Origin of the sequence: Amycolatopsis arida, assembly GCF_900115565.1 — a bacterium.
GTDB classification, from domain to species: Bacteria; Actinomycetota; Actinomycetes; order Mycobacteriales; family Pseudonocardiaceae; genus Yuhushiella; species Yuhushiella arida.
On the sequence record NZ_FOWW01000003.1, the window covers coordinates 617,817 to 674,166 of the forward strand.

Sequence of the window (56,350 nt, forward strand, 5' to 3'; positions counted from 1 at the left end):
GGGTGCCGTTGGCCGAGCTGGAGGAGCGGCTCGCGTACGCCGACGAGCGCAAGCTCGTGCGCAGGGCCCGCGAGCTGTTCGCGGCGGAGATCGAGGAAGTGGCCGAGTGAGGCCGGTGTACCGGACGGCACCGACGCGCCGAAGGGCGGGGCGGGTGCGGTGATCTCCCCCCGATCGATGTCCAGCCTGGCCGCGCTGGCACTGGCGCTGCTGTTCGTGGCGGCACAGGCGCTGTTCGCCGCCGGCGCCTCCGCGCAGCAGCTTCCCGGCACGCCGAACCGGTTGCGGATGGACATCGACAGGATGACCCCGCGGATGATCACCGCGGACACCGAGCGGATCACCGTCATCGGCACCGTCGCCAACGTCGGCGACCGGAGGATCACCGACCTCAAGGCGCGGCTGCAGCTGGGCGAGCGGCAGACCAGCGACCGCCGGCTGGCCGAGACGATGGCCGAGGTGCCCCCCGCCGACGCGGCGATGACCCGGTTCGTCGAGGTGGCCCCCGCGCTGGAGCCGGGGCAGAGCGCCCCGCTGACGCTCACCGTGCCGGTCAACAACGGCGCACAGGACGGGCTGCGGGTCGCCGCGGCGGGGGTGTACCCGCTGTTGATCAACGTCAACGGCACGCCGGACTATGGCGGGCCGGCCCGACTGGCGGCGCTGACCATGCTCGTCCCGGTGCTCGGGATCCCCGGTGTCCCCGGCGGCGGCGCGGAGCCGCGGCCGGAGCAACCCACCCCGGTGGCGATGCTCTGGCCGATCGCCGACACCCGACCCCGGGTGGTGTCCGCCCCCTACAACGCGCCGGTCGTACTCTCCGACGACCAGCTGGCCGCCGACCTCGCGCCCGGCGGCCGGCTCGACGCGCTGGTCGCGGCCGCCGAGGGCGCCAGGGACGACAGCAGGATCTTCGGTTCGCTGTGCTTCGCGGTCGACCCGGACCTGCTGGAGACCGTCGAGGCCATGACCCGCGGCTACCTGGTGCGCACCCCCACCGGCGACGTCGAGGGCCGCGGGGCCGCCACCGCGGCGCGGTGGTTGGAGTCGCTGCGGCAACTGGTGAAGGGCCGGTGCGTCGTCCAGATTCCGTTCGCCGACGCCGACCTCACCGCGCTGTCCCGGATCCCGGCGACGGATCCCGGGTTCGCCGGCCTCACCGCCACCGCGGTCGGCGGCGCGCCCACTGTGCAGCGGGTGCTGAACATGCAGCCGCAGGAGGGCGTGCTCTGGCCGACCGGCACGCTGGACGAGGCGACGCTGGCGAAGGTCAGCGAGGCCGGCGTCGTCACGGTGATCACCGACGCGGCCCGGCTGCAGGCGAACACCAAGGCCACCGGCACGGTCGAGCTCGCCGCCTCCGCGGTGCGCGCGGTGCCGTACGACACCCTGGTCGCCCGCTCGCTCGCCGGGCGGGCCGCGGGCGCGCCCCGCGACCCGGTGGCGTTGACCCCGGCCGACGAGCCGGATGTGGCCGTGCAGAACGCGGTGGCGGTGCTGGCCTTCCGGGGCGGGCTCGACCAGCGGCGGGGCGGCGACCCGGTGCTGATCGCGCCGCCACACCGGTGGAGCGCCCCCACCGCCGAGCTGGCCACGCTACTGGACGCGCTCGACCAGCTCACCTCGTCCGGTCGGCTGGCGCCCACGTCGCTGCAGCAGCTGATGGCCGGCGACGCCTCCGGGACCGCGACGATGGGCTACGCCAGCCCGGAGACCAACGCCGAGCTGCCGGGCGACGCCGTCAGCGCGTTGACCGAGCTGAACACCACGATCGCCGACGTCGGCAGCGCGATGTCGGTGGACCCGACGGCGCAGGTGCAGCCGGCCGAAGTGCTCCGACCGCTGCGCAACGGGTTGATCCGGGCGACAGCGACATCCCTGCCGGCGTGGCCGGCCCATGCGCGCGGTGAGGCGGTCGGCACCGCCCGCGCGCAGGTGGACGAACTGCGCCGGCGGGTCACGGTGGTCAGCCCCGGCCAGCCGTACTCGCTGGCCTCGGGCGCGTCGCCGATCCCGGTGTCGATCAGCAGCTCGCTACCGGTGGTGATGACGGTGCGCATCACCCTGACGAACAGCACCGGGCTGCGCCCCGAGGAGATCGGCGACGTCACCGTGCCGGCCGACAGCGCGATCAACCAGCGCATCCACACCGAGGCCCTGCGGGCAGGGCGGTTCAACGTCTACGTGTCGCTGACCACGCCGTCCGGCACCGAGCTGGGCACTCCGGCGCGCTTCGACCTCCGCTCCACCGAGTACGGCGTGGTGACGCTGGTGGTGACCATCGCCGCCGGCGGCGCGCTGTTGCTGCTGTCCGCGCGGCGGATCTACCGCAGGGTCCGGGCCGCCAGGAGCGGCGCGCCGGAGCGCGGGTGACCGGCCAACCGGTCGGTGTGACCGACCGCGCGATCGCGCCGTGCGCACCCCCCGCCCCCGCCAAGCCGATTACGCTGGGTCGACAGCAAGCACCGCGGCCACGAGGACCGAGAGGACACGCCGCGACGACCGCCGACGATGGGGCACGCCTTGGACAGAGGACCCGCTTCGCGACCGGAGCGTGAAGCGCAGCCTTCGCGACCCGAGCGCGCCGGGCGTCCCGCCGAGGCCCCGCCCCCCGCACGGCCGGTGCCCCCACCGGCCGGTTCCCCACCTACCGGGGCCCAACCGCCGCGGTCCGGACCGCCGCCCGCGGGGCAGCCCCCTCCACCGGTGCCTCCCGCGCCGTCCCGCCCCCCACGTCGCGCGCCGCGCCCGGACCAACCGCCGCCACCGCGGCCGGACCGCCGGCCGCCGCCCGAGGTCGACGGACGCAGGGTCCCCCGCGACCCCGCCCGCACCCGCCGGCAGCCACCACCGGCACAGCCGCCCCGGCCCCCACAGGCGCCCCCACCCGCACCCCCACCGCCCGCCCGGCAGCCGGCGGGGCGGCAACCGCCCCGCCGCGAACCCCGGCGGGGTCAGCCGCGCCGGCCGGCGCCGGTGCGGCCGTGGGAGCAGGAGCGGCGGGAGCCCGACGCCACCACCTTCATCCCGCGGGACCGGGGCGTGCCGCCCGGGGTGCGCTGGCCGGCGGCCGACCCGGACATGCTCCGGCCGTACGACGAGTTCGCCACCCGGATGCTGCCGCGCATCCTGGACGCTCCCCGGCCGTCCGAGCCGATCGGCGACCGGCTGCCGGCGGTGGGCCTCGAGCCGGAACGCAAGCCCAAGGCCGAGCCGGGCGGCGCGAAGGCGCCATCGCTGGTCAAGGCCAGCGGCCGGATGGCCATCGCGACGCTGACCAGCCGGATCACCGGCTTCGCCTGGAAGGTGATGCTGGCCTGGGTGGCCGGCATCAGTGTGGTCTACGACTCCTTCACCGTCGCCAACACGCTGCCGCTCATCATCAACGAGCTGCTGCTCGGCGGGGTGCTCACCAGCGTCGTGGTGCCGCTGCTGGTGCGCTCGCAGGACGACGAGGACGGCGGCGAGGCGTACACCCAGCGGCTGCTCACCATGGCGGTGACCGTGCTGCTGGTCGGCACCGTGGTGTCGACGATGTGCGCGCCGCTGCTCACCGGGCTGCTGATGTCCGACAGCGGCAACGCCAACCAGGAGATGGCCACGGCGTTCGCCTACCTGCTGCTGCCGGGCCTGCTCTTCTACGGGCTGTTCGCGGTGCTCTCGGCGATCCTCAACGCCAAGCAGATCTTCGGGCCGGCGCAGTGGGCGCCGGTGGTCAACAACCTGGTCATCTTCGTCACCATCGGCCTCTACGCCCTGGTGCCCGGCGACCCGACGCTGAACCCGAACTACATGAGCCAACCCAAGATCCTGGTGCTCGGCCTCGGCGTGCTGACCGCGATGGTGGCGCAGGCGCTGTTCCTGTTCCCGGCGCTGCGCCGCTCGGGGTTCCGGTTCCGCTGGCGGTGGGGCATCGACGAGCGGCTCAAGGAGTTCGGCGGGCTGGCCGCCTGGATCCTCGGCTACGTCGTGGTCAGCCAGGTCGGCATGGTGATCAACACCCGGGTGCTCAGCGGCGGCGACGAGGGTGGCATCACCACATACTCCAACGCCTGGCTGCTGTTCCAGCTGCCCTACGGGGTGATCGGCGTCTCGCTGCTCACCGCGGTCATGCCACGAATGAGCAGGGCCGCGGCCGACGGCGACACGCGCCGGCTGGTCGGCGACCTGTCCTACGCGTCCCGGCTGACCACGCTGACCCTGCTGCCGATCTCGGCGGTGATGGCGGTGGCCGGCACCTCGATCGGCATCGCGCTGTTCAGCTTCGGTGAGGTGGAGTTCGCCAAGGCCGAGCGGCTCGGCCAGACGCTGGCCATCTCGGCGTTCGGACTCTTGCCGTACGCGCTGGTGATGCTGCAGATGCGGGTGTTCTACGCGATGAAGGACTCCCGCACCCCCACGCTGATCATGGTCGTGATGACGGCGGTGAAGATCCCGCTGCTCTACCTGGCCGCCGCCACCCTGGACCCGGTCAACGTCGTGCTCGGCGTGATGATGGTCAACTCACTGGTCTTCGTGGTGGGCGCGGTGCTCGGCCAGGTGTGGCTGTGGGTACAGCTCGGCAACCTGCGCAGCCGGCGGGTGATCGGCGTCATCCTGTTCACCGTCGTCGCCAGCGGGCTCGGCGTCCTCGCCGCGTGGCTGGTGGGGCTGCTGGTGCCGGACGCGGTCGGCCCGGTCCCGCAGGCGTGGATCCGGCTGGTCCTGCAGGGCACGGTCGGCATCGCCGTGTCGTTCGGGGTACTCATCGCGCTCAGGGTGGACGAGCTCGCCCCGCTCACGAAACGGGTCACCGGGCTGCTTCGGCGCGCGTGACCGGAGCACGCGGACCACACTTGGGTGACGAGTTCGGCGTACCCTCGGGTGTCGGACACGCGGGAGAGTGCGGTGAACACCAGACGCAGCGAGCACGGCGAGCAGGGAGGGGGGCGGTCCGGGTGAGCATTCGCGCTCGCGGCGGTTCGCTGGCGCCCGGAGGGGTCGTCGGGGACGGCCGTTATCGGCTGCTCGCGCAGTTCGGCATCGACGAGCGTGCCGGCGCGCACCTGTGGCGGGCCCGGGACGGCCAACTGCGCCGGGACGTGGCGCTCACCATGCTGGTCGGTGACCCGGCCGACGCGGAGGCGGCCCGGCAGGCCCGGCGCACCCTCGACCGGGCCACGCACGCCGCGCAGCTCCAGTCCGGCACCTCCCACCACGGCGGCGTCGCCAGGGTGCTCGACGTGCTCAGCCTCGGCAACGGCATCTCCTCCAGCGAGGGGCTGCTCGGCATCGTGGTCGCCGAGTGGACCAAGGGCAGTGACCTCGTCGACCTCGTCGCCGAGCGCCCGGTGCCGCCGGGCACGGCGGTGCGGATGGTGCAGGCGCTGGCCGAGGCGGTGGAGAGCGCGCACCAGGCCGGGCTGGTCCTCGGCATCGACCACCCGCAGCGACTGCGCCTCACCCCGGACGGCCGGCTGCGGCTGGCCTTCCCCGGCCCGCTGCCCGACGCCACCCTGCGGGACGACGTCAAGGCCCTCGGCGGCGTGCTGTACCTGCTGCTCACCGGCAGATGGGCGCTGCCGGGTGGGCCGCCGGCGATCCCCGCCGCGCCCCGCTCGCCGAACGGCCGCGTGGTGCCCGCCCGCTCGCTGCAGCCGAACGTCCCCGCCGAGCTTTCGTCGCTGGCCAGCCGCACCATCGAGGACGGAGGCCAGGACGCCATCCGGACCGCGTCGGCCATCCTCCGGATGCTCGAGCAGATCGCCGAGGCGGAGGAGCGCACCCAGCTCATCGAGGCGGTGGAGGACCGGGTCGACCCGGACGGCGGGGTGTGGACCACCAAGAAGCCTGTACGCGACGCCGCCCGGCGCCGCAAGCTCGCCCTCGGCGTCACCGTGCTGGTGGTCGCCGCGGTGGGCATCCTCGCGTGGCTCGGCATGATGGCCATCAGCTTCTTCCAGGACAACCCGTCGGCGAGCGGACCGGCGGTGAACCTGGCCCGGCCCAGCAGCGAGAGCCAGGCGCCTCCGCAGGAGGATCCCCAGGAGCCGCCGGCCCCCACGCTCGGCGAGCCGGTCCGACCGGCCGAGGTGAAGGTCTACAACCCCGAGGGCAGGGGCGACAACGTCGCCAGGGCGAAGAACGCCATCGACGGCGACCCCGGCACGGTGTGGCGCACGGATCAGTACCAGCAGCAGCTTCCCGCGCTGAAGCCCGGGGTGGGCCTGGCCGCGCGGTTCGACGAGCCGATCAACCTGTCGAAGGTGCGGATCGACGCCGACAGCCCGGGCACGGCCGTCGAGGTTCGGGTGGCCGACAGCGCCAACCCGCCGCTGTCCGACACCCGCGTGGTCGCCTCCGGCGAGTTGACCGGACCGAACACCGAGCTGTCGCTGGTCCAGCCGACGCAGTCGCAGTACGTCATCATCTGGATCACCAAGCTCTCCGAGGACGGCGCGAAGCACGTCTCCGAGATCGGCGAGCTGACCTTCATCCCCGCGACCTGACGGATCGCGGGGCAGCACGCCGAGAAGACCGGAAGCAGCTGAACCGCCTTGCCGCCGTCATCAGTGGCGACGGCTACGTCCGGTCGGATCGACATCTACCGGCGCAGTAACTCCCGTGCGGGAGTTAGTAGTCTCTTCCGGGTGACCGCAGCCGCATCCTCGGACGCCGATCTCATCGCGGCACACGCCGCCGGCGACCCCCACGCGTTCAGCGAACTGGTCCGCAGACACCGCGACCGGATGTGGGCGGTCGCGTTGCGGACGCTGCGTGATCCGGAGGAGGCCGCCGACGCGCTGCAGGACGCGTTCATCTCCGCGTTCCGCGCCGCGGCCAACTTTCGGGCCGAGTCCCAGGTCACCACGTGGCTGCACCGGATCGTGGTGAACGCCTGCCTCGACCGGATGCGTCGGCGGCAGGCCCGGCCGACCGTGCCGCTGCCGGACGCCGGCCCCGCCGAGCCCGCGGTGCCCCGCGACTCGATGGCCGAGCGGGAGACGAAGCTGCTGGTCCGCGAGGCGCTGGACCAGCTCCCCGAGGACCAGCGTGCCCCGATCGTGTTGGTGGACGTGGAGGGATACTCGGTCGCCGAGACGGCGAGCATGCTCGGCATCGCCGAGGGAACGGTGAAGAGCCGCTGCGCGCGGGGGCGGGTGAAACTCGCGAAGCTTCTCGGCCATCTGCGGAACCCGGATGCGCCCGGTGGCGTCCCAACTTCCGAAAGCAAACGCGGCGGCGCGCCGCGCGGCGCGGCCGGGCAGGGAGCGGCGGGGCGCACGCGGCCGGGACCGCACCCGCTACGGGACGGGGAGGGACGATGACGGACGAGCGTCGGGGGGGCAGCGGGGACGTGGGCCCGCCCTGGTCTGTCGACGTGCTCGCCGACCTGCACGCGGGGGCGCTGGACGACGCCGAGGCGGCCCGGTTGTGGCCGCGGGTCGAGGCCGACCCCGAGGCGCGGGCGGTGCTCGAGGCCCTGGAGGCGACCCGTGCGGACCTCGCCGAGCTGGGCGCGGCGCCGGCACCGCCGATGCCGGCGCGGGTGGCCGGGCGAATCGACGCGGCGCTGGCGGAGGAGTCCCGCCGACGCGCCGGGGAGAGCCGTGGCGGGGAACCCGGCATCGCGCCGGTGGTGTCGCTCGACGCGACACGCCGGCGGCGCCGGCGGCTGATGGGACTCGGCGGCGGCCTGCTCACCGCGGCCGCCGCGGCGGTGGCCGCGGTGGCGATCCTCGTCCCCGGCGCCGGCAACGGCGGGCCGGACAACGGGAACCTCCCGGGCGCGGCGCCGGGACCGGACACCGACGAGCCGCCCGTGTCGCTGCGCCGGGACAATCTCAACACCGCCATCGGTGAGATCAACGAAGTGCGCGACTTCGGCCCGCTCGGCACCGAGGAGCGGTTGGACGCGTGCCTGGCCGCCAACGGCATCGACCCGGACGTCAAGCCCGCGGGCATCCGGCCGGCCACCATCGACGGCGATCCTGCCGTCGTGGTGTTGCTCACCACCGGGCAGTTCGCCCAGTTCCGGCTGGTGGCGCTGGCCCCGGACTGCGGACCGGACAACCCCGGTCTGCTGCTGGACGAGACCGTCGGGCGGCAGGGCGGCTGAGGGCCCCGCCCGGCACCCGCGGGTCGCGGCGGGCCGGGAACACCCGCACCTACGATCGTGTTGAGCCTGGTACGCAGGGCGGAACGAGCGGAGGTCATCGGGTGGTTGCGGAAGACGTTCGGAACCTGATCATCGTGGGGTCGGGTCCCGCCGGGTACACGGCGGCCGTGTACGCGGCGCGTGCCCAGCTGGAACCGCTGGTGTTCGAGGGCTCGCAGTTCGGTGGCGCGCTGATGACCACCACCGAGGTGGAGAACTACCCGGGCTTCCGCGACGGCATCCAGGGGCCGGACCTGATGGAGCAGATGCGCGCCCAGGCCGAGCGGTTCGGCGCCGAGCTGCGCGCGGAGGACGTCGAGGAGCTGGAGCTCACCGGTGACGTCAAGTACGCCACGGTGAACGGCAAGCGCTACGCGGCGCGCGCGGTGGTCCTCGCCATGGGCGCGGCGGCCCGGTACCTGCACGTGCCAGGGGAGCAGCGGCTGCTCGGCCGCGGCGTGTCGTCGTGCGCCACCTGCGACGGGTTCTTCTTCCGCGACCAGGACATCGCCGTGGTCGGCGGGGGTGACTCGGCGATGGAGGAGGCCACGTTCCTCACCAAGTTCGCCCGCAGCGTGACGATCGTGCACCGCAGGGAGGAGTTCCGCGCCTCCAAGATCATGCTCGAGCGGGCCCGGGCGAACGAGAAGATCCGCTGGCGGCTGAACTCCCAGATCACCGAGGTGCTCGGGGAGGACAAGGTGAGCGGGCTGACCGTGCGGGACACCGTCACCGGCGAGGAGTCCCGGCTCGACGTCACCGGCTTCTTCGTCGCGATCGGGCACGACCCGCGCAGCGAGCTGGTGCGCGGGCAGGTGGACCTCGACGACGCCGGCTACGTGCTCACCAAGGCGCCCAGCTCGCACACCAACCTTCCCGGCGTGTTCGCCTCGGGTGACCTGGTGGACCACACCTACCGGCAGGCGATCACCGCGGCGGGCTCCGGCTGCGCCGCGGCGATCGACGCCGAGCGCTGGCTCGCCGAGCACGTGGGCGTCGAGCAGGCGCACGAGGCACCCGAGCTGGTCGGCGGCGGGTACGCCGCGGCACCGGCGAACTGAGTTCGTAAGAGTTGTCCTACCGACAGGAGAGAACATGACCGACACGGTCAAGGTGACCGACGCCAGCTTCGCCGACGACGTGCTGACCAGCGACAAGCCGGTGCTCGTCGACTTCTGGGCCACGTGGTGCGGCCCGTGCCGGATGGTGGCACCGGTGCTCGAGGAGATCGCCTCCGAGCACAAGGACAAGCTGACCGTCGCCAAGCTGGACATCGACGAGAACCCGAACGCGGCGCGGGACTACCAGGTGATGTCGGTACCGACCTTGATCCTGTTCAAGGGCGGCAAGCCGGTGAAGCAGATCGTGGGCGCGAAGCCGAAGGCGGCGCTGCTGTCGGACCTGGCGGACGTACTGGGCTAGTCCGTTCGCGCGGACCGTTCGGTCCGTCGAGGCAACCGCGACCCGGGGGCGTGCGTCTACTACGTGGCTCCCGGGTCGTGTCGTGTGACCGGCACGACGGAAGTGATCACTTCCGGTACACGGCCAGAAGGCCGTGACGTGGAGTGACGTACCAACCGGCCCTGCGCGCTCACCGAGAGTTCACAGGGCACAATAGAGATCCTGGGACATTCGCCCAGCGGACCTCCCAGCGGACAACTGCCCAGCAGCGAGCACCGTTCCCGGTGCCCGAGGAAGAGCGAGGAGTGCATGCGGGTACTCCGCCGCGGCGACGCCGGACCGGACGTCGCCGAGATCAAGTCGGTCCTCGCCGCACTGGATCTGCTCCCGGCCGAGAACGGTAACGGTCACGGCCGCCACGCGCACTTCGACCTCGGGATGGAGCAGGCGGTGCGCGCGTTCCAGCAGCGGCGCGGCCTGATCACCGACGGGGTGGTGGGGCCCGCGACCTACCGGGCGCTGCGGGGGGCGAGCTACCACCTGGGCAGCCGCCCGCTGGCGTACCTGGTGTCGTCGCCGGTGCACGGGGACGACGTGTTCGCGCTGCAGGACCGGCTGACCGAGCTGGGGTACGACGTGGGCCGGCCGGACGGCGTGTTCGGGCCACAAACCGAGCGCGGGTTGCGGAACTTCCAGCGGGACTACGGGCTGGTCGTGGACGGGATCTGCGGGCCGGGAGTGGTGCGCGCGCTGCGGCAGCTCTCGCCGCGGGCGCGCGGTGGTCGGCCGGTGTTCCTGCGGGAGCAGGAGCAGGTGCGCCGGGCGGGGCCACGGCTGCGGGGCAAGCGGATCGTGATCGACCCCGGGCACGGGGGGCCGGACCCGGGGATCGCGGTGCAGGGCGTGCGGGAGGCCGACATCGCCTGGGACCTCGCCCGGCGGTTGGAAGGCCGGATGAAGGCGACCGGGATGGAGGCGTTGATCTCCCGGGGGCCGCGGCAGTGCCCGGCGGAGGCCGACCGGGCGGCGTTCGCCAATGAAGCGGGTGCCGACCTCTTCCTGTCGTTGCACTGCGACCGGAACGCCTCGCCGCTCGCGCAGGGGGTGGCGAGCTTCCACTTCGGCAACGGTTACGGCACGACGTCCACCGTCGGTGAGCTGCTCGCCGGGTTCATCCAGCGGGAGCTGGCCGTGCGGACCGGGCTGTTGGACTGCCGGACGCACCCGAAGACGTGGGAGATTCTGCGGTTGACCCGGTGCCCGGCCGTACGGGTGGAGATCGGGTACCTGACCAACCCCGGTGACCGGCAACGGCTGTCCGACCCGGCGTTCCGGGACGTCGTGGCCGAGGGGATCCTCGTCGCCGTCAAGCGGCTCTACCTGCTGGGCGAGAACGACCAGCCGACGGGCACCTTCACCTTCGCCGACGTGCTGGCCCACGAGCTCGCCAAGGCCGAGTAGCCTGGTCGCTCTTCTCCCGGCCGCTGTCTTCCCCTTCCGGCGATCGACCCGCCACCACGGCGCCTCTCGAGTGCGGCCCCTGGGCATCGGCCCATGTAGCACAAATGACCCGCGGCTGCTGCGCGCCTGGCAGTGGCTGTGGCTGCGTGCCTGGCTGCGGCTGCGGCTGCGGCTGCGGAAGACCAACACATCCGGGGCTTGACAAACCCGAAACCACCCCCGAGCATCCCCCACCCGCTCCGGGGGCCGGCCCCGCTGCCAGTCTATCGATGGTAGGGGTCGCGGAAGGGTGGCTCGACAATCTGTGGATCACCAACGGGTGATGTGGACAGCTCGGGGTTCCTGGCCGCGACCTCACCGGGAGTTGACACCCCCCGTGATCGCCGAGTCGGCCGGTCCGGTCGAGCACCGCGGCGCAGGGCTCGAAGGGAGTCCCGACCGAAGACCGACGGCGCGACCCAACGCGACAGGTCCTAGTCGGCTGGTTGACCGGTGAGGCGCTGGGTCTGGGCGCGGAGCACCTCGACGGTGCGGGTCACGTAGTCCGCGATCACCCGCCGCTCGTGCTCGGTGTAGCCGTCGACCAGTTCGGCCATCGCCGCGGCCAGCGGGCCGAACGCCTCCGCTCTGGTGTCCGCCTCCGCCTCGGTCACGCTGATCAGCACCCGGCGACGGTCGGCGAGATCCGGCTCCCTGCGGACCAGGCCGGCCCGTTCCAGCCGGTCGACCATCCCGGTCACCGCGCCCGGCGTCAGCCCAACCTCCTCGGCCAGTTGGCCGGCCGACAGCGGTCCGTTCCGGGCGATGACCGCCAGCGCACGCTGGTCGCCGGCGCTCACCCCGAGCCGGGCGCCCATCGCCTCGTGAAACATCACCACCGCGGTGCTCAGCTCGCGGCCCAGTTCCGCGCCCGACACCTCGCTGTTTCGCACGCGGTCACTTTACCAGGCGGGAAATTTTATTATAGTGAACTAAACTAGCCTGAGGAGTGTTGGCGATGGCCGAGACGACACCGCGCGACGAACTACGCCTGGCACTCGACGTGCCCCGCTGGGCCTGGCGGTGCTACCGCCGGCATCTCCCGCTCATCGCCGGGCTCTCGCTGGTGCCCTCGGTGCAGCGGCTCCTCACCGTCCGCTGGGGCGAGCACCTGCCACATGCCCTGGCACTGGGCTCGGAGATCGTGGTCACCGGCACCCGGCTCGTCCTGCTCCTGCTGCTCTGGCGACTGGCCATGGCCGGCCGGCGGCCCACCTGGGCGAACGCCACCGAGTTCTGGCGGGCGCACTGGCCGAGCCAGCTGATCCAGGCCGGCCTGCTCTCGCTGGCGTTCCTGACCTTCGACGTCGTGGCCGAGCGGCTGGTCGGCGCCCTGCTGCCGGAGCCGGCCCGGCCCACCTACCTGGCCGTGCTGCTCTTCGTGAAGAACCCGACGGTCATCGCCTTCACGTTCGTGTGGTGGATCGGCATCCTCCGCCAGGTGCTCACCCGGGAGGAGCCGGCTACAGCCGCGCCCCGCTCGGCTCCGCGGTCGTGACGCTCACCGTCACCTGGCCGAGCAGTTTCTCCAGCGCCGCCTCGACGTCCTCCTTCCAGGAGATCGCCGAGCGCAACTCCAACCGCAGTCGCGGCCAGCGGGGATGCGGCCGGACGGTCTTGAACCCGACGCTTCGCAGGAACGCCGCCGGCAGCACGCACCGGTGCTCGTCGGACTCGGTCTCCGGCTCGGTGTCGCCGAACGCCTCGATCGCCCGCACCCCGCGCCGGGTCAGGTCCTTGGCCACCGCCTGCACCAGCACCCGGCCGATCCCCCCGCCGCGGAACTCCGGCAGCACGTGGAACGAGGTCAGCAGCACCGCGTCCGCGCTCGGCGGGGACGTGGGGAACGCCGCCGCCCTCGGCACCGCGCTCGGCGGGGCGTACAGCACGAACCCGATCGGCAGGCTCTGGCTGTAGATGATCCGTCCGCACGATCCCCACTCGAGCAGGACGGCCGACACCCAGGCCTCCTTCTCGACCTCGGTCTCGCCGAACTCCTCCGCCTGCACCCGCAGGTGCGGGGCGAGCTCCCAGTACACGCATCGCCGGCAGTGCCGCGGCAGCTGCTCCAGGTTGTCCAGCGTGACGCCCACAACGCGTCGCGACACCCGTCCTCCCCGGCTTGGTTCGATTTGCGCGAGCGTGAACTCGCCCGGCGACCACCCGCGGACAGGCGGGACCGCGACACAGGCGAACGACCCAAGTCGAGGATAGGCCGGTGTGAGAAGCGTCGAAAGAGCGGGAGCCCCTTCGAGGCCCCCGTTACACTCGATGGATCTACCGGCCGGTAGAGCGCCACCCGACAGCCTGCGAAGTGCCCATGACTGCCCCTGGACCGCTCGAACCACGGCCTGGCGCCCCCGCGCACCAGGCCGGCCACTCCAACCTCGACCCGCACCTCGACCGCTACGCCTCCCGCACGGCCGGCATGACGGCGTCCGAGATTCGGGCGTTGTTCGCGGTGGCCAGCCGGCCGGAGGTCGTCTCGCTCGCCGGGGGCATGCCCAACCTGGCCGCGCTGCCGCTGGACTCGCTGTCCACGCAGGTCGCCGAGCTCGTCGCGGAGGACGGCCTGGTCGCGCTGCAGTACGGCTCCGCGCACGGCGTGCCGGTGCTGCGCGAGCAGATCTGCGAGGTGATGGCGCTCGAGGGCATCTCGGCCCACCCGGACGACATCGTGGTGACCGTCGGCTCCCAGATGGGCCTGGACATGGTCACCCGGCTGTTCTGCGACCCCGGTGACGTGGTGATCGCCGAGGGGCCGTCGTACGTGGGCGCGCTCGGCTCGTTCGCCGCATACCAGGCCCAGGTCGTGCACGTCGCCATGGACGACGACGGGCTGGTGCCGGCCACGCTCGACGAGGCGATCATTCGGGTGAAGAGCGAGGGTCGCCGGGTCAAGTTCCTCTACACGATCCCGAACTTCCACAACCCTGCCGGCGTCACCCTCGCCGTGCGGCGGCGGGCGGAGATTCTGGAGATCTGCGCGCGGCACGGGGTGCTCGTGGTCGAGGACAACCCGTACGGTCTGCTCGGCTTCGACGGCCAGACCTACCCGGCGCTGCGCTCGACCGACCCGGACAACGTCGTCTACCTCGGGTCGTTCTCCAAGACGTTCGCCTCCGGGCTCCGCGTCGGCTGGGTCCTCGCGCCGCACGCGGTGCGGGAGAAGCTGGTGCTGGCGGCCGAGTCGGCCACGCTGTGCCCGCCGACGTTCAACCAGCTCGTGGTGTCGCGCTACCTCGCCACGCACGACTGGAAAGGCCAGATCAAGAAGTTCCGGGAGAACTACCGGGAACGCCGCGACGCCATCCTCGGCGCGCTCGAGCAGCACCTGCCGCCCGGCTGCAGCTGGACCCGCCCGGACGGCGGCTTCTACGTCTGGGTCACCGTGCCGGAGGGCATCGACACCAAGGCCATGCTCCCGCGCGCCGTCACCGCCAGGGTCGCCTACGCCTCGGGCACCGGCTTCTACGCCGACGGGCTGGGCAGCCGGCAGATGCGGCTGTCGTACTGCTACCCCACGCCGGAGCGGATCCGCGAGGGGGTGCGCCGGCTCGCCGGTGTGCTGGAGTCCGAAATGGACCTGGTCAGGACCTTCGGTAGCGTGCACCCGCGCGCGGTGTCCGGGCCGCAGTTCCCTTCGCCGGACACCGCCTGACCCACGCCGTCCTCAGTGGACGGTCGACCGTTCGTCGAAGGAGTTGTCGGGGTGACCGAACGTACCGTTGCCGTGCTCGCCGGCGGGCTGTCCCACGAGCGCGACGTGTCCCTGCGCTCAGGTCGCCGGTTGTCCGCGGCACTGCGCGGCGTCGGGCTCACCGTCGAGGAGTGGGACACCGACGCCGAGCTGCTCGGCCGCCTGCGCGACCACCGGCCCGACGCGGCGGTGGTGGCGCTGCACGGCGGCGAGGGCGAGAACGGCTCGGTGCAGACCGTGCTGGAGATGTTGGGCGTGCCCTACGTCGGCACCACGTCGCAAGGCTGCCGGCGGGCGTGGGACAAGCCGACTGCCAAGGCGCTCGTGGCGCAGGCGGACTTCCCCACCCCGGAGTGGGTGGTGCTGCCGCACAGCACGTTCCGTGAGCTCGGCGCGCAGGCGGTGCTGGACGCCATGGTCGACCGGCTCGGCCTCCCGCTGATCCTGAAGCCGGACCAGGGTGGCTCCGCGCTCGGCACGCAGGTGGTGCGGGACGCGGCCGAGCTGCCGGCCGCGATGGTGGGCTGCTTCGCCTACGGCGACACCGTGCTCGCCGAGCGGTTCGTCGAGGGGGTCGAGGTGGCCGTGACGGTCGTCGAGAGGGAGGGCGGCCCCGAGGCACTGCCCGCGGTGGAGATCGTGCCGGAGAGCGGCGTGTACGACTACACCGCCCGGTACACCGCCGGGCTGACCGACTTCTTCACCCCGGCCCGGCTGGACCCGTCCGCGGCGAAGTCGGTCGCGGAGCTCGCCGTCGGCGCCCACCGGGTGCTGGGGCTGCGGGACATCTCCCGGACCGACGCGGTGGTCGCCGCGGACGGGACGGTGTACTTCCTCGAGGTCAACCTGTCGCCCGGACTGACGGAGACGTCGACGGTCCCGATGGCGGTCGAGGCCTCCGGCACGTCGCTCGGCGCGGTGTTCGCCGACCTTGTCGTCCGCGCCCTGCGTCGGGGCAACTAGCCGATCGAGCCGGCGGCGCACGCCGAGCCACCACTACGTCGCGGACTCGGTCCCCGCCCACAGCTGGTCGAGCAGTTCCCGGAACTCCGGGGTGACCGCCGGCCCGAAGTCGTCGACCTCGTACAGCGGCCGGAGCTCCAGCTCGACCTCACCCCCGCCGTCGAGCGTCGGCCACCGCCGAAGCCACTCGATCGCCTCGTCCTCGGACTCGACCTCGATGACCGAGAACCCGGCGATCAGTTCCTTCGTCTCCGTGAACGGACCGTCGAGCACCGTCGGCCTCCCGCGGGAGAACTTGATCCGGATCCCGGCCGAGCTCGGCTTCAACCCCGCGCCGGCCCGCAGCACGCCGGCACGCGCCATCTCCGACTGGTACTCGGTCATGGCGGCGAGAAGCTCGGGCTCGGGCGGTTCGCCGGCCTCGGTCCGCTCGTCGGCCTTCCTCAGGACGATGAAGCGCATACGGCAGCTCTCCTTTCCGGTTGGCGGAGCGGCTCGCGGCCCCGCTACCGTCCCGTCGAACGAGAAGCCGCCATATCGACACGTCGTCCCGAGATCCCCAGCCGACTACCAGTGGTCACCAGGACGGAGCGCGGAGCAATCATCACCGTGACGAAACGGCCCGGTGTGATCACTCCTCGATATTTACTGTCCGATTTGTCTGCTTCGGGTCCATGATCGCCACGATCCGCTCCAGATCGTCGACCGAGCCGAACTCGACCACGATCCGCCCCTTCCGCCGGCCGAGGTCGACCTTCACCCGGGTGTCGAACGTGTCGGAGAGCCGCTCGGCGAGGTCCTGCAACCCCGGCGCCTGGACGGGTTTGCGGGTGGCGGCCTTGGCCTTCGGTTTGGTCTCCCCCTTGCTGAGGGTCACCGCCTCCTCGGTGGCCCGGACGGACAACCCTTCGGCGACGATCCGCGCGGCGAGCTCCTCCTGAGCCTCCGGTGAGTCGAGCGAGAGCAGCGCCCTGGCATGTCCGGCGGACAGCACGCCCGCCGCCACCCGGCGTTGCACGGGAAGCGGGAGCCTCAGCAGCCGGATGGTGTTGGTGATGACCGGCCGACTCCGGCCGATCCTGGCGGCCAGCTCCTCGTGCGTCACCTCGAACTCGTCCAACAGCTGCTGGTAGGCGGCCGCCTCCTCGAGCGGGTTCAGCTGCACCCGGTGGATGTTCTCCAGCAGGGCGTCGCGCAGCATCGCCTCGTCGGCGGTCTGCCGCACGATCGCCGGGATCTCGGTGAGCCCGGCCTGCTGCGCGGCCCGCAACCGCCGCTCGCCCATGACCAGCTCGTACTCGTCGTCGGGCAGCTGCCGGACGACGATCGGCTGCATGAGGCCGAACTCGCGGATCGAGTGCTCCAGCTCGGCGAGCGCCTCCTCGTCGAAGACCTGCCGGGGCTGCCTGGGATTCGGCTTGATGGCGGCGACCGGCACCTCGCGGTAGACCGCGCCGGCCACCTCGCCGCCGTCAGGCTTCACCTCGCCGTTGGCCGCGAACCGCTCCTTGTCCCCGGCCCGCGTCGCCGCTCCCAGCGGGACCTCCGCCTTCGCGACCCCCTCACCGTTCACCGGTCCGGTGGGGATCAACGCCGCCAATCCCCGCCCGAGGCCGCCCCTGCGTTCGCTCATCCTCGGCCCTCCTGGTTCTCCGCCGCACCACGCTCCGCCACCTCACGGGCGGCGTCGAGATAGCTCATCGCGCCCCGGGAGCCCGGGTCGTAGGCCAACACGGTCTGCCCGTAGCCGGGGGCCTCCGACACCTTCACGCTCCGTGGGATCACCGTCTTCAGGACGACCTCACCGAAGTGCCGGCGGACCTCCTGGGTCACCTGGTCGGCGAGCTTGGTCCTGCCGTCGTACATGGTGAGCAGGATGGTCGACACCGACAGCTCGCGGTTGAGGTGTTGCTGGACGAGCTCGATGTTGCTGAGCAGCTGCCCGAGACCCTCCAGCGCGTAGTACTCGCACTGGATGGGGATCAGTACCTCACGCGCCGCCACGAGCGCGTTCACCGTGAGCAGGCCGAGTGACGGCGGGCAGTCGACGAAGACGTAGTCGACGCCGAGCTGGTCGAGGGCGTGATCGGAGAGCGCCTCCTTGAGCCGCGCCTCCCGGGACTGCATGGACACCAGCTCGATCTCCGAGCCGGCGAGGTCGATCGTCGCCGGCACGCAGAGCAGATTGGGGGACTGCTCACTGACCGCCGCGGCATCCACCAGCGACACCTCGCCGAGCAACATCTCGTAGACCGAGGGGGTGCCGGAGCGGTGCTCCACGTTGAGCGCGGTGCTCGCGTTGCCCTGCGGGTCGAGGTCGATGACGAGCGTCTTGAGGCCGTGCAGCGCCAAGCCGGCGGCGAGGTTCACCGCGCTGGTCGTCTTGCCGACCCCGCCCTTCTGATTCGCGACCGTCAGGACGCGGCGACGCCTCGGGCGGGGAAGCTGGTAGTCCGGGTGCAGAACGCGCGCCGCGCGTTCCGCCTCTTCCGCGATCGGTGTCCAGCCCAGGTCGTGGCTCGTGCTCAGCGAGTCCTGCGGGGATGGGAAATTCACCGGGCGCTACGCCTCCTTAGTCGGGGTGTCTCGGTCGCGCGGCAGGCGCGCGGTTTCACGTGGAACATTCATCGCTCCTTCTGCTTGCGGTGCCCCACCCGATGAATCTCGACCACGGTGGTGGGCGTGACGAGAAGGTCCGTCCCGCACCGCAGCACGGTCGGAGTGGAGCCACCGACACGGCGGACGGCGTCCCGATCCCGGGCCACTTCCTCCGCGGCGGTCGCACCCTTCAACGCCAGCAGGACACCAGACGGGCGGAGCAACGGAAGGCACCACATCGCGAGGCGGGCCAGGGGAGCGACGGCACGAGCCGTCACGACGTCCGCTCCCGCGAGGCGGCTCCGAACGGCGCGCTCCTCGGCCCGGCCACGCAGAACGACGACCGAGAGGTCCAGCGTCGCCGCCACCTCGGCCAACCAGTCCACCCGGCGCGCCATCGGCTCCAGGAGAACGATATCGAGGTCGGGGCGAGCAATCGCCAGCGGCACACCGGGAAGGCCGGCGCCGGAGCCCACGTCCACCACGCGCGCGTTCACCGGTACCCGCTCGCTCAGCACGGCCGAGTTCAGCACGTGCCGATCCCACAGCCGGTCGACCTCGCGAGGCCCGATCAGTCCCCGCTCGACGCCGTGCCGGGCGAGCAGGTCGACGTACCGCTCGGCCAGCGGAAGGCGCGCGCCGAACACGGCGCTCGCCGCCGGCGGGGCGGCGGTGTCGACGTCGTCCAAGGCCACCAATCACTCCTCGCGTCTCGGTCGAGGGTCGCGACCGCCGGCCCGAGGCGGCGGTCGCGCGAGTTTCACGTGAAACCGACTGCGTCCGATTGTCCCGGAAGAGCGCCGCAATTCCGGGCGACAGACCGCAAGTGTGGACAACTCCACTGCGTGAGCGGACACCGGGTGCCGGTTTCACGTGAAACGCGCCGGAACGACGAAGCGCGGCCCACCGGAGTTCCGGTAGGCCGCGCTTCCCGTCAACGCGATCCGATCCGCTACGACTGCGGGAACACCACCACGCGCCGCTTCGGGTCCTCGCCCTCGCTCTCGCTGTGCACGCCGTCGATCGACGCCACGGCGTCGTGCACCACCTTGCGCTCGAACGGGCTCATCGGCTGCAGCCGCACCCGCTCACCGGTGGACAGCACCGTCTCCGCCGTCGAGCGCCCGAGCTCCCGCAACTCCTCCCGGCGCGCCGCCCGCCACCCGGCGATGTCGAGCATCAAGCGGCTGCGCGTTCCAGTCTCCTGCTGCACGGCGAGCCGGGTGAGCTCCTGCAGCGCCTCCAGGACGCTACCCCGCGGGCCCACCAGCTTCTCCAGGTCGTCCCCGCCGTCGATGCTGACCACCGCCCGGCCAGCCTCCACGTCCAGGTCGATGTCACCGTCGTAGTCCAGCAGGTCCAGCAGGCGCTCCAGGTAGTCCCCGGCGATGTCGCCCTCCCGGACCAACAGGTCCTCCGAGTCCGTCGCCGACGTCTCGACCTCCTCGTCCGCGCCGGCAGTGTCCGCTGGTTCCGTCACTGCCTCGTCCCGTTCGGCGTCGACCGCCTCGACCGTCTCCGACATGTTTCTCCTCTCCCAGGCCCGGGGGCGTCAGCGACGCTTACGTCCCGGCGCCTTCTTGCCTTGGTTGGTGGAACCGCGCAGGGCGCCCCCGTTCTTCGCCCACGCACCACCACCCTTGGTGCCACTACCGCCCTTGCTCGCGCTGCCGTTCTTCGGCGCGCCGCCGTCACCGGCACGCTGGCCGTTCGGCGCGCCGCCCGGCTTCTTCTGCTGGGCCGACTGACCCGACTGGCCCGACTGCGGCGCGGGCTTCTGACCCGCCTTGGGCTTCTGGCCGGCCTGCGGCTTGCTCGGCTTCTGGCCCGGCTGGGGCTTCTGGCCGGGCTGGGGCTTCTGGCCGGGCTTCGGGCCCAGGGCGGTGCGCTTCTCCATCGCCTCCGCCTTCTTGGCCTCTTCTTCCTTGTCGATCTTGGTGTAGACCAGCCGCTGCTGCATCAGGGTCCAGCCGTTGTTCGCCAGCCAGTAGAGCAGCAGACCGATCGGGAAGAACGCACCGAAGATCAGCACGCCGGCCGGGAAGATCCACAGCGTCAGCTTGTTCATCACCGCGGTCTGCTGCGTCGCGGAGGCCGGGTTCTGGCGGGCGACCGAATGCCGCGCGGTGAAGTGCGTCGCGATGCTGGCGACGATCATCAGCGGAACCGCCACCGGCGCCACGTCCCAGTGCCATCCACTCTGGCCGGTCCCGCCCATCATGGACGCGTGGTGGATGGCGTCACCGAGGTTGACCCCGAAGATCTTCGCGTTGACGTAGGACTCGACGCCTCCGGCGTCGAAGAAGTAGTTCTTGTCCCGACCCGCCTGGAAGTTCCGCAGCACCCAGTTCAGCCCGATGAACACCGGGATCTGCAGCAGCATCGGCAGACAGCTGCCCAGGGGATTGACGCCGTGCTCGCGCTGGAGCTTCTGCATCTCCATCGCCTGGCGCTGCCGGTCGTTGCCGTACTTCTTCTGGATCTTCTTGATCTCGGGTGCGAAGTCCTGCATCTTCTTCATGGACCGCACCTGGTTCACGAACGGCTTGAACATGATGCCGCGGACCGTGAACGTCAGGAAGATGATCCCCAGGATCCAGGAGATCGCGCTGGCCTCGCCGAAGACGAACCCGAAGACCTTGTGCCAACACCAGAGGATGAACGACACAGGGTAGTAGATGAAGTCGAGCACTGAGCTACTCCTCGGTAGATGTACCAGGTCTCTGAGGGCGGTGACGGAAGGAGAACGTCTCCGGCACCGGGTCGCGGCCTGGCGAGGTCCACGGACCGCAGCGCAGCAACCGGCGTAGCGCGAGATACGACCCGCGGGCGGCGCCGAACCTGGTCAGCGCCTGCACCGCATACGTACTGCAGCTGGGGTGGAACCGGCAGCTCGGGGGGAGATAGGGGGAGATGAACCTGCGGTAGAACCGGAGCGGGAGCAGCAGCACCCATGCCACGGGCCCGGGCCGGGCCGCGCCCGGCGGTCCCTGGGTACCGACCCTGCCGTCGGTCGCCTGCTCGTCCTTCACACCGATGGTCCGTTGTCCGTGCCGACGTCGACGCGCCGGGAGTCGTCGGGACCGCCGGCGGAGCGCGCCGGCAGCAGCCCCAGCCGGCGCAGCGCCGCGTCGAGGTCCGCGCCGAGCTCCGCGCTGCTGGCGGTGGCCGCGGCCGGTAAGGCCCGTACTACCAACGCGCTGTCCCGGGTCAGGGTTCCGAGGCGGGCGCGGACCAGGTGCCGGAGCCGGCGAGTCACCCGGTGCCGGACCACCGAGTTGCCCACGGCCTTGCTCACCACGAAACCCGCCTTGGTGTCCGGGGCCGGAAGCGCGTGCAGCACGAGGCGGCGGCGCCCGGCCCGGGCGCCGCCTCGCATCACCGTGCGGAACTCCTCACTCCGCCTCAGGCGAGCGCTGGCGGGAAGCACTCCGCGCCCCGCGGTCGAACGCCAATCAGGCGGAGAGCCGCGCGCGGCCCTTACGGCGGCGGGCGGCGAGGATGGCGCGTCCGGCCCGGGTACGCATCCGCAGCCGGAACCCGTGGGTCCGCGCGCGTCGGCGGTTGTTCGGCTGGTAGGTGCGCTTGCTCACGGCTCAGCTCTCCTGGTCTCGACGTCAACGCCCGTCGCCGGGCGTGTCGTGCGCACGGCACGTCGGTCTGTGGTGTCTCCTACCTGACAGGCGCATCCGGGCACGCGAGCGAGTCGCAATGTTCGCAAGACGTGGGCACGCGAAACGGACCCGCCGTCGGCGGCAGACCTTACGAGGGTACGCACCCGGCCCGGTGACACTGAAACCGGCCCCTGTGTCGCGCAGCGCAACCACCGCCGTCCCCCTCGGAGGACACCTCGGAGCACTCGAATGGCAACACGCCGTATGTCATGGAATCCTTGCCGCGCAGGACGGCTTGTGGCAGGACGCGGGGCTTGTTAGCGTGCCCCTTCTCCGGATACGTGGTGGGTGCCCGCGCCCGGTCGCTCGGCGGGACAGTGGGAGACTCCGGCCGGCGTCCGTCTATCCACAGGTCACGTCAGGGCGTCCGCTCGAACGCCGTACATTAGTGCACAGATGTGGACAACCATGTGGATACCTGCTGCGCGGGTGTCCGGGCGACCTGCCGACCCGACCGTCGACGTCGACGCAGGTGGGTCCGCGGAAGTCGTTGAGGGGAGGGGAGCAGGTGTCCGAGCACCAGATGAACCTGGCCGTCGTCTGGGAGCAGGTCGTCCGCGAGCTCTCGGACGGCACACTGTCCCCGCAGCAGCGCGCGTGGATGCGCGTGACCCGCCCGATCGGTCTGCTCGACGGCACCGCGCTGCTCGCGGCGCCGAGCGACTTCGCGAAGGAGGCGATCGAGCGCGCGCTGCGCGACCCGATCACCGACGCGCTGTCCCGCCGCCTCGGCCGTGCCGTGTCGCTGGCCGTCAAGGTCGACTCCACCGAGGGCGCGGGCACCAGTGGAGCGACCACGACAACTACACCCGGTCGGTACTCGCCGTCCCCCAGCCGAGTGGAAGCCGGCAACGATGGGCGACTCGACCTGCCCGCGCCGCCGCTGCCGGCGAGTGGGGTGTTGGACGGGGAGCGCACCGTGCTGCAGCACAAGGCGCAGCACCCGGCCATGCCGCCGCGGGCCCCGATGCCGGCATCGGGTCCGCCGATGCCCGGCGCCGACACCACCGACGACGGTGAGGAGGAGGTCGACGAGGAGGGCGAGGCGCTGGCCACGGTGCACGAGATCTGGCCGACGTTCTCCGGTCAACCGATCGCCGGCCAGCCCTACACCGCGCCGGCGCAGCCACAGACCTCGAAGACCCGGCTGAACGAGAAGTACACCTTCGACACGTTCGTCATCGGCGCGTCCAACCGGTTCGCCCACGCCGCGGCGGTCGCGGTGGCGGAGGCGCCGTCACGGGCCTACAACCCGCTGTTCATCTGGGGGGAGTCCGGGCTCGGCAAGACGCACCTGCTGCACGCCGTCGGCCACTACGCCCAGCGGTTGTTCCCCGGGATGCGCGTCCGGTACGTGTCGACCGAGGAGTTCACCAACGACTTCATCAACTCGCTGCGCGACGACCGGAAGGTCGCGTTCCAGCGGCGCTACCGCGACATCGACATCCTGCTGGTCGACGACATCCAGTTCCTGGAGGGCAAGGAAGGGACCCAGGAGGAGTTCTTCCACACCTTCAACACGTTGCACAACGCGAACAAGCAGATCGTGGTGTCCTCCGACCGCCCGCCGAAGCGGTTGGAGACGCTGGAGGACCGGCTGCGCACGCGGTTCGAGTGGGGGTTGATCACCGACATCCAGCCGCCGGAGCTGGAGACCCGCATCGCGATCCTGCGGAAGAAGGCCGCACAGGACCGGCTCGCCGTGCCCGGTGAGGTGCTGGAGTTCATCGCGGCGCGGATCGAGGCGAACATCCGGGAGCTCGAGGGCGCGCTGATCCGGGTGACGGCGTTCGCGTCGCTGAACCAGCAGCCGGTGGACGTCGGGCTCGCCGAGATCGTGCTGCGCGACCTGATCCCCGACTCGCAGGCGCCGGAGATCAGCGCGCCGACGATCATGGGCGTCACCGCCGAGTTCTTCGACGTGACGATGGAGGACCTGTGCGGACCGGGCAAGACGAAGGCGTTGGCCACCGCCCGGCAGATCGCGATGTACCTGTGCCGCGAGCTCACCGACATGTCACTGCCGCGGATCGGCCAGACCTTCGGCGGCCGCGACCACACCACGGTCATGCACGCGGACAAGAAGATCCGCAAGGAGATGGCCGAGCGGCGCCGCATCTACGACCAGGTGCAGGAGCTGACCTCCCGGATCAAGCAGCGCGCCCGCCAGTAGCGCCGTTCGAGGCGTGCCGTTCAGTGCTCGCCTCACGCGCGGAGTAACAGGTCGGGCTGAGCCGTCCAGGGCGATGTTGTCCAGCCTCACCGGCACCCTCGGCACTCGATGTCCGGCGCGATCGCCCGCCCCAGCGAGTGAGTGCCGACGCCCGAGCCGGGCTCACCTCTCTTCTCCTTATCTATGTGAGTGCCGTCTCGAGCGGTGCCACCGTCGCCGCGTGTGCCCTTGCCTGGTGCGTTCGAAGCCCCGCCGGCACGCCCACTCGGCATCGAGCGAAGGCCGGAAGTGCCGGTCTGGCAAGGAAAACGCGCCGCGCGCCGCAGAGATCCGCGCCACGTTCGGCGTTTCGGCTCGCCCACCCGTCGCCCACCCACCGCCCAAACGGAGACGCTTCGCGTCGCCGTGTCCCTCCGCAGAGGGAATCCCAGGCGCCACAAGCCCGTGGACGCCCTGGGTACAGGTCGACCCACAGCTGGGGACAGACGTGTGGACAGCCGTGGAGAAGTGTGGACGGCCTGTGGGTCGCCAGAAGTTCTCCACGGGGGCGGTCAGCTGTCCACCGAACCGCCACCACCGGTGTCCACAGCCGGCCGCCCGCTCGGAGCAGCGCGGACGCCACCTGTCCACACAACCCACAGCCCTTACTACTGTCACTGGAAAGCTCTTCTTCGAAGAAGAAAAAAGAAAAACAGCGGGGACGCGAGGTTGGGGACACGTGAACGCCGAGCGGACAGAAGCCGACAAGTCGATCGCGAGGCCCGGATGACGGGCTGGCGGGTCACGCTCTAACGTGGAAGTCCACACACCGGGGCCGCCGCCGGCGGCGCCGTCGCGGTCGGGGCCCGTCCGCCTCACCGCCCACGGCCGCCCGACCACGGGCCCGGCCGTTTGTCGATCTTTCGAGCCCAACGGCTCGGCCGTCGAAAGGATGGGCACATGAAGATCCGCGTCGAGCGGGACGGGCTTGCCGACGCCGTGGCCTGGGTCGCTCGCAGCCTGCCGTCCAGGCCGCCGGTGCCCGTGCTCGGCGGCGTGCTGCTCGACGCCGGGGACGACGGTGACGGCGACGCGCTCACCGTGTCGGGATTCGACTACGAGGTCTCCGCCACCGTCGGCGTCCCGGCCACGATCGCCGACGGCGGCCGCACCCTCGTCTCCGGCCGGCTGCTGGCCGACATCACCAAGGCGCTGCCCGCCCAGCCGGTGGAGATCGCCGTCGACGGCGCCCGCGCCACGATCACCTGCGGCAGTGCCCGGTTCAGCCTCCCGACCATGCCGGTGGAGGACTACCCGCAGCTGCCGGCCCAACCCGCGCTCGCCGGCGAGGTGGCCGGCGAGGCCTTCGGCCAGGCGGTGACCCAGGTCGCCGTCGCCGCCGGCCGCGACGACACGCTGCCCATGCTCACCGGCATGCGCCTGGAGATCTCCGGCGACACGCTCACCCTCGTCGCCACCGACCGCTTCCGGCTCGCCATGCGCGAGTTCACCTGGCAGCCCGCCGAGAACCTCACCGACGCCGCGGTGCTGGTGCCCGCCCGCACCCTCGCCGACGCGGCGAAGTCGCTCGGCACCAGCGGGTCCACCGTGCGGGTCGCGCTGGCCAGCGGCGAGGGCCTGCTCGGCCTGTCCGGCTCCGGCCGGTACACCACCACCCGGCTGCTCGACGCCGAGTTCCCGCCCTATCGCCAGCTGCTGCCCGCGCAGCACACCTCGCGCGCGGTCCTGGACGTGTCGGCGCTCACCGAGTCGATCAAGCGCGTTTCGCTGGTGGCCGAGCGGGGCACGCAGGTGCGGCTGGAGTTCGGCGACGCCTCGCTGCGGCTCTCCGCCGGCGGCGACGACGAGGGCAGCGCCGAGGAGGAGCTGCCGGTGGACTACGAGGGCGAGCCGGTCACGATCGCGTTCAACCCCGGGTACCTCGTCGACGGGCTGGGCGCGCTGCACTCCGACCGCGCCGAGCTCACCTTCACCACGCCGAACCGCCCGGCGCTGATCAAGCCGGCGGACGCCGAGGGACAGGTCGTGCCCGGGTACCTCTACCTGCTGATGCCGGTGCGCCTGCCGGGCTGACCCCGGCATCGCTCCGGACAAGGACGCCGAACACACCGGTCGGCCGCGGTCAGACCGACCAACAGAGGCCAATCGACACAGGGGAGTCTTGATGGTGCAGCTGGGACTTGTCGGCCTCGGCAAGATGGGGTTCAACATGCGCGAGCGGCTGCGCGCCGCCGGGCACGAGGTGGTCGGCTACGACCGCAACCCCGAGGTGAGCGACACCGGATCGTTGGCCGAGCTGGTGGACCGGCTGGATTCGCCGCGGATCGTGTGGGTCATGGTGCCGGCCGGCGAGCCCACCCGGCAGACGGTCGTCGAGTTCAGCGAGCTGCTGCGCGAGGGCGACCTGCTCATCGACGGTGGCAACTCCAAGTTCACCGACGACAAGATCAACGCGGAGCTGCTCGCCGCCAAGGGGATCGGCTACCTCGACGTCGGTGTGTCCGGCGGGGTGTGGGGCCGGGAGAACGGCTACGGTCTGATGGTCGGCGGCGCCGAGTCCGACGTCGCCAGGGCCATGCCGATCTTCGACGCGCTCCGCCCGGAGGGGCCGCGGGAGGAGGGCTTCTCGCACGCCGGCTCGGTGGGCGCGGGGCACTACGCGAAGATGGTGCACAACGGCATCGAGTACGGCCTGATGCAGGCCTACGCCGAAGGGTTCGAGCTGCTCGAGGCCGCGAAGATGGTCGACAACGTGCCCCAGGTGATCAAGGGCTGGCAGCGCGGCACCGTGGTCCGCTCGTGGCTGCTCGAGCTCCTGGTGCGCGCGCTCGACGAGGACCCCGAGCTGGACGACCTCGAGGGTTACGTCGAGGACTCCGGCGAGGGCCGGTGGACCCTCGAGGAGGCGATCAACAACTCGGTGCCGGCGCCGGTCATCTCCGCCGCGCTGTTCGCCCGGTTCGCCTCCCGGCAGGAGGACTCCGCGGCGATGCGCGCGGTCGCCGCGCTGCGCAACCAGTTCGGCGGCCACGCCGTGCGGAAGGTCGGCGAGTAGTTGGCGGTGCTGGCCACGTGCCACCGGTGCGGCCGGTGAGCCATGTACCTACGGCATCTGCAGGTCACCGACTTCCGCTCGTGGGAGCTGCTCGACCTGCCGCTGACGCCCGGCCCGACCGTCATGGTGGGGCCGAACGGCCGCGGCAAGACGAATTTGCTCGAGGCGATCGGCTACCTGTCCACGCTCGGGTCGCACCGGGTGGCCACCGACACCCCGCTGGTCCGGCACGGCTGTGATCGGGCACTGGTGCGCGCCGCGGTGGTCAACGAGGGGCGGGAGCTCACCGTCGAGCTGGAGATCGCGCCGGGCCGGGCCAACCGGGCGAGGGTCAACCGTGGCGCGGTCGGCCGGCCGCGGGACGTGCTCGGCATCCTGCGCACCGTGCTGTTCGCGCCGGAGGACCTGGCGCTGGTGCGCGGCGACCCCGGCGAGCGGCGGCGGTTCCTCGACGAGCTGCTGGTGCAGCGGGCGCCGCGGTTCGCCGGGGTGCGGACCGACTACGAGAAGGTGCTCCGGCAGCGCAACGCCCTGCTGAAGACCGCGGGCAAACGGCGTGGCGGCCGCGACGACCCGTACGCGCTGTCCACACTGGACGTGTGGGACAACCACCTCGCCGCCGCCGGCGCGCAGCTGCTCGTCGGCCGGCTGGACCTGGTCGCCGACCTCGGTCCGCACACCGCCGCGGCCTATGCCGGCGTCGCTCCGGACTCCGTGCCGGCCACGATCGGCTACCGTTCCAGCCTCGGCGCGGCGCTCCCCGCGGAGTACGGGGTGGCCGGCGGCGAGCGGGCCGACGTCGACCGGCTCGCGGAGATCCTCCGCACCGCGCTCGGCGCGTCGCGCGAGGCGGACCTGGAGCGCGGGGTGAGCCTGGTGGGACCACATCGGGACGAGTTGGAGCTGACGCTCGGCGAGGCGCCGGCGAAGGGTTACGCCAGCCACGGCGAGTCGTGGTCGTTCGCGCTCGCCCTGCGGCTGGGATCCTACGAGCTGTTGCGGGCCGAGTCCGGGGAGCCGGTGCTGCTGCTCGACGACGTGTTCGCCGAGCTGGACAAGCGGCGAAGGGCGCGGCTGGCCGAGGTCGCTGCCGGCGCCGAGCAGGTGCTGGTGACGGCGGCGGTGGACGAGGACGTACCGACCGAGCTCGACGGGGTGCGCTACCAGGTGTCGGCGGAAGGGGTGCGACGTGGCTGACCGGCCGGGATCGAGAAGGGCACGGGGGGTGACCGCGCGCACACCCAGTTCTCACCAATCTGGGGACAACCCTGTGGATAGTGTGGATAACACGGTGAAAGAGTTATCGCCGCGGGTAACCACGGGGCCAAAAGAGGGTGTTCGTTCGCCTCGGCAGCGTAATCGCCAGCCCGAGGAACCCCAGGAGGGCACCGAGCGTAACACCCCCGCTGGGCCGAACGAGGAGCCGGGGTCCCCGGTGGGTCCACAGCCTCCCGGCCAGGGCGCGCGTGGGCGAGACCTCGCCAAGGCCGCGCTGGAGGCGGCCAGGGAGAAGGCGCGGGCTCGCGGCGCCGAGCCCGGGGTGCGGCGCCCGGCACGGGCCGGCGGCACCGGGTCGTCCGTGCTGCGGCAGGACCCGCGCCGGCGGCGGTGGTCCGGTGCCGGCGTTGACGCGCGTGATCCGCAGCCGCTGGGCCGGCTCGCCTCCCGGCTGGCGGTCGAGCGCGGTTGGAACGGGCAGCTCGCCCACGGCCACGTGTTCGGGCACTGGGCCCGGCTGGTCGGCGCCGAGGTCGCCGAGCACGCGCAGCCGGTGGCGCTGCGGGACGGCGAGTTGACCGTCCGGGCCAGTTCCACCGCATGGGCGACCCAGCTGCGGTTGCTGCAGGGCCAGCTGCTGGTGAAGATCGCCGGAGCGGTGGGCAACGGCGTGGTACGGCGGATGCGGATCCAGGGGCCGACCGCGCCGAGCTGGCGCAAGGGGCCGCGGCACATCTCCGGCCGCGGTCCGCGCGACACCTACGGCTGACCCCTGCCCGGCCACTCCCGGCACGAGGGACGGCAACCGCGACATTGGCCCAAAGAAGCCTGTCGTTCGACTCCGAGGCGGTCGAACGCGGGTATGTTCGCGTTCGTGGCTCTGTGAGCAAATCAGCCGGGTCCTTGGTGCATGTGAGCGGACGTGGCCAAGTACGATGGAGGCAGTGAGCGTCCCCACTTGGGCGAGACGAGGAGAAAGCAGGCCGGTGGCAGCCAAGAAGAACGAGTACAGCGCGTCCTCCATCACCGTGCTCGAGGGCCTGGAAGCGGTCCGGAAGCGCCCGGGCATGTACATCGGCTCCACCGGTGAACGTGGCCTGCATCACCTGGTCCAGGAAGTCGTTGACAACTCGGTCGACGAGGCCATGGCGGGGTACGCGACGAGGGTCGAGGTCACCCTGATGGCCGACGGCGGGGTCCGGGTGGTCGACGACGGCCGGGGCATCCCGGTGGACATGCACCCGGTCCATCGCAAGCCGACCCTGGAGATCGTGCTCACCCAACTGCACGCGGGCGGCAAGTTCGACAGCGAGTCCTACGCGGTCTCCGGCGGCCTGCATGGCGTGGGCGTGTCCGTGGTGAACGCGCTGTCCACGGCGCTCGACGCGGAGATCCACTACGGCGGCAGGATCTGGACCCAGCACTACGACCGGTCCAAGCCCGGCGAGCTGATCGACCGTGGTCCCACCGACCGCACCGGCACCAGCGTCACCTTCTGGGCCGACCCGGACATCTTCGAGACCACCCACTACAGCGCCGAGACCATCGCGCGGCGGCTGCAGGAGATGGCGTTTCTGAACAAGGGCCTCACCATCGTGCTGTACGACGAGCGGGAGGTCGCCGAGGGTGAGGAGACCGAGGACGCCGAGGGCAAGAAGGCCTACGTCGCGGAGCGCACCTACTACTACCCCGGTGGGCTCGAGGACTTCGTCCGGCACATCAACGGCAGCAGGGAGCCGATCCACAAGAGCGTCATCTCGTTCGAGTCCGAGGGCGACGGGATGCACGTCGAGGTGGCGATGCAGTGGAACAACGGCTTCACGCCGTCGGTCTACACCTTCGCCAACACGATCAACACCCACGAGGGCGGCACGCACGAGGAGGGCTTCCGCGCCGCGCTGACCCGCGTGGTGAACGCCTACGCCCGGGACAAGAAGCTGCTCAAGGAGAAGGAAGCCAACCTCACCGGCGACGACGTGCGGGAGGGCCTCGCGGCGATCGTCTCGGTGAAGCTGGCCGAGCCGCAGTTCGAGGGGCAGACCAAGACCAAGCTGGGCAACAGCGAGGCGAAGTCGTTCGTGCAGACCAAGTGCAACGAGTGGTTGGCGGACTGGTTCGAGCGCAACCCCAGCGAGGCCAGGACGATCATCAACAAGGCGGTGTCCAGCGCGCAGGCCCGGCTGGCCGCCCGCAAGGCCCGTGACCTGGTCCGCCGCAAGGGCGCGCTGGACATCGGCGGCCTGCCCGGCAAGCTCAAGGACTGCCGCTCCACCAACCCGGAGGAGTGCGAGCTCTACATCGTCGAGGGCGACTCCGCGGGCGGCTCGGCCAAGGAGGGCCGCGACTCGATGTTCCAGGCGATCCTGCCGATCCGCGGCAAGATCATCAATGTGGAGAAGGCGCGGATCGACAAGGTCCTCAAGAACAACGAGGTCCAGTCGCTGATCACCGCGCTGGGCACCGGCATCCACGACGAGTTCGACATCAACAAGCTGCGTTACCACAAGATCGTGCTGATGGCCGACGCCGACGTCGACGGCCAGCACATCCGAACGCTGTTGCTCACGCTGCTGTTCCGGTTCATGCGGCCGCTGATCGAGCACGGGCACGTCTACCTCGCCCAACCGCCGCTGTACAAGATCAAGTGGCCGCGGGCGGAGCCGGAGTACGCCTACACCGACCGGGAGCGCGACGGGCTGCTCGAGGCCGGTGTGAAGGCCGGCAAGAAGCTGCCGAAGGACGACGCGATCCAGCGGTACAAGGGTCTCGGCGAGATGAACGCCGAGGAGCTGTGGGAGACCACCATGGACCCCGCGAACCGGGTGCTGCTGCAGGTCACCCTGGACGACGCGGCCACCGCCGACGAGCTGTTCTCCGTGCTGATGGGGGAGGACGTCGAAGCCCGCCGGTCGTTCATCACCCGCAACGCCAAGGACGTCCGCTTCCTGGACGTCTGACCCAGCCCGCTCCCCGCCCCGCTCGCCCAGCACTCTTTCCCCGAGAAGGACGAGATGACCGAAACCTTGCCGCCGGATCACGACCGCGTCGAACCGGTCGACATCCAGCAGGAGATGCAGCGCTCCTACATCGACTACGCGATGAGCGTGATCGTGTCCCGGGCGCTGCCGGACGTGCGCGACGGGCTCAAGCCGGTCCACCGCCGGGTCCTGTACTCGATGTACGACTCGGGGTTCCGGCCCGACCGCGGGTACAACAAGTGCTCGCGCGTGGTCGGCGACGTGATGGGCAACTACCACCCGCACGGTGACTCGGCCATCTACGACGCGCTGGTGCGGCTGGCCCAGCGGTGGTCGTTGCGGTACCCGCTGATCGACGGCCAGGGCAACTTCGGGTCCCCGGGCAACGACCCGGCCGCCGCGATGCGGTACACCGAGTGCCGCCTCGACCCGCTGGCCATGGAGATGCTGCGGGACATCGACGAGGAGACCGTCGACTTCTCGGACAACTACGACGGCCGCACCCAGGAGCCGGACGTCCTGCCGAGCCGCATCCCGAACCTGCTGGTCAACGGTGGCTCCGGGATCGCGGTCGGGATGGCGACCAACATCCCGCCGCACAACCTGCGCGAGGTCGCCGACGGCGTCGTCTGGGCGCTGGACAACCCCGGGGCCAGCGACGACGAGCTGCTCGCCGCGCTGCTGCAGCGGATCAAGGGACCGGACTTCCCGACCAAGGGCCTCATCCTCGGCACCTCCGGCATCGAGGAGGCCTACCGCACCGGCCGCGGCTCCATCCGGATGCGCGCGGTGATCGAGGTCGAGGAGGACGTCAAGGGACGCACCACCCTGGTCGTCACCGAGCTGCCGTACCAGGTCAACCCGGACAACCTGGTGGAGAGCATCGCCGCGCTGCACCGCGACGGCAAGATCACCGGCATCGCCGACATCGCCGACGAGAGCAACAGCCGCAGCGGCATGCGCATCGTGATCACGCTGAAGCGGGACGCGGTGGCCAAGGTCGTGCTGAACAACCTCTACAAACACACCCAGCTGCAGTACAACTTCGGCGTCAACATGCTGGCCCTGGTCGACCAGGTGCCGCGGACGCTGCGGCTGGACCAGCTGGTGCGGCACTACGTGAAGCACCAGATCGAGGTCATCGTCCGGCGCACCCGGTACCGGCTGCGCAAGGCCGAGGAACGCGCCCACGTCCTGCGCGGCCTGGTCAAGGCGCTCGACCACCTCGACGAGGTCATCGCGCTGATCCGGCGCTCGCCGTCGGCCGACGAGGCCCGCCCCGGCCTGATGGAGCTCCTCGACATCGACGAGATCCAGGCCACCGCGATCCTGGACATGCAGCTGCGCCGGCTCGCCGCGCTGGAGCGGCAGAAGATCGTCGACGACCTCGCCAAGCTCGAGGCGGAGATCGCCGACTACAAGGACATCCTGGACAAGCCCGAGCGGCAGCGCACGATCGTCCGCGACGAGCTGAGCGAGATCGTCGACAAGTACGGCGACGAGCGGCGCACCAAGATCATCCCGTTCGGCGGCGAGGTGTCGGTCGAGGACCTCATCGCGGTCGAGGACGTGGTGGTGACCATCACCCGCACCGGCTACGCGAAGCGGACCAAGACCGACCTGTACCGGTCGCAGAAGCGCGGCGGCAAGGGAGTGCAGGGCGCGACCCTCAAGCAGGACGACATCGTGCAGCACTTCTTCGTGTGCTCCACGCACGACTGGATCCTGTTCTTCACCAACAAGGGCCGGGTGTACCGGGCGAAGGCCTACGACCTGCCCGAGGCCAACCGCAACGCCCGCGGCCAGCACGTGGCGAACCTGCTGGCGTTCCAGCCGGACGAGCACATCGCCAGTGTCATCCAGATCAAGAACTACGAGGTGGCGCCGTACCTGGTGCTGGCCACCAAGCGGGGCCTGGTCAAGAAGACCCGACTGGCCGAGTTCGACTCCAGCCGGTCCGGCGGGCTGATCGGGGTGAACCTGCGCGAGGGTGACGAGCTGGTCGGCGCGGTGCTGGCGTCCGCGGACGACGACCTGCTGCTGGTGTCGGCGGATGGCCAGTCGATCCGCTTCCACGCCTCCGACGAGACGCTGCGGCCGATGGGCCGGGCCACGTCCGGGGTGCTCGGGATGCGGTTCAACGACGGCGACGAGCTGCTGGCCGTCGGCGTGGTCAAGGCGAACACCTACCTGCTGGTCGCCACCGACCGCGGGTACGCCAAGCGCACGCCGATCGAGGACTACCCGGTGCAGGGCCGCGGCGGCAAGGGCGTACTGACCCTTCAGCACGACCGGAAACGTGGCAGGCTGGTGGGTGCGCTCATCGTCGACGAGGACGACGAGCTGTACGCGATCACCTCCAGCGGCGGTGTCATCCGCACCGCGGCGAAGCAGGTGCGCAAGGCAGGGCGGCAGACCAAGGGAGTTCGGCTGATGAACCTCGACGAGGGCACCACGCTCCTCGCCGTGGCGCGCAACGCCGACGAGCCCTCGAACGTCGTCGAAGGTGAAGACGAGACGCCGAAGCAGTGAGCCGGTAGGGGACTGACGCGTGACACCACCTGACAACTCCGAGCCGCGCGCCGCGACCGGGGCGGACACGCCGCCCTGGCAGCGGGTGGCCAAGGACAGTGGAAACGGTGTGCCGGAGGCCGAGCCGGAGGAGCAGACCCGCGTCGACGGCTACGGCGACCGGTGGTCGGCCGGGCAGCTGCCCACCGAGGGTGCCGCGGGCTACCCCGGGCAGGGTGACCCGGAGGCCACGACGCGGGTCGAGCAGCCGGTGGTCACCGGCACCGCGGCGAACCGGCTGTTCGGCGGCGCCCCGCCCACCGGCCGCGACGAGTCGACGCAACGACCCGGTGCCGGGCTCAAGGGCAGGGCCACGCCGTCCGCGTTGCGCCGCCCCGGCCGCGGCCCGCGCCGGGCGAACCTGCAGATCAAGCGGTTCGACCCGTGGTCGGTGCTGAAGCTGTCGCTCGTGCTGGGCGTCGCGTTGTTCTTCATCTGGTTGGTCGCCGTCGGCGTGCTGTACACCGTGCTCGACGGCATGGGCGTGTGGGACAAGCTGAACGGCACCTACACCTCCCTGGTCCAGGGGGAGGGCCCGGAGGCCACCGGCGATCCGCTGATCAGCGTCGGCCGCGTGTTCAGCATCGCCGCGGTCGTCGGCGCCATCAACATCGTGCTCATCTCGGCGCTGGCCACGGTCAGCGCGTTCATCTACAACGTGTCCGCCGACCTCGCCGGCGGCCTGGAGGTCACCCTCTCCGAACGCGAGTAACCCGGTGACGACCCCCGCCACGCCATCCGGTAACCTTGTCACCGTTCCGGGCCCATAGCTCAGGCGGTTAGAGCGCTTCGCTGATAACGAAGAGGTCGGAGGTTCAAGTCCTCCTGGGCCCACTTCCGGTTGCTTGTTCGGTGGCGCTGTCGCGCCACCTTCCCAAGTCCTTGTTTCGCTGTGGGGGGCCGAGCCCCCCACACCCCCCACGGTGCGAGCTCCTCACCTTGGGCGAGCGCTGGTGACGTTGGTCGTGAACCAGCGGTTCCCTTGGTCGCTTCGCTCGCTGGCGCTCGCTCGCTGGGGCCACGCCCGGGGTCGGTGGGCTCGCCGGGTGTGTTGGCTGCGGGGGTGTGCGTGCTTGGCCTTGGCGCCTTCTTGGGCGCTTCGCTCGCTGTGCTCGCTCGCTGGGGTCACCCGTGGGGTGGGTGGGCGCTCTGGGGGCGGAACCTACGCTCGGACCGCGAGGTCTTCCTTCGGGGGTGCGAGTTCTACGTTGGGGGCGTGGGCTCGCGTCTTGTTTGAGGGGCTCGCCCACGGTGGGACGCGTGGCTGCTGCTTCGAGGAACACGGCTCGGCGGGCGGCGGTTCATCACGGGGTGCAGGCTTCAGCCATTCCTCCTCCCCATCCCGATCCGAAGGCGCTTGCACACTCGGGCTTCGGGGTGAGGACCAGGTGCGGTTCTTCGACAGTGCCTACACCACACCAGCTGGCCTGGCCACGTTCCGCGCGGCGTGGCCGGCCTCACTGCCTCACTGGCTGCCGGGCCCACCCTCGTCACCAGCACCTCCCGCTCGCTACGCGATGAGAGGCTGCGTTACGTGCTGGCTGTTAGCTTGGGGGTGTGCCGGCTGCTGCCATCGTTGACTACAACGTCGACTGGCCGGTCCGAGCCGAGCGGCTCCTGTCGAAGATTGGCGGTGCCTTCGGCTGCCTCCAAGGCTCCGACCGGTTCGACTACGACCACATCGGGTCCACGGCGGTTCCAGGCCTCGCTGCGAAACCCATCGTGGACCTACAGGTCCGCATGCCGTCGCTGCCGAGCCTGGCCGACCTCGCCGGCCTTCTCGCGCCTACCGGCTTCGTCCCCGCACCTGGCGCCCGGCCGGACTCGCCTGGGGTGCACCACGACACTCCACGGCCCGGTGACCGCACCGATGCCGTGCTGTACGAGAAGCGGCTGTTCCACGCACCCGACCAGGCCGCCATCCTGCACATCCGCCGGATCGACTCGCCGTTTGCCGCGTTCGTCGTCCATTTCCGAGACTGGCTGCGGCAGCACCCCGACCAAGCGCACCGTTACGAACTACTCAAGCGGACCCTGGCCGTGAAGCACGCGGGCGATCCAGACTACGACGACTACACGCGCGGCAAGTCGTCCTTCTTCGACGAGATCGATCCACGGTTGCGTGAACGGGTAAGTAGTCGGGACGGCTGAGCAACCCAGCCGCTTCCGTGGAGCCGAGTGGGGTCGGGCAGTGAGATGAATCCGGTGCGGGTGCGCAGCTTGGTGCTCAGCCATTGGAGCCATCCGTCGGTTCCGCCAGGATGGCGGCTCGAGCGCGGAGGTAGCGCTGTTCGGGGAGGCTGAGGGTGTGGCGCGCCGCCTCCTCGTAGTGTCGCCGCGCCTCCTGCCGCTCACCGGCCAGGTCGAGCAGGTGCGCGCGCACCGCCGCCAACCGGTGGTGCCCGGCGAGCGGCGGATCCACCTCCGCCTCGGTCAGCCGCGCCAACCCGGCCCGCGGCCCGTGCACCATCGCGTGCGCCACGATCCGGTTCAACGTCACCATCGGGCCCGGTGCGAGCACGTCCAGCACGTGGTACAGCCCGAGGATCTGCCGCCAGTCCGTGTCCTCCGCCCGCGCGGCCCCGTCGTGCACCGCCGCGATCGCGGCCTGCACCTGGTACGGCCCGATCCGTGCCGACGGCAGGGTCCGACTGATGATCGCCACCCCCTCGGCGATCGCGTCCACGTTCCACCGCCGGCGGTCCTGCTCGGCCAGCGGCACCAGCGCCCCGTCCGGCCGGGTCCTGGCCGGCCGGCGGGCGTCGGTGAGCAACATCAGCGCGAGCAACCCGGCGACCTCGCCGTCGTCCGGTAGCCGCTCGTGCAGCTGCCGAGCCAGGCGCGTGGCCTCGGTGGTGAGATCGACCCGGTGCAACGCCGGCCCGGAGCTGGCGGTGTACCCCTCGTTGAAGATCAGGTACAGCACGTGCAGCACCGCGGGCAGCCGCGCGTCCAGCTCGGCGGGCGTCGGCCTCCGGAACTCGGCGCCGGCCGCCCTGATCCGCTGCTTGGCCCTGCTGATCCGCTGCCCGATGGTCGCCTCCGGAACCAGGAAGGCCCTGGCGATCTCCGCGGTGGTCAGCCCGCCGACCGCGCGCAGCGTCAGCGCCACCTGCGACGTCGGGGTCAGGGCCGGGTGGCAGCACAACAGCAGCAGGGTCAACGTGTCGTCGACGGCGGGCACCGGCTCGGGATCCGGCGGCGCCAGCGCCACCACGGTCTCCTCGCGGCGCCGCCGCGCCGACTCGGCGCGCCACAGCTCGATCCGCCGGCGGGCGGCCGCGGTGATCAACCATCCCTTCGGGTTGTCCGGCATACCCTCCGCCGGCCACTGCACCGCGGCCGCCAGCAGGGCCTCCTGCACGGCGTCCTCGCACAGGTCGAAGTCGCCGTAGCGGCGCACGAGCGCGCCGAGGACCCGCGGCGCCAGATCCCGCAGCAGGTCCTCCAACTCGGCGGGACGGGTCACAGGCCCAACGTGCCGAGATCGAGGATCGGGCGCACCTCGACCATGCCGTACGTGGCCTCCGGCAACCGGGCGGCGTACTCGACCGCCCGATCCATGCTCTCGCAGTCGACCAGGTAGAAGCCGGCCAGGTGCTCCTTGACCTCCGGAAAGGGACCGTCGGTCGCGGTGGTCCCGCCGTTGCGCACGCTCACCCGCTTGCCCTGGGTCGGATCGGCGAGCGCCTCGGACACGACGAGCTCACCCGACGCCGCCAGGTCCTCGTCGAGTTGGGCGTGGAACCGCACGGCCTCCGCGCGCTGCGCCTCGGACCACTCGTCCCAGACGGCCTGGAACTCAGGATTGCCGTACAGCATGATCAGGTACTTCATCGGTGCCTCCTGTCGATCGGAGTCTCTTACGTCCGGGACGTCGAAGCCAGCTCCTCGGCTTCGACGTCCCGGACGAGAAGGCGCCCACCGTGGCGCCATCCGGGAAGGGAGAACACCATGACCAGCACCAGCACGACCCACGAGACGCGGGTCCAGCAGCTCATGGCCGAGCGGGCGGCCGCACTGCGGGCCGGGGACGCCGAGCGGGTGGTCGCCCAGTACGCGCCGGACGCCGTGGTGTGCGACCTCGCCCCGCCGCTGCGGCGTCCGGCGGACGAGGTGTGCGACCCCAACCGGGTGGCGAACTGGCTGGCCGGTTTCGCCGGGCCGGTGGACGTCGAGTTCCGGGACCTGACGGTGACGGCGGGGGATGACGTCGCCTTCTGCCACGGCCTTGCCCGGCTCACCGCCACCCCGCGTGGTGCCGCGGACGCCTTCACCCTCTGGTACCGCATCACGGTCGGGTTGCGGCTGGTGGACGGCGACTGGCGGATCACCCATGAGCACGAGTCCACCCCGTTCCACATGGACGGCTCGTTCCGCGCCGCCGTGGATCTGGAGCCGTAGCCGTCGCCCGACCAGGTGGTTGTCGCGCCCGGTCGGGAGGTTTGGCCGCCCGACCGGGTATCACCTCTGTCGGCCCCGGAGACGGGCTCCGGGAAATGGCGAGCTCGGGAGGAATCATGTCGCGAAGGACGCGCCGATGGCTCGTGTCGGGTGTCGCCCTGCCCGGTGTCGTCCTGCTCCTCGGCGCCGCGCCCGCGGAGGCCGTGGCGGTCGCCCAGGAGGGGAACGACGAGGGGAACGCCGGGCTGTGGGGCCTGCTGGGCCTGGTCGGTCTGCTCGGCCTGCTCGGTCTCGTCCGGCAGGGGCCCCGACGGGACGCCGCGAATCCGCTGGCGGGGTACCCGGCGGCGAACCAGCCGCCCGTGCCGCACGCGAGCACCAACCCGGCGGCGCGGCAGGCACCGGGGCGAGCCGACCCGACGGCGCCGCCGACCGAGCCGACCCGGCGGAGCGGCCAGCTCTACCCGACCGAGGACCCGGAGGTGCCGCCGAACCCGCCGCGCCGGCAGGTGTGAACCGCCGTGGTCGCCGGTGCCCGTTCGGCCTCGGTGCCCGGCAGGCGGGTGGTTCCCGGCGGATTCGGTTGCCTCCCCGGCGGGCAGGTCGGAAGCTGAGCTACTGACCGAACCGCCAGCACCGGGAGGGCGCCGTGGGAGATGACGTGGTCGAGATGATCCTCGCCGATCACCGCACCTTCGGGAAGCTCATGCGGGACCTGCGGGACGCTGCCGCGGACCGGGCCGCCCTACGTGCCGAACTCGCGGCGCTGCTCGTGGCGCATGCCGAGGCCGAGGAGGACGAGGTCTACCCGACGTTGCGGGCGGATGCCGCCACGGAGCACGAGGTCGACCACGGGGAGGAGGAGCACGCCGAGATCAACCAGGCGCTGCTGGCGTTCCTGGAGGTCGAGGACCTGACCGGGCGGGCATACGAGGACGCGCTCGCCGAGCTGGTGCGGGTGGTCGAGCACCACACGGACGAGGAGGAGCAGACGCTGCTCAGCGATGCCAGGACCACACTGCCGGCCGTCGAGCGGGAGCGGTTGGGCCTGGCGTTCCGGAGATCTCGACGGGCCCACCTGGACGCGGGTTGCGGGCGGATCGACAACGTACGGCGGCTGGCGGAGCACACCGCGGGGCGGATCGGCTGACGGTTCCACGTGGAACCGCGGGGGCGCCGGCCGGACCTGCTCACCGGCCGACGCCCTCCCGGAGCACGTATTCCCGCCGGCTCGCTACTGCTGGGAGCGCTCGCGGGCCTCGGCCGCGGAGGCTTCCTGCTCCGCGCGGCGGGCCTCGGCCTCCTTCTCGGCCACGGTCTGCTGGGCGTCGGCCTTCTTCTGCTGGGCCTCGCCTTCGCGCTCCATCTGGTCGTTGCCGAAGGCAGTGCCGGCGGCTTCCTTGACGCGGCCCTTGATGTCCTCGACCGCGCCCTTGATGCCTTCCTGCTGCTCGTCACGATTCGCCACGATTGCTCCTCTCCTCGCCTCGAGGGGCTCTCTCTGCGCCTACCCGGTGGCGTACCGGATAAACCTGGGAGCGCCGGAGTGCAGTAGCATCGCGGGAGCAAGCTGACACGTCGTTGGAGGAGGGGCTTCCGGTGAAGAAGCTGTTGGCGCTCGCGGTCGTGGCCGGTGGTGTGCTGTTCGTGGTCAAGCGCAACAAGGACGCCAAGGCCGAGGCCGACCTTTGGCGCGAGGCCACCGCGCCGACCGGGCAGTCGCTGGGTGGTGTCTCGCCGAACGGAAGCACCCCGGCGAAGGCCGACTCCACCGACGCGCCCAGCAACAACTGATCTCCCGCGGGCCCAGTTAGCCCGCGCCCGGGGCTGTAGCTCAATTGGTAGAGCACCGCCTTTGCAAGGCGGGGGTCAGGGGTTCGATTCCCCTCAGCTCCACTCGCGAGTGGGCGAGGTGTGCTCGCGGAGAGCGCTCGCCTTGCTCGCTCGTCGTGTCTTCTGGGGGCGCAGCCCCAGACCCCGCCCGGGGGCACGCCCCCGGACCCCCACCGTGGTTGCGCTGGCATGGTTCGCATGCTGACGCGTCCGGCCCACCCCTTCCGAGCAGCGCTTTCGCCCGTGATGCCCACCACTCGGTGATCGTAGTGGGGATCACGGTGGGTGCGAGTATTCTCTGACGTGTGGCGCGACGTTCCGGCGCGAAACCGCATGCTCTCCATCGAGCGGCGCCGTAACTCGTCGCGCGCCAAGGTGTACGCCGGCATGGACCGCTGACCGGCCGGCGCCGGTATCTCACGGAGTCGCCGACCGACGAGAAGGAAGCGGAGCGGATCCTCACCAAGCTCCGCGCGAAGGTCGACGCGGCCCGGTACGCGAAGACGAAGGCCACGCTCGCCGTTGCCATCGACGAGTGGCTGAAGACGATCGAGGTCGAGGACAGCACCCGCGAGACGTACGAGACGTACGCGCGGCGGTACATGAAGCCGGCCCCCGCGGAATCCGGGCGACGTCCGCCTCAGCCACCCACAGGCACATCGCTTGTAACCTTATGGAGCTTGACGAAAACATGGTCGCGATGCCAAGCGTAGTACTTCTCTCGATCCTTGGTCCATCATGAACTCGTTCGACCTTTGATCCGATCATTCACGAATTGTGCGACACCGGGAGCTGTTTCGACCATATCGCTGACCAGGATCTCACCGCCTTGGTCCACGGCGATGTATCCTCGTTCGAAGAGGCCGTCGCAGCCTAAAAGGCACGCGAGCATGCCAATATTGTCGAAGTCTTTGCGCTCATGCTCTGAGCAGAAGGAACGCTTCTTGATGTGTGCTCCGACCAGGAGGGCTCGCGGTAGTTTGCTTCCGCCGATTCCCAGGAGTCGCCCGCGATTTCGACGAGATGTTCTTTTAGAGCTGGGTGCTCACGCCGCTGTGTGACAGTCCGGCTCCCGTCAGTTGGCCCCTCAGGCGGCCTCGATGGCGGGATGTAGCGCTACCCTCACATCTCCTCCAGCTTGAGTTGGTTGTACTTCCGGGCATGCCCTCTGGACAGGTTGGCCGGGTACTTCTCCTCGTTGATGACGATCTTCTCAGCTAGGGGCCGACAAAAAGTCCACGTCGAGCACGTCCGCAAGACGTAGTAGGTAAGCCAGCCCATCCGCCATCTCGTGGCGGACACGCTGGGCCGATGCTGGATCGCGTATCACCTGGTGAGACTCGCTCGGTGTCAGCTACTGGAAGAGTTCGAGGAGCTCGCCGGACTCACCAGAGAGCGCCATCACCAGGTTCTTCGGCGTGTGGAACTGCTGCCAATCACGCTCTGTAGTGAACACGCGGAGCGCTGTTGAAGCTCATCAGGGTCCGTGTGCGCTGAGGTTAGCGTTCGAGTGCCACCGCGCCACCTGCTCAGAGGCCGCGAGTTGTGGCGCTGGTCGTGCGGCTGGCGTGAGTGGCGTAGTGCTCGGCACGGTTCCATCCCGCCTCCGCGATTATCGACTGCAGCGAGGCCATGCTCACGGCCGACGCCGACTGGACCGAAACTACTCTTTGCGCGCTCATGCGGGAGGCAACCGTGGACAAGCACGACGTCAAGAAGATCCACAGAGAGCTCTACTCACCGCCGTCGAAGGATTTCACCGTCGTCGATGTGCCCGAGTTCCGGTACATCGCCGTGGACGGCAGCGGTGATCCGAACACATCACCCGCGTACGCGAACGCGGTCGAAGCCCTGTACGGGGTGGCGTACACACTGAAGTTCGCCAGCAAGAAGACCCTGGGTCGGGACTTCGCGATCGGCCCGTTGGAAGGACTGTGGCGAGCGGACGACCCCACCGCGTTCACCGCCCGCCGCAAGGACAGCTGGGACTGGACCATGATGATCAGCCAGCCGGACTGGATCACCGAAGACATGGTCAGGGCCGCTGTCGACGGCGTCGCGAAGAAGAAGGACAACCCCGCCCTCGCGGACATTCGGCTGCTCACTCTCATCGAAGGGACTTGTGTGCAGATCCTGCACATCGGCTCCTACGACGACGAGACTCCGATCCTGGAGCGCCTCCACAACCACTACCTGCCCGAGCACGGTCTCACCTTCAACGGCGACCATCACGAGATCTACCTCAGTGACGCGAGGAGAACCGCGCCCGCCAAGCTCAGAACCATCCTGAGGCAACCAGTCCGGCCCGCGTAGCGCCCGGCTCGTTCGTCAGGCGTCGGGTGGGCACCGGCCGGGTCGTGATCTCGGGGTCTTCGGCCAGCACTGAAGAATCGTGCCGCACCAGCCCCACCCGAGTCCTGTTCGGTGGCCGGTGGGCCACACCGACGGCAGGAGGGTGCGAGCTCGCCGCTCGCACCCTCCTCACCTCGTTCCTACGCCGCCAGGTGGGCGTACACGATCACGTTGTCCGTGTAGCTGTGCTCCTCCTGGTCGAACGCGCCGCCGCAGGTGATCAGGCGCAGCTCGGAGGCATCGGTCTCGCCGTACACGGCCTCCTCCGGGAACTGCTCCTTCGGCACCTGCTCCTTGCGCTCGGCGACGAACCGCAGCGTGGTGCCGTCCGCCCGCTCGACGAAGATCTCGTCACCGGGGCTCAGCTCGTGCAGCCGGAAGAAGATCCCCGGCTTCTGCCGGCCGTCCACGTGACCGAGGATGATCGCCGGCCCGGGCTCACCCGGCACCTCCGCGAGGCGGTACCACGCGGCCTGCATCGGCTGGTCCACCGGCGGCACCTCGATCTGCAGGTTGCGTCCCACCCCCACCTCGATCAGCGTCGACTCCGCGCCGATCTTGGGGATGCGGATGCCGACCGGCTTGACCCGGCCGTCCGGCGCCTTCTGCACGGACGCCGGCCGCTCCCCGGCCGGCGCGGCCGGCGCGGCGGGCTCCGCCCCGCAACCGGCCACCAGCATCAGCGACGCCAGCAGGGCGGCCACGACACCGCGGCCGCCCCGGGCGAGCGACAGTGCGCGCACCCGCCAGCCCTCAGCCGACCAGCGTCGCGGTGGCGCCGCCGCCGGTCTCGTGCTTGCCCTTCGGCCGGATCACGACGTTCTCGCGCACCTCGTCCGCGGTCCGCGGCAGCTGCGCCTGAACGGGTGGCTCACCGGTCACGACGAACGTGACCGACAGTGTCTTGCCCCCGCACTGGACCGACGCCGTGTGCTGGCCGAACTCGGCGTCCTCGCGGACCACACCGCCGGCGAGGAACAGCCAGTCGTACTCCTCGTCCTGGAAGATCTCCGAGAACTCGGTGATCGCGGTGGAGGTCAGGCCGCCCACCTCACCGGACACGCAGATGAAGGCGAAGTAGATCTCCTCGCCGCGGCGCACCTTCTCCGAGGAGACGAACATCGCCTCGTCGTCGACGGTCGGACCCTCCTCACCGGGGTCCCCCGGCTCTCCAGGCTCGCCTGGCTCCCCGGGCTGGCCCGGCTCACCCGGCTCACCCGGCTCACCGGGCTGGCCCGGTTCCCCTGGCTGCCCGGGTTCACTCGGCTGCCCGGGCTCACTCGGCTCGCCGGGCTCCGACGGCTCGCCGGGCTCCGACGGCTCACCCGGCTCCGACGGCTCACTCGACGGCGGGGTGGTCACGTCGGCGGGCGCGGACGACGCCGGGGGCGCGACCTCGCTCGTCTCCGGCTCGGCCGGGTTGGCGAGCGCCACGGGCCCCATGGTCAGCGTGATCGCCGCGCCGAGAACGGCGGCACGGGTCGACAGACCCCAAGATCTTTTCACAGAAGTTCCCCTGGAAAGTAACGAAGACACCCGATCGAGGGTGTTGCCTCACTGTGAGGCGCCGCCCATTTAACTCGATCGGGTGAGGTAACCTGAACAAGGTTCCCGGAGAGATAGAGCACAGAGGCTTGACGTAACGAAAATCGGCGCTAGCCGATGGTTGGCCCCGCAACCAGCGACGTACCCGCGTACCGCGGCACACCACTGTCGCGGTACCCGCGGTGTCCACCGCGGGCCGACGCCCCGTCCACCGGTTCTCCCACAGCCTGGGTTCACCACGGATTCGCGCTCAGCGGATCCGTTCCGATTGGTACGAAAGGTGGTTCGCCGTGCGTGCTGCGGCATTAGCGGTGGTGGGCCTTCTGGGGGGATTCGTCGGAGGTGAGGCGCTGGCCGCGGCCTTCGGACTACTGACCGCCCAGCTCACCGATTCCCCCGGCCCGTTCGTGTGGATCCTCCGCGCCCTGCCCTTCGTCCTGGCGGTGGTGGGCGCGGTCGCGGTGCCGGCGGTCGACGCCCGGCTCCGCCGGAAGGGGGACGCGTGAACATCCGGCAGCTCGGCTTCCTCGCCGGAGTCGCCCACCTCTGGGCGGCGCTGCTGCTCCTCGGCTCGCTGCTGACCGAGACGGTGCTGCTCTACCCGAACATCTTCCACGACGTGCCACGGTCCCTGCGGACCACGACCGACTTCCTCGCGGTGACCAACCCCGGGGACGTCTTCCCGGTCATCGGTACCGCCACCCTGCTCACCGGGGTGCTCGCGGTCGTCCTCGGGTGGCGGACCCGCGCCGCGCGGTACCGCTTCCTCGGCGGCGTCGCCTCCGTCGCGCTGGGGGACTTCCTGCTCTCGATGCTCTACATGTGGGAGCGCAACGAGATCATGTTCGAGGGCACCGCCGTGCACTCCGCCGCCTACCTCCAGCAGGTCGCCACGGAGTTCCAGACCGCGCACTGGTTCCGACTCTGCGCGGCCGCGCTGGCCGCGGTGCTGGCGTTCGCCGGGTTCCTGGCGCTGCACCGGCAGCGCGTGACGGCGGGGCGGCCGGACTGACCGGCCGCCCCGCCCACGACCCCCGGGTCAGCCCGCCGCGCGGAGCAGGATGTCGACGGCGCGGTCGTTGCGTGCCGTCTCCCGCGGGATGACCGACGCCGGCGGGTAGAAGCCGCCGATGCCGCTGGCGCTGCGCGGGTACATCTCGAAGGTGTAGCTCAGGATCTTGTGCTGGGCCCACATCCAGTCGTTCACCGAGCCGTCGGTGATGTACAGGTCGCTGGACTGCTGTGGCCGGTAGTTGTTGGTCGCCGCCATCTGCCGGCCGACGTCCTGGAACCGGCGGGCCTGCGTCTGGTCGAGGCCGGGCGCGGTGTCGGCGTAGGTGTAGCCGTACGGCCAGAGCACCAGCTCCGAGTACGTGTGGAAGTCGATGTGCGCCTTGATCTGCTGCGTGCCGCCGACCACCCGCGAGTTCACGAAGTTCGACACCGCCCGGGTCTCCGGTGCGGAGAACGGTGCCGTGCCGCGGTAGGTGTCACTGGTCGGGCTGCCGCTGGAGCCGCCGCAGCAACCCCACTTGTAGCCCCAGTTGCGGTTCGGGTCGGTGCCGTATCCCTGCCGGTTCTTCCGCCAGCCCTTGTACCGGCCGCCGGCGATGTCGTACTCCGACCCGTCCGGGTTGACCTGCGGGATCACCCAGATCTCCCGGGTGTCCACGAGCTGCTTGATCGCCGGGTCGGTCGCGTAGCCCTGGGTGAAGCGGTTGACGATCCGGATGCACATCTCGGTGGTGAGGTGCTCGCGGGCGTGCTGGTTGCAGGTGAACAGCACCTCCGGCTCGGCCTCGTCCTGCGCCACGTTGTCGCTGATCTTGATGATGGGCAGCTCGCGGCCCTCGTAGGACCGGCCCACGCTGCTCGTCCGCGCCAGGTTCGGGTAGCTCTGCGCGGCCCGCCGCAACACCTGGGTCATCTCGGCGTAGGTGTGGTACGCCTCGTCGCCCGGCGGGAAGTCGGCCGTCACCGCGGACGTGCCGGCGCCGCCGCTGCGTTCGGCCAGCATCGCGTCGAAGTCGCCGACCTGGTCCAGCGTGAAGCCGCGGGCCCGCAGGCTCCTGGCCTGCTCCGGGGTCGCCACGATGGTCAGCGCGCCCTCGCGCAGGCCGAGCACGTCGACCCCGCTGCCGGCCACCACGGTCCGCGCGGCGGCGTCGCCGGCCGGCACGGTGTACACGCCCCGGGTCGGCGTGCCGCGGTCCGGAGTCTGTGCCCCCGCCGGGGAGGCCATCGTCGCGAGCAGGAGTACCCCGGCCGCCGCCGCGACGGCGCCGAGGACGCGACGTTTCGTGAACATAGCGCTCTCCAAATGTCACCGAATGTGGTGACATCAGGGTGCGGCTCGGGTGAGCTGGGTAACAACCGTCAGAAGTCGGGAAGCCGGCACCGGACTTTCGTCGGGCTATGACCAGCGCCCTCGGCGGTGTTATGGCCGGGCACGCGGTGCCCCCCGGCCGTCCACCGCGCCGTATGTCTCCAGTGGACGGAAAGGTGCGAGGGCGGGCGCCGGCCGACCACGCGCACGAGGGCACGCCGTCGCGGTGGCGGGTGCCGGATCTGGTTAACTGCCCGCGTGCTGCGCCGACTCTCCCTCCCCGCCGTGGCCGTCGCCGGCCTGCTGGCCGCGTGCACGCCGACCGAGAACCCGCCGCCCGCGCCGGAGCCACCGCGGACCGCCGCCCCACCGCAGCTTCCGCCCGACCCGGAACCGGTGGCCGACGGCCCGTGCCCGTACCTGACCGCCGACTTCGTCGGCCAGGCCAACGGGCAGCGGGTGGGGAACGTGCGGACGTCGGCCGACGAGCCGCACCCCACGTGCTTCTTCTACCGCCCGGACGGCTCGGTGCAGCTGACCGTGCGGGTCTACGTCGGCGAGCCCGGCGTGGCCAGGGCTTTGGTCGACCACGCGGCACCGGTCGACACGGCCAACCCCGCCGATGAGCCGCCGGGATGGCAGGGCGGCTACCAGAAGACCGAGGAAGGAGCCGTGTACGCGGTGGCCAAGGGCGGTGCCGCGGTGGTCGTGACCACCAACCAGCAGCAGAGTGTCAAGGCCCGCGAGGTCGCCACCGAGGCCATCTCCGCGTTGAAGATCTAGCTGGATCAGCGGCAAGTTGATCTTGTACTACCCTGTGCGGCACGCGAGGGCGTGACAGCCCAGCGTGACCCCCATGCGAGTAATCCGCACCGTCCGATCTCTAGGTGAAGAAGGATAGAAATCCGTGGCTGAAACCCTCAAGGAAATCCTGCTCGACTCCAGCAGGCGTCCGGCCGTCGTGACCGACCTGCAGACCCTGGTCGACGAAGAGGTCTCGGACAAGAGCGGCGTCTCCGGCACGGTCGTGAAGACCGGCTACGCCGCGGTCAAGAAGGTCAAGCCGGGCATCATCGGCTCGGCCGTGGACAGCCTGCTCGACGAGTTCGCGGCGGCGCTGGAGCCGTTCTACGCCGACTACAAGGCCAGCGGCGGCACGGACTTCGGCGCCTACCTGGCCGGGCGCTCGGACGAGGCGGCCGACGCGCTGCTCGCCGTGACCGACGCCCGCGCGGAGAAGAGCAGCCGGGACAGCATCAAGAAGGTCTACGGCAAGCTCCGCCCGCAGGGCAAGAAGAACGTCGAGGAGGCGCTGCCGCGGCTCGGCAAGCTGATCGACAAGCACGCCGCCACCGCCTGAGCACGGCGAGGACGACAAGCAGGACGAAGGGCCGGGGCGCCGGGTGCGCCTCGGCCCTTCTCGTTCCCGGGGACGCCAGCGGGGACACCCCCGCATCGCGCCCGACGAGCGGCGGGGCCCCGACCCGAACCGGTCGAGGCCCCGCCACCCGGTCGCCTTCCGGAACCAGGCCGTCAGCTCTTCTTGTCGCCGGCGGGCGATCCCGGCGACGCCTTCCCGCCGCCGCCGCCGGACTCGGCCGACGACTGGGACTGCTTCGCCGACGAACCGGACTGCTTGTCCCCACCGTTCGACTTCGTGCCGCCGGCCGGCGTCGTCGACCCGGACTTGGCCGACGACGCCGAAGACCCTGACGACGTCGAAGACCCAGACGACGCCGACCTGACCGGCGCGGGCCGCTGGGTCTCGGTGTTCCGCGGTGGCGTGGGCGCCGGCGGCGGGGTGGGCTTGGCCCGCATGGCGTAGGCGACGCCGGCGACGAGCGCGCCGATGCCGAGCACCCACGGCCACTTCCGCCGCTTCTTCTCGCCCTTCGCGGCGACCTTCGCCTCGGCCAGCGCGGCCTTGAAGTCCTTCTTCGCGTGCTTGAAGTCCCGCTTGCCCTTGCGCTTGGACTCGCCCGTCGCCTTCGCCGCCTTGATCGCGGCCTTCTTCGCCTTGCGGCCCGGCTTGCGCAGCTCGGCGCCGCGCTCCGCGGCCACCTTCCGCGCGTTCCGCGCGTTCTTGGCCAGGTCCTTGCGGGCCCGCTTGGCCTGCTTGGCGAGCTTGCGCCGGGTCCGGCGGGTGGCCTTGCGGGCGACCTCGGCGCCCTCGGCGAGCGAGTGCTCGGCGGCCGCCGCGACCTGCTCGGTCACGTCGGCGCCGACCTTGCGCGCCTCCGTGGCCCGGGCGCGCAGCCCGTGCAGCCCCGCCTTCGCCGGCTCGCCCACCTGATCCGGAGCACGAGTCATGGCCTTCACCTCGTCAATCGTTTCCTTATTGTGCCTGTGTCCGTAACCTATCCTGCCCCTTTCCGGCGGTTTCCGCTGCGGATGGCACGATGAAGCGCGTGACTGACAGCAATCAACCCCTCGTAGGAGCGAAGGTGACGGCCACCCTGCACACGAACCAGGGCGACATCCGCCTCCGCCTCTTCCCCGACCACGCTCCCAAGACGGTCGCCAACTTCGTCGGCCTCGCCGAGGGCACCAAGGAGTACACGCAGCCGAACGCGAAGGGGGAGCGCTCCGGCCCGTTCTACGACGGCTCGATCTTCCACCGGGTCATCGACGGGTTCATGATCCAGGGCGGTGACCCCACCGGCACCGGCCGCGGCGGCCCCGGGTACCAGTTCGACGACGAGTTCCACCCCGAGCTGCAGTTCAACCGCCCCTACCTGCTGGCGATGGCCAACGCGGGCCCGGCGACCAACGGCTCGCAGTTCTTCATCACCGTCGTGCCGACCACGCACCTGAACTTCAAGCACACGATCTTCGGCGAGGTGGCCGACCAGGAGTCGCGCAACGTCGTCGACGCGATCGCGCGCACCGCGACGGGCCCGGCCGACCGGCCGCTGAACGACGTCGTCATCGAGCGGGTCACCGTCGAGCGTTCCTGAGAGGTGGAGGCGCGGTAGGTTGGAGGCTTCATGAGCGACGATGGTGGAGCTTGCGGAGCAGCGCTCATGAGAGCCGACCGGGTGCGGGTGTCCCGCAAGACACTGGAGGCATCGTGAGCCAACCACCGTTTCCGCCGCCCCCGGAGTCCGCGCACCAGCAGGAGGCGCTGCCCGCGTGCTGGTGGCATCCGAACCGGCGGACCGGCCTGCGCTGCGTCCGCTGTGACCGGCCGGCGTGCCCCGAGTGCCTGCGCGAGGCGTCGGTGGGCCACCAGTGCGTCGACTGCGTGCACGCCGCCCGCGAGCAGCAGCGGGCCCAGCAGGTGCGGTACCGGCGCGCCGGGTACGGAGCGCGGACGCCGGCCGGGGCGCGGGCGTCGTCCAGCGTGGTCGTCACGCCGGTGCTCATCGCGCTCAACGTGCTGGTGTACGTGTTCACCGCGGTGCAGGCGCAGGACCCGATGCGCAACACCTCGGCGCTGTACCAGGACGGCGCGCTGGTGCCGTGGTTCGTCGCCGAGTACGGCGAGTGGTGGCGGCTGCTCACCGGCGGCTTCCTGCACTACGGGCTGCTGCACATCGTGATGAACATGTTCGCCCTGCTCATCCTCGGCCGGGACCTCGAGCTGCTGCTCGGCAAGGTGCGGTTCCTCGCCCTCTACTTCGTCTCGCTGCTCGGCGGCTCGGTCGCGGTGCAGCTGTTCGGGTTCCCGCTGCAGCCGACCGTGGGGGCCTCCGGCGCGATCTACGGCCTGCTCGGCGCCATCCTGGTGGCCGTGCTGCGGCTGCGGCTCAACCCGACGGCCATCCTCATGGTGATCGGGCTGAATCTGGTGATCACGTTCTCGGTCCCGAACATCTCGTGGCTCGGCCACCTCGGCGGGTTCGTCGTCGGCGCGGTGATCATGGTGGCCATGCTCTACGCGCCGGAGGGGAACCGAGCCGCGCTGCAGTTCGGCGCGGTGGCGCTGATCGCCGTCGCGCTGGTCGGCCTGGTGTTCCTGCGCGACGCGCAGCTCGCGGACATGGTCTGCGGGTTCCGCGGCAACGAGGCCGTGTGCGTGCCCGGCGCCAGGTAGTGGGCCGGGTGGCCGCTCAGTAGGCCCTGGCGCGCAGCTCGGCGAGGACGTCCAGCACGTCGCGCGGGTCCGTGCCGAGCTCGATCCGGCCCAGCACCACCAGCTCGTCGGCCTCGACCTCGAGCACGGTGACGTCGCGGCCGAGCCGGCGGGTGGTCGCCAGCCGGAACCGCGCCCGCGGCCAGTCCAGCCGCCGCGTCCCGCCGAGGGTGCGCACCCGCAGGCCCCCGGCGTCGGCGGTGAGCCGGGGCCGGACCAGGGTGCCGTGCGCGGCGGCGAGCACCAGCGCGAGGGCGGCCACCCCGAGCAGCAGCGCACCGGCGCGGTCGGCGGTGCGCGCCATCACCACGGTGGCCGCGGCCGCGACGGCGGCCAGCAGCCACCCGGTGAGGACCAGCGCCCGCTGGGGCGCCCAACTATATCTGGGGTTATCCACAGGGCTTATCCACAATGGGGATGAGTCACAGTGATGTAATTCGGTGTCAATCCGCCGTTCGGCCCAACCGGTGACCGGGCGGTCACCGCCAGCGCATCGTCATCATCAGGCCGGAGATCATCAGCACGAAGCCGATCGCGAAGTTCCAGTTGCCCAGCTCGAGCATGAACGGGATCTTGTCGCCGGCGAGGTAGTTCACCACGAGCCACGCCAGGCCGAGCAGCATCAGCCCGAACATCACACCCTTGTAGACGGGGTGGGACGGGCCGGCCGCGCGGACCTTGACGGGGGTGCGGCGATCGGCCGGCGGCGTGTAGGCCGTCTTCTTGCGGACCTTGGACTTGGGCATCGGAGTCCTCACGTGCTGTGGGGCGCGGTCTGGGTGCGGCGGTCGGGCATGCTGACGCAACCACCGTCCTCCCCACACGTTAACGTAACTGACGGCGCACAAGAACCGGGCCGAGCCCTGCTCGGCACCGGAATGTGACACCAGCCGACGCTCGAGAGGAGCTGGCGTGGCCACACGCGGTCAGCCGGGGAACCGGCGCTACATCGGCCCGGACACCGTCGACCCGACGGCCGACACGATCGTGATGCGCCCGGTGAAGGCCGCGCCCGGGGGTGACCGCCGCCGGCCCGGCGGGGGACCGCCCCCCGGAGGTCGCCGTCCCCCGGCCAGGAGCGCCGGCGGGAGCCCACCGCCCGCGGGTGGCGGGAAGGCCAGGGCGGCCGTCCGCACCGTCGGCGAGCTGCTCATCACCACCGGCCTGGTGGTGCTGCTGTTCGTGGTCTACGAGCTCTACGTCACCAACTGGATGTCGGCGGAGAAGCAGCGCGCCGCGAGCGCCCAGCTCGCCGACGACTGGGCCCAGCAGCGGCAGCTGCACGGCGCCCCGATGGACGGCGAGGCGTTCGCCCGGCTCTACATCCCGTCGTTCGGCGCGGACTACGAGTTCACCATCCAGGAGGGCGTGGACTCGGCCGCGCTGGAGGTCGGCCCCGGCCACTACAAGGGCACGGCGATGCCCGGCGAGCCCGGCAACGTCGGGGTGGCCGGCCACCGGGTCGGCAAGGGCGCGCCGTTCAACGACCTCGACCTGCTCGAGTCCTGCGACGCGATCGTCGTGGAGACGCTGGACAGCTTCTTCGTCTACCGGGTGCTGCCGATGAAGGACGAGATCGGGGGCTGGGCCACCGGCAAGGGCCGCGACCCGAAGTGCGCCGGCGTGCCGACGCTGCGCGACCCGAACGCCCCCGGCGGCGGCGACTACGGCGAGACCTATGGCCGCCGGATCGTGCTGCCCTCCCGCGGCGACGCCGTCGCGCCGGTGCCGTACCAGCCGGTGGACGTCCGGCCCAAGGCCGACCAGGCCGCGCTGCTCACGCTCACCACCTGCCACCCGCAGTTCTCCGACAAGGAACGAATGATCATCCACTCGGTGCTGACCAACGAGTTCCGCAAGGAGCCCGGCGCCACCTACGCCGACCTGCTGAAGAAGATCGGGGAGGCCTGATGTACGGGTGGATCTGGCGGCACCTGCCGGGCCCGGTGCCGATGCGCGTCGTGCTGGCCGCCGCGCTGGTGGTGGGTGTGGTGGCGCTGCTGATGTTCGTCGTGTTCCCGTGGGTGGAGCCGATGCTGCCGTTCAACGAGGTCGCGGTGGAGTGACCGGCCCGGTTCGGGGATCTTCCAGGTCTCCGGCCGGCTGGCTGGCCGAAGGGTTGGCCGCCCACGTCACCGTGGACGGCCGGCCCCGCGCCCGGCGCGACCCGGTGAGCTATACCGACCGGCTTCGCGCGATCTCCCATGGGCTCCCCGGCCGACCGCGTGGAGCGGCTCCGCGCGGTGCGAGGGGCCACGCTGGCCGACACCGCAAGCATCGGCGCCGAGGTGCTGCCGGCGCTGCGCGCGCTGCCGGATCCGGTCAGCAGTCCCGCAGCTCCGGGCTCTGGTTGAGCAGCTGGCCGCGCGGCGAGACGAAGGCCCGGTAGCGCTCGCCGGTCACCTCGCCCGGACGGAACGCCGCCACCCGGTGGCAGTTCTGGAACGCCAGCCTGACCCCGAAGTGCCGTTCCAGCCCGCCGCGGATGGCGTCGGAGGCCAGCGCCCGCAGCAGCTGGCCCCGCTCGGCCTCGCTCGGCGGCGGCGTCTCGTGGTCGGCGAAGCCGTCCGCGGAACCCTCGAGGTCGGCGATCATCGAGGTGATCACGTCCCAGGCGTAGGGCAGCGAGTCCCGCACGCAGGCGACGAACTCGGCGTCGTCCACCTCGCCCCGCTCGGCCTTCTCCAGCAGGGCGGGCGAAACATCGAGCGACATCGAACCTCCTGTGACCTTGTGCCGGTACGGCCGTGCCGGCCGTCCTTCCTGGCTACTGCACGGAGGCGGCCGGCCACAAGTGGAAACGATGATCTTTACCGACTTGGCCGCACAGGAGCCGGGAGGTCACTCGCCGCGGGAGACCCGCACCATCTCGTCGCGCTCGACGATCTTCCGCCGTTCCCTGCCCTCCGCGGCGCCGAGTGCCCGCTCGTGCGCGTCGAGCCGGCCCCACCCGGTCCACGTGGTGAACGGGACGCCCCGCTCGGCGAGGAACTCCAGCACGGCGTCGGGGTCGGGCTGGGCCGCCGGAGCCAGGCGGGGCGCGTCCTCGAGCAGGCAGCCGATCGTCTCGGCGGCGTCGCCCTTGGTGTGCCCGATCAGGCCGACCGGCCCGCGCTTGATCCAGCCGGTGACGTAGGTGCCGGGCACCCGCTCCTGGTCGAGGTCCAGCACCCGGCCGGCCTCGTTCGGCACGGTGCCGCTGCGGTGGTCGAACGGGATCTCGGCCAGCGCCGACGACAGGTAGCCGACCGCGCGGTACACCGCCTGGACGTCCCAGTCGTGGTACCGGCCGGTGCCGCGCACGTTCCCGTCGCCGGTGAGCTCGGTCCGCTCCGTGCGCAGGCCGGTCACCCGGTCCTCGCCGAGCACCGTCACCGGGGTGTGGAAGAAGTGCAGGTGCAGCCGCCGCGGCCGGTCACCGGGGTCGCGGATGGCCCACTCCTGCAGGGTCTTCACCACCATGTCGACCTGCTTGGAACCGCGGATCGCGGCCATCGAGCCCTCGTCGAACTCGATGTCCTCCGGGTCGACGATCACCTCGACGTTCGGCGAGTGGTCCAGCTCGCGCAGCTCGAGCGGGGTGAACTTGGCCTGGGCGGGCCCGCGGCGGCCGAACACGTGCACGTCGGTGACCCTGCTGGCGCGCAGCCCTTCGTAGACGTTCGGCGGGATCTCGGTGTCGCGCAGCTCGTCGGCGGTCTTGGCGAGGACGCGGGCGACGTCGAGCGCGACGTTGCCGGCGCCCAGCACCGCGACGCTGCGCGCGTCCAGCGGCCAGGTGCGCGGCACGTCGGGGTGGCCGTCGTACCAGGAGACGAAGTCGGCGGCGCCGTGGCTGCCCGGCAGGTCGATGCCGGGGACGTCCAGCGCGCGGTCGGCGGCGGCGCCGGTCGCGAAGATCACCGCGTCGTAGAACTGCCGCAGGTCGTCGAGCTTGAGGTCGGTGCCGTAGTCGATGTTGCCGAGCAGCCGGATGCCGGGCTTGTCGAGCACCTTGTGCAGGGCCCGCACGATGCCCTTGATCCGGGGGTGGTCGGGCGCCACGCCGTAGCGGATCAGGCCGAACGGCGCGGGCATGCGCTCGAACAGGTCGACGCTCACGTCGGCGTCGGACTTGGCCAGGATGTCGGCGGCGTAGATGCCGGCCGGTCCGGCGCCGACGATCGCCACCCGCAGTGGCCTGGTGCTGGGGCCGCTCATACCCACCTCTTCGGCTCGGGGTCAGGTCGGGGTCTGGTCCCAGCCCTCCACGCTAAGGTAAGGGTCGCCTAACTTTCACTGTGACGTGCGGTACGATCCAGCATGTGAGCGCGGTGTTGACCTCGACCGAGGTCGATGTTGTAGCGGCCCTGCCCGGCCGGCGGAACGGCTAGGCTGGCGGCATGCGCGTACTCGTCGTCGACAACTACGACAGCTTCGTCTACAACCTGGTGCAGTACCTGGCCCAACTCGGGGCCGACTGCACGGTGTGGCGCAACGACGTCGTGGACCTCGACAGGGTGGCGGAGTTCGACGGCGTGCTGGTGTCCCCCGGCCCGGGGACGCCGGAGCGCGCGGGGGCGAGCATGGACGTCGTCCGGCGGTGCGCCACCACGCGGACCCCGATGCTCGGAGTGTGCCTCGGGCACCAGGCGATCGGCGCGGTGTACGGCTCGGTCGTCGACCGGGCGCACGAGCTGTTGCACGGCAAGACCAGCCAGGTGCACCACCAGGGCGCGGGCGTGCTCGCCGGCCTGCCGAGCCCGTTCACCGCGACCCGGTACCACTCGCTGACCGTGCTGCCGGACACCATTCCGGCCGCGTTCGAGGTCACCGCGCACACCGAGTCCGGCGTGGTGATGGGGATGCGGCACCGCGAGCTGCCGATCGAGGGCGTGCAGTTCCACCCCGAGTCGGTGCTCACCGAGGGTGGCCACCGGATGCTGGCCAACTGGATGGCCGTGGCCGGCCACCCCGTCGCCGAGTCGACGGTGGGCGAGCTCGAGGCGGCCACCCGCGCGCTGCAGAGGGCCGCGGCGGCGTGACCGTGGTGCTGGGACTGTACGGGGTCGGCAAGCGGTACCCGGGACGACCGCCGGTGCTCACCGGCGTCGACCTCGCGCTGCACGCCGGCGAGGTCGTCGCGGTGATCGGCGGCAACGGCTCCGGCAAGTCCACCCTGCTGCGGATCGTCGCCCGGCTGTCCCGGCCCTCGACCGGCGTGGTCCGCGGCCGCCCGGTCACCGGCTACCTGCCCGACCGCTTCCCGGCCGGCACCCGGATGAAGGCTCTGGCCTACCTGCGGCACCTGGGCCGGATCCGCGGCCTGTCCACCGCGGAGACGACGGCGCGGGCACTGCCGCTGCTCGACCGCCTCGCCCTCGCCGGTGGCGCCAGCACGCCGCTGCGCGAGCTGTCCAAGGGCAACGCGCAGAAGGTCGGGCTGGTCCAGGCGCTCCTCGCCGACCCCGAGCTGCTGGTGGTGGACGAGCCGTTCTCCGGGCTCGACCCGGACGCGCACGCGGTGTTCGGCGAGCTGGTGGCCGAGGCTCGGGACCGCGGCGCGGCCGTGGTGTTCACCGAGCACCGGCCGGAGGTCGCGGCGGGCCTGGCGACCACGACGGTCCGACTGACCGGCGGCCGGCTGGTTCCCGTTGACGTCGAGCCGAGTGAGGGGCCGCTGGCGCGCATCCTGCTCGCGGCGACCGCGGCCGACGCCTGGCAGGCCGAGCCGGGGGTGCTGGCCGCGCGGGACCGGGACGGGCTCGTCGAGCTCACCGTTCCGGCGGCCCGCTGCGACGCGCTGCTGCTCGTCGCGCTGCGCCGCGGGTGCTCGGTGCACGCGGTGCGCCGGGAGGCGGAGGTGGC

General features: G+C 71.1%; 58 protein-coding genes and 2 tRNA genes (2 of these 60 only partly in view). 38 read left to right on the forward strand and 22 right to left on the reverse strand.

What is annotated here, in order from left to right:
• The 9 genes from BM051_RS12405 to BM051_RS12445 all read left to right on the forward strand — a co-directional run.
• Positions 1 to 110, forward strand: partial view of an NUDIX hydrolase gene (locus BM051_RS12405; protein WP_092530218.1) — the 3' portion only. The gene continues 406 nt to the left of window position 1, outside the view; the window shows 110 of its 516 coding nt (coding positions 407-516); its start codon lies beyond the left edge, outside the window; the stop codon is at positions 108 to 110.
• A gap of 49 nt (positions 111 to 159) precedes the next feature.
• Positions 160 to 2,373, forward strand: coding sequence for a DUF6049 family protein (locus tag BM051_RS12410; protein WP_244894483.1), 2,214 nt, complete (start codon positions 160 to 162; stop codon positions 2,371 to 2,373).
• 603 nt (positions 2,374 to 2,976) lie between these two features.
• Entirely contained in the window at positions 2,977 to 4,815 is a 1,839-nt protein-coding gene (gene murJ, locus BM051_RS12415; RefSeq protein WP_092530220.1) for a murein biosynthesis integral membrane protein MurJ, read from the forward strand.
• Between the two features lie 122 nt (positions 4,816 to 4,937).
• Positions 4,938 to 6,488 (forward strand): protein kinase family protein, encoded by a 1,551-nt coding sequence (locus BM051_RS12420; RefSeq protein ID WP_092530221.1) that lies wholly within the window; start codon positions 4,938 to 4,940, stop codon positions 6,486 to 6,488.
• A 141-nt stretch (positions 6,489 to 6,629) separates the two neighbouring features.
• On the forward strand, positions 6,630 to 7,307 hold the full coding sequence (gene sigM / locus BM051_RS12425; RefSeq protein WP_092530222.1) for an RNA polymerase sigma factor SigM: 678 nt from the start codon (positions 6,630 to 6,632) through the stop codon (positions 7,305 to 7,307).
• Positions 7,304 to 8,098, forward strand: coding sequence for an anti-sigma factor (locus BM051_RS12430; RefSeq protein ID WP_092530223.1), 795 nt, complete (start codon positions 7,304 to 7,306; stop codon positions 8,096 to 8,098). Before sigM ends, BM051_RS12430 begins: the two co-directional genes overlap by 4 nt.
• A gap of 101 nt (positions 8,099 to 8,199) precedes the next feature.
• Positions 8,200 to 9,198, forward strand: a complete 999-nt coding sequence (gene trxB / locus BM051_RS12435) for a thioredoxin-disulfide reductase (RefSeq protein WP_092530224.1) — start codon at positions 8,200 to 8,202, stop codon at positions 9,196 to 9,198.
• 34 nt (positions 9,199 to 9,232) lie between these two features.
• On the forward strand, positions 9,233 to 9,559 hold the full coding sequence (gene trxA, locus BM051_RS12440) for a thioredoxin (protein WP_092530225.1): 327 nt from the start codon (positions 9,233 to 9,235) through the stop codon (positions 9,557 to 9,559).
• Between the two features lie 288 nt (positions 9,560 to 9,847).
• A complete protein-coding gene (locus BM051_RS12445) occupies positions 9,848 to 10,999 on the forward strand; it encodes an N-acetylmuramoyl-L-alanine amidase (RefSeq protein ID WP_092530226.1) in 1,152 nt (383 codons plus the stop codon).
• A 473-nt stretch (positions 11,000 to 11,472) separates the two neighbouring features.
• Here the strand turns inward: BM051_RS12445 and BM051_RS12450 are convergent, their stop codons facing one another.
• Positions 11,473 to 11,931, reverse strand: a complete 459-nt coding sequence (locus BM051_RS12450) for a MarR family winged helix-turn-helix transcriptional regulator (protein ID WP_243859422.1) — start codon at positions 11,929 to 11,931, stop codon at positions 11,473 to 11,475.
• A 65-nt stretch (positions 11,932 to 11,996) separates the two neighbouring features.
• Between BM051_RS12450 and BM051_RS12455 the strand changes: the two genes are divergently transcribed.
• A complete protein-coding gene (locus BM051_RS12455; protein ID WP_092530227.1) occupies positions 11,997 to 12,536 on the forward strand; it encodes a hypothetical protein in 540 nt (179 codons plus the stop codon).
• On the opposite strand, the gene BM051_RS12460 is transcribed toward BM051_RS12455, so the two are convergent.
• Positions 12,502 to 13,146 (reverse strand): GNAT family N-acetyltransferase, encoded by a 645-nt coding sequence (locus BM051_RS12460; protein WP_092530228.1) that lies wholly within the window; start codon positions 13,144 to 13,146, stop codon positions 12,502 to 12,504. The two genes, BM051_RS12455 and BM051_RS12460, sit on opposite strands and share 35 nt — an antisense overlap.
• Positions 13,147 to 13,358: 212 nt before the next feature.
• On the opposite strand from BM051_RS12460, the gene BM051_RS12465 reads away from it, so the two are divergent.
• Both BM051_RS12465 and BM051_RS12470 read left to right on the forward strand, forming a co-directional pair.
• Positions 13,359 to 14,699, forward strand: coding sequence for an aminotransferase-like domain-containing protein (locus BM051_RS12465; protein ID WP_092530229.1), 1,341 nt, complete (start codon positions 13,359 to 13,361; stop codon positions 14,697 to 14,699).
• A 51-nt stretch (positions 14,700 to 14,750) separates the two neighbouring features.
• Positions 14,751 to 15,701 carry a D-alanine--D-alanine ligase family protein gene (locus BM051_RS12470; protein WP_092530230.1) on the forward strand — a complete coding sequence of 317 codons (951 nt, stop codon included), beginning with the start codon at positions 14,751 to 14,753 and terminating at the stop codon, positions 15,699 to 15,701.
• A gap of 33 nt (positions 15,702 to 15,734) precedes the next feature.
• On the opposite strand, the gene BM051_RS12475 is transcribed toward BM051_RS12470, so the two are convergent.
• The 9 genes from BM051_RS12475 to rpmH all read right to left on the reverse strand — a co-directional run bounded on the left by BM051_RS12475 (position 15,735) and on the right by rpmH (position 21,892).
• Positions 15,735 to 16,163: a YciI family protein gene (locus BM051_RS12475; protein ID WP_092530231.1), complete on the reverse strand. Its 429-nt coding sequence runs from the start codon at positions 16,161 to 16,163 to the stop codon at positions 15,735 to 15,737.
• A 169-nt stretch (positions 16,164 to 16,332) separates the two neighbouring features.
• Positions 16,333 to 17,334, reverse strand: coding sequence for a ParB/RepB/Spo0J family partition protein (locus BM051_RS12480; protein ID WP_092530232.1), 1,002 nt, complete (start codon positions 17,332 to 17,334; stop codon positions 16,333 to 16,335).
• Entirely contained in the window at positions 17,331 to 18,257 is a 927-nt protein-coding gene (locus tag BM051_RS12485) for a ParA family protein (protein ID WP_092530233.1), read from the reverse strand. The genes BM051_RS12480 and BM051_RS12485 overlap by 4 nt, the downstream gene beginning before the upstream one ends.
• Positions 18,258 to 18,325: 68 nt before the next feature.
• Positions 18,326 to 18,994, reverse strand: a complete 669-nt coding sequence (rsmG, locus tag BM051_RS12490) for a 16S rRNA (guanine(527)-N(7))-methyltransferase RsmG (protein WP_092530234.1) — start codon at positions 18,992 to 18,994, stop codon at positions 18,326 to 18,328.
• 257 nt (positions 18,995 to 19,251) lie between these two features.
• Positions 19,252 to 19,824, reverse strand: a complete 573-nt coding sequence (locus tag BM051_RS12495; protein ID WP_092530235.1) for a Jag family protein — start codon at positions 19,822 to 19,824, stop codon at positions 19,252 to 19,254.
• 27 nt (positions 19,825 to 19,851) lie between these two features.
• Positions 19,852 to 20,991, reverse strand: a complete 1,140-nt coding sequence (gene yidC / locus BM051_RS12500; RefSeq protein ID WP_092530236.1) for a membrane protein insertase YidC — start codon at positions 20,989 to 20,991, stop codon at positions 19,852 to 19,854.
• Positions 20,992 to 20,995: 4 nt separating this feature from the next.
• Positions 20,996 to 21,331 carry a membrane protein insertion efficiency factor YidD gene (gene yidD / locus BM051_RS12505; RefSeq protein WP_092530237.1) on the reverse strand — a complete coding sequence of 112 codons (336 nt, stop codon included), beginning with the start codon at positions 21,329 to 21,331 and terminating at the stop codon, positions 20,996 to 20,998.
• A complete protein-coding gene (rnpA, locus tag BM051_RS12510; protein ID WP_092530238.1) occupies positions 21,328 to 21,729 on the reverse strand; it encodes a ribonuclease P protein component in 402 nt (133 codons plus the stop codon). Before rnpA ends, yidD begins: the two co-directional genes overlap by 4 nt.
• Before the next feature lie 25 nt (positions 21,730 to 21,754).
• A complete protein-coding gene (gene rpmH, locus BM051_RS12515; RefSeq protein WP_092530239.1) occupies positions 21,755 to 21,892 on the reverse strand; it encodes a 50S ribosomal protein L34 in 138 nt (45 codons plus the stop codon).
• 589 nt (positions 21,893 to 22,481) lie between these two features.
• Here rpmH and dnaA point away from each other — a divergent pair.
• The 10 genes from dnaA (at position 22,482) to BM051_RS12565 (ending at position 36,119) form a co-directional block, all read left to right on the forward strand.
• Complete coding sequence (gene dnaA, locus BM051_RS12520) at positions 22,482 to 24,146, forward strand: chromosomal replication initiator protein DnaA (protein WP_092530240.1); 1,665 nt, start codon at positions 22,482 to 22,484, stop codon at positions 24,144 to 24,146.
• Positions 24,147 to 25,085: 939 nt separating this feature from the next.
• Complete coding sequence (gene dnaN / locus BM051_RS12525; RefSeq protein ID WP_092530241.1) at positions 25,086 to 26,219, forward strand: DNA polymerase III subunit beta; 1,134 nt, start codon at positions 25,086 to 25,088, stop codon at positions 26,217 to 26,219.
• A 91-nt stretch (positions 26,220 to 26,310) separates the two neighbouring features.
• Positions 26,311 to 27,201: a phosphogluconate dehydrogenase (NAD(+)-dependent, decarboxylating) gene (gene gnd / locus BM051_RS12530; RefSeq protein WP_092530242.1), complete on the forward strand. Its 891-nt coding sequence runs from the start codon at positions 26,311 to 26,313 to the stop codon at positions 27,199 to 27,201.
• A 42-nt stretch (positions 27,202 to 27,243) separates the two neighbouring features.
• On the forward strand, positions 27,244 to 28,398 hold the full coding sequence (gene recF, locus BM051_RS12535; RefSeq protein ID WP_092530243.1) for a DNA replication/repair protein RecF: 1,155 nt from the start codon (positions 27,244 to 27,246) through the stop codon (positions 28,396 to 28,398).
• Between the two features lie 238 nt (positions 28,399 to 28,636).
• Complete coding sequence (locus tag BM051_RS12540) at positions 28,637 to 29,188, forward strand: DciA family protein (protein ID WP_092530244.1); 552 nt, start codon at positions 28,637 to 28,639, stop codon at positions 29,186 to 29,188.
• Positions 29,189 to 29,405: 217 nt separating this feature from the next.
• Positions 29,406 to 31,376 (forward strand): DNA topoisomerase (ATP-hydrolyzing) subunit B, encoded by a 1,971-nt coding sequence (gene gyrB / locus BM051_RS12545; RefSeq protein ID WP_092530245.1) that lies wholly within the window; start codon positions 29,406 to 29,408, stop codon positions 31,374 to 31,376.
• A 54-nt stretch (positions 31,377 to 31,430) separates the two neighbouring features.
• Positions 31,431 to 33,929, forward strand: coding sequence for a DNA gyrase subunit A (gyrA, locus tag BM051_RS12550; protein WP_092530246.1), 2,499 nt, complete (start codon positions 31,431 to 31,433; stop codon positions 33,927 to 33,929).
• A gap of 19 nt (positions 33,930 to 33,948) precedes the next feature.
• Positions 33,949 to 34,680, forward strand: a complete 732-nt coding sequence (locus tag BM051_RS12555) for a DUF3566 domain-containing protein (protein WP_166677659.1) — start codon at positions 33,949 to 33,951, stop codon at positions 34,678 to 34,680.
• A gap of 48 nt (positions 34,681 to 34,728) precedes the next feature.
• A tRNA-Ile gene (locus BM051_RS12560) sits at positions 34,729 to 34,802 on the forward strand.
• Positions 34,803 to 35,525: 723 nt separating this feature from the next.
• Complete coding sequence (locus BM051_RS12565; RefSeq protein WP_092530247.1) at positions 35,526 to 36,119, forward strand: GrpB family protein; 594 nt, start codon at positions 35,526 to 35,528, stop codon at positions 36,117 to 36,119.
• Between the two features lie 76 nt (positions 36,120 to 36,195).
• On the opposite strand, the gene BM051_RS12570 is transcribed toward BM051_RS12565, so the two are convergent.
• Complete coding sequence (locus BM051_RS12570; protein ID WP_243859420.1) at positions 36,196 to 37,437, reverse strand: RNA polymerase sigma factor; 1,242 nt, start codon at positions 37,435 to 37,437, stop codon at positions 36,196 to 36,198.
• A complete protein-coding gene (locus tag BM051_RS12575; protein ID WP_092530248.1) occupies positions 37,434 to 37,805 on the reverse strand; it encodes a YciI family protein in 372 nt (123 codons plus the stop codon). The genes BM051_RS12570 and BM051_RS12575 overlap by 4 nt, the downstream gene beginning before the upstream one ends.
• Positions 37,806 to 37,922: 117 nt before the next feature.
• Here BM051_RS12575 and BM051_RS12580 point away from each other — a divergent pair, with 117 nt between their 5' ends.
• From BM051_RS12580 to BM051_RS12590, 3 genes are all read left to right on the forward strand, one after another.
• The gene (locus BM051_RS12580; RefSeq protein ID WP_092530249.1) at positions 37,923 to 38,372 is read left to right on the forward strand and encodes a YybH family protein; all 450 of its coding nucleotides are present in this window, start codon (positions 37,923 to 37,925) and stop codon (positions 38,370 to 38,372) included.
• Between the two features lie 116 nt (positions 38,373 to 38,488).
• The gene (locus tag BM051_RS28455; protein WP_134046051.1) at positions 38,489 to 38,887 is read left to right on the forward strand and encodes a hypothetical protein; all 399 of its coding nucleotides are present in this window, start codon (positions 38,489 to 38,491) and stop codon (positions 38,885 to 38,887) included.
• Positions 38,888 to 39,021: 134 nt separating this feature from the next.
• Entirely contained in the window at positions 39,022 to 39,522 is a 501-nt protein-coding gene (locus tag BM051_RS12590; RefSeq protein ID WP_208325898.1) for a hemerythrin domain-containing protein, read from the forward strand.
• An 84-nt stretch (positions 39,523 to 39,606) separates the two neighbouring features.
• Here BM051_RS12590 and mbp1 read toward each other — a convergent pair whose 3' ends face one another.
• Positions 39,607 to 39,840, reverse strand: a complete 234-nt coding sequence (gene mbp1, locus BM051_RS12595; protein WP_092530250.1) for a microaggregate-binding protein 1 — start codon at positions 39,838 to 39,840, stop codon at positions 39,607 to 39,609.
• Positions 39,841 to 39,971: 131 nt separating this feature from the next.
• Here mbp1 and BM051_RS12600 point away from each other — a divergent pair, with 131 nt between their 5' ends.
• The 3 genes from BM051_RS12600 to BM051_RS12615 all read left to right on the forward strand — a co-directional run bounded on the left by BM051_RS12600 (position 39,972) and on the right by BM051_RS12615 (position 42,518).
• Positions 39,972 to 40,166: a DLW-39 family protein gene (locus BM051_RS12600; protein ID WP_092530251.1), complete on the forward strand. Its 195-nt coding sequence runs from the start codon at positions 39,972 to 39,974 to the stop codon at positions 40,164 to 40,166.
• A 29-nt stretch (positions 40,167 to 40,195) separates the two neighbouring features.
• Positions 40,196 to 40,268, forward strand: a tRNA-Ala gene (locus tag BM051_RS12605).
• 1,632 nt (positions 40,269 to 41,900) lie between these two features.
• Positions 41,901 to 42,518, forward strand: coding sequence for a GyrI-like domain-containing protein (locus tag BM051_RS12615; RefSeq protein WP_092530410.1), 618 nt, complete (start codon positions 41,901 to 41,903; stop codon positions 42,516 to 42,518).
• A 179-nt stretch (positions 42,519 to 42,697) separates the two neighbouring features.
• Here BM051_RS12615 and BM051_RS12620 read toward each other — a convergent pair whose 3' ends face one another.
• The gene (locus BM051_RS12620) at positions 42,698 to 43,291 is read right to left on the reverse strand and encodes a class F sortase (protein WP_243859479.1); all 594 of its coding nucleotides are present in this window, start codon (positions 43,289 to 43,291) and stop codon (positions 42,698 to 42,700) included.
• A 19-nt stretch (positions 43,292 to 43,310) separates the two neighbouring features.
• Positions 43,311 to 43,991 carry a hypothetical protein gene (locus BM051_RS29015; protein WP_177216920.1) on the reverse strand — a complete coding sequence of 227 codons (681 nt, stop codon included), beginning with the start codon at positions 43,989 to 43,991 and terminating at the stop codon, positions 43,311 to 43,313.
• Positions 43,992 to 44,413: 422 nt separating this feature from the next.
• Here BM051_RS29015 and BM051_RS12630 point away from each other — a divergent pair, with 422 nt between their 5' ends.
• Together BM051_RS12630 and BM051_RS12635 are read left to right on the forward strand one after the other, a co-directional pair.
• Entirely contained in the window at positions 44,414 to 44,608 is a 195-nt protein-coding gene (locus BM051_RS12630) for a DUF5957 family protein (protein WP_092530252.1), read from the forward strand.
• Complete coding sequence (locus tag BM051_RS12635) at positions 44,605 to 45,114, forward strand: hypothetical protein (protein WP_092530253.1); 510 nt, start codon at positions 44,605 to 44,607, stop codon at positions 45,112 to 45,114. Before BM051_RS12630 ends, BM051_RS12635 begins: the two co-directional genes overlap by 4 nt.
• Positions 45,115 to 45,141: 27 nt before the next feature.
• On the opposite strand, the gene BM051_RS12640 is transcribed toward BM051_RS12635, so the two are convergent.
• Positions 45,142 to 46,410 (reverse strand): M14 family metallopeptidase, encoded by a 1,269-nt coding sequence (locus tag BM051_RS12640; protein ID WP_092530254.1) that lies wholly within the window; start codon positions 46,408 to 46,410, stop codon positions 45,142 to 45,144.
• Between the two features lie 279 nt (positions 46,411 to 46,689).
• On the opposite strand from BM051_RS12640, the gene BM051_RS12645 reads away from it, so the two are divergent.
• Together BM051_RS12645 and BM051_RS12650 are read left to right on the forward strand one after the other, a co-directional pair.
• Complete coding sequence (locus tag BM051_RS12645; RefSeq protein ID WP_092530412.1) at positions 46,690 to 47,211, forward strand: DUF2020 domain-containing protein; 522 nt, start codon at positions 46,690 to 46,692, stop codon at positions 47,209 to 47,211.
• Positions 47,212 to 47,335: 124 nt separating this feature from the next.
• Positions 47,336 to 47,788: a DUF6918 family protein gene (locus BM051_RS12650; protein ID WP_092530255.1), complete on the forward strand. Its 453-nt coding sequence runs from the start codon at positions 47,336 to 47,338 to the stop codon at positions 47,786 to 47,788.
• A 173-nt stretch (positions 47,789 to 47,961) separates the two neighbouring features.
• On the opposite strand, the gene BM051_RS12655 is transcribed toward BM051_RS12650, so the two are convergent.
• Complete coding sequence (locus BM051_RS12655) at positions 47,962 to 48,738, reverse strand: hypothetical protein (protein ID WP_177216921.1); 777 nt, start codon at positions 48,736 to 48,738, stop codon at positions 47,962 to 47,964.
• 89 nt (positions 48,739 to 48,827) lie between these two features.
• On the opposite strand from BM051_RS12655, the gene BM051_RS12660 reads away from it, so the two are divergent.
• Positions 48,828 to 49,385 (forward strand): peptidylprolyl isomerase, encoded by a 558-nt coding sequence (locus BM051_RS12660; protein ID WP_092530256.1) that lies wholly within the window; start codon positions 48,828 to 48,830, stop codon positions 49,383 to 49,385.
• Between the two features lie 113 nt (positions 49,386 to 49,498).
• Positions 49,499 to 50,464 carry a rhomboid family intramembrane serine protease gene (locus BM051_RS12665; RefSeq protein WP_092530257.1) on the forward strand — a complete coding sequence of 322 codons (966 nt, stop codon included), beginning with the start codon at positions 49,499 to 49,501 and terminating at the stop codon, positions 50,462 to 50,464.
• 16 nt (positions 50,465 to 50,480) lie between these two features.
• Here the strand turns inward: BM051_RS12665 and BM051_RS12670 are convergent, their stop codons facing one another.
• Positions 50,481 to 50,900, reverse strand: coding sequence for a PH domain-containing protein (locus BM051_RS12670; protein WP_092530258.1), 420 nt, complete (start codon positions 50,898 to 50,900; stop codon positions 50,481 to 50,483).
• Between the two features lie 82 nt (positions 50,901 to 50,982).
• Entirely contained in the window at positions 50,983 to 51,249 is a 267-nt protein-coding gene (crgA, locus tag BM051_RS12675) for a cell division protein CrgA (protein WP_092530259.1), read from the reverse strand.
• A 244-nt stretch (positions 51,250 to 51,493) separates the two neighbouring features.
• On the opposite strand from crgA, the gene BM051_RS12680 reads away from it, so the two are divergent.
• Positions 51,494 to 52,414: a class E sortase gene (locus tag BM051_RS12680; protein WP_092530413.1), complete on the forward strand. Its 921-nt coding sequence runs from the start codon at positions 51,494 to 51,496 to the stop codon at positions 52,412 to 52,414.
• On the forward strand, positions 52,414 to 52,569 hold the full coding sequence (locus BM051_RS29020; protein WP_092530260.1) for a hypothetical protein: 156 nt from the start codon (positions 52,414 to 52,416) through the stop codon (positions 52,567 to 52,569). Before BM051_RS12680 ends, BM051_RS29020 begins: the two co-directional genes overlap by 1 nt.
• A 256-nt stretch (positions 52,570 to 52,825) precedes the next feature.
• On the opposite strand, the gene BM051_RS12690 is transcribed toward BM051_RS29020, so the two are convergent.
• Positions 52,826 to 53,218 carry an SCO5389 family protein gene (locus BM051_RS12690; RefSeq protein WP_092530261.1) on the reverse strand — a complete coding sequence of 131 codons (393 nt, stop codon included), beginning with the start codon at positions 53,216 to 53,218 and terminating at the stop codon, positions 52,826 to 52,828.
• A 126-nt stretch (positions 53,219 to 53,344) separates the two neighbouring features.
• Entirely contained in the window at positions 53,345 to 54,703 is a 1,359-nt protein-coding gene (locus tag BM051_RS12695; RefSeq protein WP_092530262.1) for an FAD-dependent oxidoreductase, read from the reverse strand.
• A 182-nt stretch (positions 54,704 to 54,885) separates the two neighbouring features.
• Here BM051_RS12695 and BM051_RS12700 point away from each other — a divergent pair, with 182 nt between their 5' ends.
• Together BM051_RS12700 and BM051_RS12705 are read left to right on the forward strand one after the other, a co-directional pair.
• Positions 54,886 to 55,527, forward strand: a complete 642-nt coding sequence (locus BM051_RS12700; RefSeq protein ID WP_092530263.1) for an aminodeoxychorismate/anthranilate synthase component II — start codon at positions 54,886 to 54,888, stop codon at positions 55,525 to 55,527.
• 5 nt (positions 55,528 to 55,532) lie between these two features.
• On the forward strand, positions 55,533 to 56,350 hold the 5' portion of the coding sequence (locus BM051_RS12705) for an ATP-binding cassette domain-containing protein (protein ID WP_424923269.1). 10 nt of this gene lie beyond the right edge of the window; 818 of the gene's 828 nt are visible here — the first part of the coding sequence; it begins with the start codon at positions 55,533 to 55,535; the stop codon falls past the right edge of the window.

Bases quoted from the DNA above. Each gene is read 5' to 3' on its own strand.
- BM051_RS12430 (WP_092530223.1), top strand. From the start codon at position 7,304: ATGACGGACGAGCGTCGGGGGGGCAGCGGGGACGTGGGCCCGCCCTGG.
- trxA (WP_092530225.1), top strand. From the start codon at position 9,233: ATGACCGACACGGTCAAGGTGACCGACGCCAGCTTCGCCGACGACGTG.
- BM051_RS12445 (WP_092530226.1), top strand. From the start codon at position 9,848: ATGCGGGTACTCCGCCGCGGCGACGCCGGACCGGACGTCGCCGAGATC.
- BM051_RS12455 (WP_092530227.1), top strand. From the start codon at position 11,997: ATGGCCGAGACGACACCGCGCGACGAACTACGCCTGGCACTCGACGTG.
- BM051_RS12465 (WP_092530229.1), top strand. From the start codon at position 13,359: ATGACTGCCCCTGGACCGCTCGAACCACGGCCTGGCGCCCCCGCGCAC.
- BM051_RS12475 (WP_092530231.1), bottom strand. From the start codon at position 16,163: ATGCGCTTCATCGTCCTGAGGAAGGCCGACGAGCGGACCGAGGCCGGC.
- BM051_RS12480 (WP_092530232.1), bottom strand. From the start codon at position 17,334: ATGAGCGAACGCAGGGGCGGCCTCGGGCGGGGATTGGCGGCGTTGATC.
- BM051_RS12495 (WP_092530235.1), bottom strand. From the start codon at position 19,824: ATGTCGGAGACGGTCGAGGCGGTCGACGCCGAACGGGACGAGGCAGTG.
- dnaN (WP_092530241.1), top strand. From the start codon at position 25,086: ATGAAGATCCGCGTCGAGCGGGACGGGCTTGCCGACGCCGTGGCCTGG.
- gnd (WP_092530242.1), top strand. From the start codon at position 26,311: ATGGTGCAGCTGGGACTTGTCGGCCTCGGCAAGATGGGGTTCAACATG.
- recF (WP_092530243.1), top strand. From the start codon at position 27,244: ATGTACCTACGGCATCTGCAGGTCACCGACTTCCGCTCGTGGGAGCTG.
- gyrA (WP_092530246.1), top strand. From the start codon at position 31,431: ATGACCGAAACCTTGCCGCCGGATCACGACCGCGTCGAACCGGTCGAC.
- BM051_RS12575 (WP_092530248.1), bottom strand. From the start codon at position 37,805: ATGAAGTACCTGATCATGCTGTACGGCAATCCTGAGTTCCAGGCCGTC.
- BM051_RS12580 (WP_092530249.1), top strand. From the start codon at position 37,923: ATGACCAGCACCAGCACGACCCACGAGACGCGGGTCCAGCAGCTCATG.
- BM051_RS28455 (WP_134046051.1), top strand. From the start codon at position 38,489: ATGTCGCGAAGGACGCGCCGATGGCTCGTGTCGGGTGTCGCCCTGCCC.
- BM051_RS12640 (WP_092530254.1), bottom strand. From the start codon at position 46,410: ATGTTCACGAAACGTCGCGTCCTCGGCGCCGTCGCGGCGGCGGCCGGG.
- BM051_RS12655 (WP_177216921.1), bottom strand. From the start codon at position 48,738: ATGACTCGTGCTCCGGATCAGGTGGGCGAGCCGGCGAAGGCGGGGCTG.
- BM051_RS12660 (WP_092530256.1), top strand. From the start codon at position 48,828: ATGAAGCGCGTGACTGACAGCAATCAACCCCTCGTAGGAGCGAAGGTG.
- crgA (WP_092530259.1), bottom strand. From the start codon at position 51,249: ATGCCCAAGTCCAAGGTCCGCAAGAAGACGGCCTACACGCCGCCGGCC.
- BM051_RS12680 (WP_092530413.1), top strand. From the start codon at position 51,494: ATGCGCCCGGTGAAGGCCGCGCCCGGGGGTGACCGCCGCCGGCCCGGC.
- BM051_RS29020 (WP_092530260.1), top strand. From the start codon at position 52,414: ATGTACGGGTGGATCTGGCGGCACCTGCCGGGCCCGGTGCCGATGCGC.
- BM051_RS12690 (WP_092530261.1), bottom strand. From the start codon at position 53,218: ATGTCGCTCGATGTTTCGCCCGCCCTGCTGGAGAAGGCCGAGCGGGGC.
- BM051_RS12695 (WP_092530262.1), bottom strand. From the start codon at position 54,703: ATGAGCGGCCCCAGCACCAGGCCACTGCGGGTGGCGATCGTCGGCGCC.
- BM051_RS12700 (WP_092530263.1), top strand. From the start codon at position 54,886: ATGCGCGTACTCGTCGTCGACAACTACGACAGCTTCGTCTACAACCTG.